44 protein-coding genes and 2 pseudogenes (1 of these 46 running past the window's edge) are annotated in these 57,671 nt (G+C 70.1%); 14 read left to right on the top strand and 32 right to left on the bottom strand.

Going from position 1 to position 57,671, the window contains the following annotated elements; translation table 11 throughout:
• Nucleotides 1–743, top strand: the final stretch of a protein-coding gene (locus ACZ7IB_RS39705; RefSeq protein ID WP_470919456.1) for a glycoside hydrolase family 97 protein. The gene continues 1,162 nt to the left of window position 1, outside the view; 743 of the gene's 1,905 nt are visible here — the last part of the coding sequence; its start codon lies beyond the left edge, outside the window; its stop codon occupies nucleotides 741–743.
• Nucleotides 744–983: 240 nt separating this feature from the next.
• On the opposite strand, the gene pruA is transcribed toward ACZ7IB_RS39705, so the two are convergent.
• Together pruA and ACZ7IB_RS39695 are read right to left on the bottom strand one after the other, a co-directional pair.
• The gene (pruA, locus tag ACZ7IB_RS39700; protein ID WP_470919455.1) at nucleotides 984–2,615 is read right to left on the bottom strand and encodes an L-glutamate gamma-semialdehyde dehydrogenase; all 1,632 of its coding nucleotides are present in this window, start codon (nucleotides 2,613–2,615) and stop codon (nucleotides 984–986) included.
• Nucleotides 2,616–2,662: 47 nt separating this feature from the next.
• The gene (locus ACZ7IB_RS39695; protein ID WP_470919453.1) at nucleotides 2,663–3,589 is read right to left on the bottom strand and encodes a proline dehydrogenase family protein; all 927 of its coding nucleotides are present in this window, start codon (nucleotides 3,587–3,589) and stop codon (nucleotides 2,663–2,665) included.
• A 179-nt stretch (nucleotides 3,590–3,768) separates the two neighbouring features.
• On the opposite strand from ACZ7IB_RS39695, the gene ACZ7IB_RS39690 reads away from it, so the two are divergent.
• Nucleotides 3,769–4,911, top strand: a complete 1,143-nt coding sequence (locus ACZ7IB_RS39690; RefSeq protein ID WP_470919452.1) for a PucR family transcriptional regulator — start codon at nucleotides 3,769–3,771, stop codon at nucleotides 4,909–4,911.
• Between the two features lie 127 nt (nucleotides 4,912–5,038).
• Here the strand turns inward: ACZ7IB_RS39690 and ACZ7IB_RS39685 are convergent, their stop codons facing one another.
• From ACZ7IB_RS39685 to ACZ7IB_RS39655, 7 genes are all read right to left on the bottom strand, one after another.
• Nucleotides 5,039–5,626 (bottom strand): TetR/AcrR family transcriptional regulator, encoded by a 588-nt coding sequence (locus ACZ7IB_RS39685; RefSeq protein WP_405684335.1) that lies wholly within the window; start codon nucleotides 5,624–5,626, stop codon nucleotides 5,039–5,041.
• A 77-nt stretch (nucleotides 5,627–5,703) separates the two neighbouring features.
• Nucleotides 5,704–7,296 carry a phosphoglycerate dehydrogenase gene (gene serA, locus ACZ7IB_RS39680; protein ID WP_470919451.1) on the bottom strand — a complete coding sequence of 531 codons (1,593 nt, stop codon included), beginning with the start codon at nucleotides 7,294–7,296 and terminating at the stop codon, nucleotides 5,704–5,706.
• A gap of 274 nt (nucleotides 7,297–7,570) precedes the next feature.
• Nucleotides 7,571–8,572 carry a ketol-acid reductoisomerase gene (gene ilvC / locus ACZ7IB_RS39675; RefSeq protein WP_037690024.1) on the bottom strand — a complete coding sequence of 334 codons (1,002 nt, stop codon included), beginning with the start codon at nucleotides 8,570–8,572 and terminating at the stop codon, nucleotides 7,571–7,573.
• Nucleotides 8,573–8,672: 100 nt separating this feature from the next.
• A complete protein-coding gene (gene ilvN, locus ACZ7IB_RS39670; RefSeq protein WP_018102507.1) occupies nucleotides 8,673–9,200 on the bottom strand; it encodes an acetolactate synthase small subunit in 528 nt (175 codons plus the stop codon).
• 22 nt (nucleotides 9,201–9,222) lie between these two features.
• Nucleotides 9,223–11,088: an acetolactate synthase large subunit gene (locus tag ACZ7IB_RS39665; RefSeq protein ID WP_470919449.1), complete on the bottom strand. Its 1,866-nt coding sequence runs from the start codon at nucleotides 11,086–11,088 to the stop codon at nucleotides 9,223–9,225.
• A 222-nt stretch (nucleotides 11,089–11,310) separates the two neighbouring features.
• Nucleotides 11,311–14,145 (bottom strand): putative bifunctional diguanylate cyclase/phosphodiesterase, encoded by a 2,835-nt coding sequence (locus tag ACZ7IB_RS39660; protein WP_470919447.1) that lies wholly within the window; start codon nucleotides 14,143–14,145, stop codon nucleotides 11,311–11,313.
• A gap of 491 nt (nucleotides 14,146–14,636) precedes the next feature.
• Nucleotides 14,637–15,587, bottom strand: a complete 951-nt coding sequence (locus ACZ7IB_RS39655) for a 2-hydroxyacid dehydrogenase (protein WP_470919445.1) — start codon at nucleotides 15,585–15,587, stop codon at nucleotides 14,637–14,639.
• 169 nt (nucleotides 15,588–15,756) lie between these two features.
• On the opposite strand from ACZ7IB_RS39655, the gene ACZ7IB_RS39650 reads away from it, so the two are divergent.
• From ACZ7IB_RS39650 to ACZ7IB_RS39640, 3 genes are all read left to right on the top strand, one after another.
• On the top strand, nucleotides 15,757–16,713 hold the full coding sequence (locus ACZ7IB_RS39650; RefSeq protein ID WP_470919463.1) for an aldo/keto reductase: 957 nt from the start codon (nucleotides 15,757–15,759) through the stop codon (nucleotides 16,711–16,713).
• 177 nt (nucleotides 16,714–16,890) lie between these two features.
• On the top strand, nucleotides 16,891–18,069 hold the full coding sequence (locus ACZ7IB_RS39645) for a PQQ-dependent sugar dehydrogenase (protein ID WP_470919443.1): 1,179 nt from the start codon (nucleotides 16,891–16,893) through the stop codon (nucleotides 18,067–18,069).
• A gap of 31 nt (nucleotides 18,070–18,100) precedes the next feature.
• Nucleotides 18,101–18,397 carry a DUF6191 domain-containing protein gene (locus tag ACZ7IB_RS39640; protein ID WP_470919462.1) on the top strand — a complete coding sequence of 99 codons (297 nt, stop codon included), beginning with the start codon at nucleotides 18,101–18,103 and terminating at the stop codon, nucleotides 18,395–18,397.
• A 21-nt stretch (nucleotides 18,398–18,418) separates the two neighbouring features.
• On the opposite strand, the gene ACZ7IB_RS39635 is transcribed toward ACZ7IB_RS39640, so the two are convergent.
• The 18 genes and pseudogenes from ACZ7IB_RS39635 to ACZ7IB_RS39550 all read right to left on the bottom strand — a co-directional run bounded on the left by ACZ7IB_RS39635 (nucleotide 18,419) and on the right by ACZ7IB_RS39550 (nucleotide 42,598).
• Nucleotides 18,419–21,577: a helix-turn-helix transcriptional regulator gene (locus ACZ7IB_RS39635; protein WP_470919460.1), complete on the bottom strand. Its 3,159-nt coding sequence runs from the start codon at nucleotides 21,575–21,577 to the stop codon at nucleotides 18,419–18,421.
• Between the two features lie 69 nt (nucleotides 21,578–21,646).
• Nucleotides 21,647–21,820, bottom strand: coding sequence for a hypothetical protein (locus ACZ7IB_RS39630; RefSeq protein ID WP_470919441.1), 174 nt, complete (start codon nucleotides 21,818–21,820; stop codon nucleotides 21,647–21,649).
• A gap of 212 nt (nucleotides 21,821–22,032) precedes the next feature.
• A complete protein-coding gene (locus tag ACZ7IB_RS39625; RefSeq protein WP_470919440.1) occupies nucleotides 22,033–22,719 on the bottom strand; it encodes a hypothetical protein in 687 nt (228 codons plus the stop codon).
• Between the two features lie 72 nt (nucleotides 22,720–22,791).
• Complete coding sequence (locus tag ACZ7IB_RS39620) at nucleotides 22,792–23,346, bottom strand: GNAT family N-acetyltransferase (RefSeq protein WP_470919438.1); 555 nt, start codon at nucleotides 23,344–23,346, stop codon at nucleotides 22,792–22,794.
• On the bottom strand, nucleotides 23,346–25,592 hold the full coding sequence (locus tag ACZ7IB_RS39615; RefSeq protein WP_470919437.1) for an MMPL family transporter: 2,247 nt from the start codon (nucleotides 25,590–25,592) through the stop codon (nucleotides 23,346–23,348). Before ACZ7IB_RS39615 ends, ACZ7IB_RS39620 begins: the two co-directional genes overlap by 1 nt.
• 185 nt (nucleotides 25,593–25,777) lie before the next feature.
• A complete protein-coding gene (locus ACZ7IB_RS39610) occupies nucleotides 25,778–27,253 on the bottom strand; it encodes a hypothetical protein (RefSeq protein WP_470919435.1) in 1,476 nt (491 codons plus the stop codon).
• Nucleotides 27,254–27,337: 84 nt separating this feature from the next.
• A complete protein-coding gene (locus ACZ7IB_RS39605; RefSeq protein ID WP_470919434.1) occupies nucleotides 27,338–29,458 on the bottom strand; it encodes a phosphocholine-specific phospholipase C in 2,121 nt (706 codons plus the stop codon).
• Between the two features lie 132 nt (nucleotides 29,459–29,590).
• A pseudogene (locus ACZ7IB_RS39600) lies at nucleotides 29,591–29,818 on the bottom strand (ArsB/NhaD family transporter); the annotation flags it as partial.
• A gap of 121 nt (nucleotides 29,819–29,939) precedes the next feature.
• Nucleotides 29,940–31,448 (bottom strand): Asp-tRNA(Asn)/Glu-tRNA(Gln) amidotransferase subunit GatB, encoded by a 1,509-nt coding sequence (gene gatB / locus ACZ7IB_RS39595; protein WP_470919433.1) that lies wholly within the window; start codon nucleotides 31,446–31,448, stop codon nucleotides 29,940–29,942.
• Between the two features lie 15 nt (nucleotides 31,449–31,463).
• A complete protein-coding gene (locus ACZ7IB_RS39590) occupies nucleotides 31,464–31,703 on the bottom strand; it encodes a hypothetical protein (protein WP_266357685.1) in 240 nt (79 codons plus the stop codon).
• Nucleotides 31,700–33,202 carry an Asp-tRNA(Asn)/Glu-tRNA(Gln) amidotransferase subunit GatA gene (gatA, locus tag ACZ7IB_RS39585; protein ID WP_470919431.1) on the bottom strand — a complete coding sequence of 501 codons (1,503 nt, stop codon included), beginning with the start codon at nucleotides 33,200–33,202 and terminating at the stop codon, nucleotides 31,700–31,702. Before gatA ends, ACZ7IB_RS39590 begins: the two co-directional genes overlap by 4 nt.
• A 5-nt stretch (nucleotides 33,203–33,207) precedes the next feature.
• Nucleotides 33,208–33,504, bottom strand: coding sequence for an Asp-tRNA(Asn)/Glu-tRNA(Gln) amidotransferase subunit GatC (gatC, locus tag ACZ7IB_RS39580; RefSeq protein ID WP_015036350.1), 297 nt, complete (start codon nucleotides 33,502–33,504; stop codon nucleotides 33,208–33,210).
• Between the two features lie 196 nt (nucleotides 33,505–33,700).
• Nucleotides 33,701–35,329, bottom strand: a complete 1,629-nt coding sequence (locus ACZ7IB_RS39575; RefSeq protein ID WP_470919430.1) for an IS200/IS605 family accessory protein TnpB-related protein — start codon at nucleotides 35,327–35,329, stop codon at nucleotides 33,701–33,703.
• A 182-nt stretch (nucleotides 35,330–35,511) separates the two neighbouring features.
• The gene (locus ACZ7IB_RS39570) at nucleotides 35,512–37,671 is read right to left on the bottom strand and encodes a putative bifunctional diguanylate cyclase/phosphodiesterase (RefSeq protein ID WP_470919428.1); all 2,160 of its coding nucleotides are present in this window, start codon (nucleotides 37,669–37,671) and stop codon (nucleotides 35,512–35,514) included.
• Nucleotides 37,672–38,029: 358 nt separating this feature from the next.
• Nucleotides 38,030–40,222, bottom strand: a complete 2,193-nt coding sequence (gene ligA, locus ACZ7IB_RS39565) for an NAD-dependent DNA ligase LigA (protein ID WP_470919426.1) — start codon at nucleotides 40,220–40,222, stop codon at nucleotides 38,030–38,032.
• 30 nt (nucleotides 40,223–40,252) lie between these two features.
• Complete coding sequence (locus tag ACZ7IB_RS39560) at nucleotides 40,253–41,278, bottom strand: methionine synthase (RefSeq protein WP_470919424.1); 1,026 nt, start codon at nucleotides 41,276–41,278, stop codon at nucleotides 40,253–40,255.
• Between the two features lie 47 nt (nucleotides 41,279–41,325).
• The gene (locus tag ACZ7IB_RS39555; protein ID WP_398630370.1) at nucleotides 41,326–42,015 is read right to left on the bottom strand and encodes an SDR family oxidoreductase; all 690 of its coding nucleotides are present in this window, start codon (nucleotides 42,013–42,015) and stop codon (nucleotides 41,326–41,328) included.
• A gap of 43 nt (nucleotides 42,016–42,058) precedes the next feature.
• Nucleotides 42,059–42,598 carry an LOG family protein gene (locus ACZ7IB_RS39550; RefSeq protein ID WP_114246802.1) on the bottom strand — a complete coding sequence of 180 codons (540 nt, stop codon included), beginning with the start codon at nucleotides 42,596–42,598 and terminating at the stop codon, nucleotides 42,059–42,061.
• Nucleotides 42,599–42,718: 120 nt separating this feature from the next.
• Here ACZ7IB_RS39550 and ACZ7IB_RS39545 point away from each other — a divergent pair, with 120 nt between their 5' ends.
• Together ACZ7IB_RS39545 and ACZ7IB_RS39540 are read left to right on the top strand one after the other, a co-directional pair.
• A complete protein-coding gene (locus ACZ7IB_RS39545) occupies nucleotides 42,719–43,054 on the top strand; it encodes a DUF427 domain-containing protein (protein ID WP_470919422.1) in 336 nt (111 codons plus the stop codon).
• 95 nt (nucleotides 43,055–43,149) lie between these two features.
• On the top strand, nucleotides 43,150–43,950 hold the full coding sequence (locus ACZ7IB_RS39540) for an alpha/beta fold hydrolase (RefSeq protein WP_470919420.1): 801 nt from the start codon (nucleotides 43,150–43,152) through the stop codon (nucleotides 43,948–43,950).
• A gap of 75 nt (nucleotides 43,951–44,025) precedes the next feature.
• Here ACZ7IB_RS39540 and ACZ7IB_RS39535 read toward each other — a convergent pair whose 3' ends face one another.
• Nucleotides 44,026–44,490, bottom strand: coding sequence for an ATP-binding protein (locus ACZ7IB_RS39535; protein ID WP_470919419.1), 465 nt, complete (start codon nucleotides 44,488–44,490; stop codon nucleotides 44,026–44,028).
• Nucleotides 44,491–44,778: 288 nt separating this feature from the next.
• On the opposite strand from ACZ7IB_RS39535, the gene ACZ7IB_RS39530 reads away from it, so the two are divergent.
• Together ACZ7IB_RS39530 and ACZ7IB_RS39525 are read left to right on the top strand one after the other, a co-directional pair.
• Complete coding sequence (locus ACZ7IB_RS39530; protein WP_470919418.1) at nucleotides 44,779–45,627, top strand: helix-turn-helix domain-containing protein; 849 nt, start codon at nucleotides 44,779–44,781, stop codon at nucleotides 45,625–45,627.
• A 12-nt stretch (nucleotides 45,628–45,639) separates the two neighbouring features.
• Complete coding sequence (locus ACZ7IB_RS39525) at nucleotides 45,640–45,840, top strand: DUF397 domain-containing protein (protein ID WP_470919416.1); 201 nt, start codon at nucleotides 45,640–45,642, stop codon at nucleotides 45,838–45,840.
• Between the two features lie 498 nt (nucleotides 45,841–46,338).
• On the opposite strand, the gene ACZ7IB_RS39520 is transcribed toward ACZ7IB_RS39525, so the two are convergent.
• Together ACZ7IB_RS39520 and ACZ7IB_RS39515 are read right to left on the bottom strand one after the other, a co-directional pair.
• Nucleotides 46,339–46,518 carry a nuclear transport factor 2 family protein gene (locus ACZ7IB_RS39520; protein WP_470919415.1) on the bottom strand — a complete coding sequence of 60 codons (180 nt, stop codon included), beginning with the start codon at nucleotides 46,516–46,518 and terminating at the stop codon, nucleotides 46,339–46,341.
• 134 nt (nucleotides 46,519–46,652) lie between these two features.
• Nucleotides 46,653–48,077: an MFS transporter gene (locus tag ACZ7IB_RS39515; RefSeq protein WP_470919413.1), complete on the bottom strand. Its 1,425-nt coding sequence runs from the start codon at nucleotides 48,075–48,077 to the stop codon at nucleotides 46,653–46,655.
• Nucleotides 48,078–48,282: 205 nt separating this feature from the next.
• Here ACZ7IB_RS39515 and ACZ7IB_RS39510 point away from each other — a divergent pair, with 205 nt between their 5' ends.
• Nucleotides 48,283–49,182 (top strand): helix-turn-helix transcriptional regulator, encoded by a 900-nt coding sequence (locus ACZ7IB_RS39510; RefSeq protein WP_470919411.1) that lies wholly within the window; start codon nucleotides 48,283–48,285, stop codon nucleotides 49,180–49,182.
• Between the two features lie 130 nt (nucleotides 49,183–49,312).
• Here the strand turns inward: ACZ7IB_RS39510 and mnmA are convergent, their stop codons facing one another.
• Complete coding sequence (gene mnmA, locus ACZ7IB_RS39505) at nucleotides 49,313–50,443, bottom strand: tRNA 2-thiouridine(34) synthase MnmA (protein WP_470919410.1); 1,131 nt, start codon at nucleotides 50,441–50,443, stop codon at nucleotides 49,313–49,315.
• 61 nt (nucleotides 50,444–50,504) lie between these two features.
• Here mnmA and ACZ7IB_RS39500 point away from each other — a divergent pair, with 61 nt between their 5' ends.
• Nucleotides 50,505–51,185, top strand: a complete 681-nt coding sequence (locus tag ACZ7IB_RS39500; protein WP_470919408.1) for an N-acetylmuramoyl-L-alanine amidase — start codon at nucleotides 50,505–50,507, stop codon at nucleotides 51,183–51,185.
• 36 nt (nucleotides 51,186–51,221) lie between these two features.
• Here the strand turns inward: ACZ7IB_RS39500 and ACZ7IB_RS39495 are convergent, their stop codons facing one another.
• Nucleotides 51,222–52,391, bottom strand: coding sequence for a cysteine desulfurase family protein (locus ACZ7IB_RS39495; protein ID WP_470919406.1), 1,170 nt, complete (start codon nucleotides 52,389–52,391; stop codon nucleotides 51,222–51,224).
• 33 nt (nucleotides 52,392–52,424) lie between these two features.
• Here ACZ7IB_RS39495 and ACZ7IB_RS39490 point away from each other — a divergent pair.
• The 3 genes and pseudogenes from ACZ7IB_RS39490 to ACZ7IB_RS39480 form a co-directional block, all read left to right on the top strand.
• Nucleotides 52,425–52,524 (top strand): annotated as a pseudogene (locus ACZ7IB_RS39490) (IS5/IS1182 family transposase); the annotation flags it as partial.
• 298 nt (nucleotides 52,525–52,822) lie between these two features.
• Nucleotides 52,823–57,139: a DNRLRE domain-containing protein gene (locus ACZ7IB_RS39485; RefSeq protein ID WP_470919404.1), complete on the top strand. Its 4,317-nt coding sequence runs from the start codon at nucleotides 52,823–52,825 to the stop codon at nucleotides 57,137–57,139.
• A 26-nt stretch (nucleotides 57,140–57,165) separates the two neighbouring features.
• On the top strand, nucleotides 57,166–57,573 hold the full coding sequence (locus tag ACZ7IB_RS39480) for a hypothetical protein (protein ID WP_470919403.1): 408 nt from the start codon (nucleotides 57,166–57,168) through the stop codon (nucleotides 57,571–57,573).
• The last annotated feature ends 98 nt before the right edge of the window (nucleotides 57,574–57,671 follow it).

Raw genomic sequence — 57,671 nt, 5'->3', positions numbered from 1 at the left:
TGGAGAAGTGGGGCGTCAAGGGAGTGAAGATCGACTTCATGGACTCGGAGGCGCAGGAGACGTTCCAGTGGTACGACAAGATCCTCCCCGAGACGGCGGCCCACCACCTCCTGGTCAACTTCCACGGCTCCACGATCCCCAAGGGCATCCAGCGCACCTGGCCGCACGTCATGTCGCTGGAGGGCGTCAACGGCGAGGAGAAGAGGACGAACACCGCCCAGCATCTGACCACGCTCCCGTTCACCCGGAACGTGATCGGCTCCATGGACTTCACCCCCGGCGCCTTCCATCGCCCGAACCGGCCCAACGCCGCGTCCGACGCGGGTGAGCTGGGCCTGTCGGTGCTGTACGAGTCCGGGGTCCAGAACCTGGCCGGCACCCCCGAGTCGTACGAAGCCCGCCCGGTGGCCCGGCACTTCCTGGAGCAGCTGCCGGACGCCTGGGACGACACCCGGCTGCTGGCGGGTGAGCCCGGAAGCAGCGCGGTCCTGGCCCGCCGCAACGGCAGCCGCTGGTTCATCGGCGGTACGTTCGCGGGCACGGCGCACACCGCCGAGGTGCCCCTGCGGATCGGGGCCGGCCGGTGGCTGGTCGAAACGGTGACGGACGGGCCGACGGGGCTGGTCCGCACGGCCCGCGCGGTACGGGGCGGCGACACGCTGCCGGTGGATGTGGTTGCCGACGGCGGCTTCGCCGCGGTGGCCTGCCGCTGGGCCCCGGGCCGCACCTCGTGCGACCGCTGAACCGGTAGCGGACCGCACCCTCCGGCCCACCGGCTCACCCGTCGGTCCGGGCCGTTGTCGGTGGGCGCCCCTACTGTTCATGAGCAGGGAGCCCGCGGACAGCGGCCCGGCTGGAGGGGCGACGATGAGCTTCGACTGAGGGACGGCCCCGGAATGGAAACCGCCTCCCGGCCGGCAGGGGAACCGGGCGGGAGGCGGAATTCGTGGCGGGGCGCCGGGGGTGCGGCGCCCCGGGCGGCGTCAGCCCTGGTGGGGGTAGGTGTAGTCGGTCGGCGGAACCAGCGTCTCCTTGATGGCCCGGGTCAGGGTCCAGCGCTGCAGGTTCTGCGGGGCGCCCGCCTTGTCGTTCGTACCCGAGGCACGGCCGCCACCGAAGGGCTGCTGGCCGACGACGGCACCGGTCGACTTGTCGTTGATGTAGAAGTTGCCCGCGGCGTACCGCAGCTTCTCCATCGTGTGCGCGGCCGCGGCGCGGTCGCCCGCGATGACGGAACCGGTCAGCGCGTAGTCGGAGACCGACTCCATCTGCTCCAGCATCTCGTCGTACTTGTCGTCCTCGTAGACGTGCACGGCGAGGATCGGGCCGAAGTACTCGGTCGTGAAGACCTCGTTCGAAGAGTCGCTGCACTCGATGACGGTCGGGCGGACGAAGTAGCCCACCGAGTCGTCGTACGTGCCGCCCGCGATGATCGTGCAGGACGGGTCGGACTTGGCGCGGTCGATCGCGGCCTTGTTCTTGGCGAACGAGCGCTCGTCGATGACGGCACCGATGAAGTTCGACAGGTCGGTGACGTCACCCATGGTGATGGAGTCGACCTCTGCCGCGAACTTCTCCTTGAAACCGGAGTTCCAGATGGAGGCCGGGACGTACGCACGGGAGGAAGCCGAGCACTTCTGGCCCTGGAACTCGAAGGAGCCGCGGGTGAGCGCGGTCTTCAGCACGGCGTGGTCGGCCGACGGGTGGGCGACGACGAAGTCCTTGCCGCCGGTCTCGCCGACGAGCCGCGGGTAGGTGCGGTAGTTGGCGATGTTGTTGCCGACCGTCTTCCACAGGTGCTGGAAGGTGGGGGTCGAACCGGTGAAGTGGATACCGGCCAGGTCGCGGTGGTTCAGGGCCACCTCGGAGACGGCGATGCCGTCACCGGTCACCAGGTTGATGACACCCTTGGGCAGACCCGCCTCTTCCAGGAGCTGCATCAGCAGCACGGCGGCGTGGGTCTGCGTCGGGGACGGCTTCCACACCACGACGTTGCCCATGAGGGCGGGGGCGGTGGGCAGGTTGCCCGCGATGGCCGTGAAGTTGAACGGCGTGATCGCGTAGACGAAGCCCTCCAGCGGGCGGTGGTCCATGCGGTTCCACACGCCCGGCGAGTTGGCCGGGGGCTGCTCGGCCAGGATCTGGCGCGCGTAGTGCACGTTGAAGCGCCAGAAGTCCACGAGCTCACAGGGAGTGTCGATCTCGGCCTGCTGGGCGGTCTTCGACTGGCCGAGCATCGTGGATGCGGCCAGCGTCTCGCGCCAGGGGCCGGACAGCAGCTCGGCGGCGCGCAGGATGATCGCCGCGCGGTCGTCGAAGGACATCGCGCGCCAGGCCGGGGCGGCGGCCAGCGCGGCGTCGATCGCGTCCTGGGCGTCCTGCTGCGTGGCGCCGGCGAACGTACCGATGACGGCCTTGTGGTTGTGCGGCTGTACGACGTCGAAACGCTCGCCGCCGCCCATCCGCTTCTCGCCACCGATGGTCATCGGAAGGTCGATCGGGTTCTGGCTGAGCTCCTTGAGCTTCGCCTCCAGGCGGGCGCGCTCCGGGGAACCCGGGGCGTAGGAGTGGACCGGCTCGTTGACCGGCGCGGGGACCTGAGTAACAGCGTCCATGAGTGCCTTGTCTCCTTGTGTCAGGGGGTGGGGGTCAGCCGGGCAGGTCAGCCCTTGGTGAGGATGGAGCGGCCGAAGAACAGCAGGTTCGCCGGCTTCTCCGCGAGGCGGCGCATGAAGTAGCCGTACCAGTCGGTGCCGTACGCGGTGTACACGCGCATCCGGTGGCCCTCGGCCGCGAGCCGGATGTGCTCGTCGCTGCGGATGCCGTACAGCATCTGGAACTCGTACTCGTCCAGCTTGCGCCCGGCCTTCCGGGCCAGCTCCTGGGCGATGGCGATCAGACGCGGGTCGTGCGACCCGATCATCGGGTAGCCCTCGCCCTCCATCAGGGTCTTCAGGATGCGGACGTACGCCTTGTCGATCTCGGCCTTGTCCTGGTACGCGACGGAGGCGGGCTCCTTGTAGGCGCCCTTCACGATGCGGACGCGGCTGCCGGCGGCGGCCAGGCGGCGGGCGTCCTCCTCGGTGCGGAACAAGTACGCCTGGATCACACAGCCGGTCTGCGGGAAGTCCTTCCGCAGCTCCTCGTGGATGGCGAACATCGAGTCGAGGGTGGTGTGGTCCTCGGCGTCCAGCGTGACCGTGGTACCGATCGCGGCAGCGGCCTCGACGACCGGGCGGACGTTGGCGAGCGCCAGCTCGTGGCCGCCGTCCAGCGCCTGGCCGAACATGGACAGCTTGACGGACATCTCGGCCTTGGTGCCCAGGCCCAGGTTTTTGAGGCGCTCGATCAGTTCGAGGTAGGCATCGCGGGCGGCGGCAGCCTGCTCAGGCGTGGTGATGTCCTCGCCGACCACGTCGAGGGTGACTTCGAGTCCCTTGTCGGCGGCGTCCTCGATGATCGGGACGACCTGGTCGACGGTCTCACCGGCGATGAACCGGTCGACGACCTGCTTGGTGCCAGGTGCGGCCGAGATGAAACGGCGCATCTTGTCGCTGCGGGACGCGGCGAGAATCACGGGACCCAGCACGGGGCACCTCCACGGAAAGTACGAACGAAGGCCGTACCGGCAGATAAGGAACAGAGCGGTACAGCACGGAGAACCACCGTGAAATCTAAGGATCCCTCCGATGGTGTGCCATCGACAGCTGTCACGCATCCATTCACGGGATCTCAGACATATGTCTGAAGGGGTGCGAGAATGGCCGGGTGAAGGGCGATTACCAGGAGCTGGTCGACGAGATCTCCGGGCTGCTCGGCGCCCCCGCGACGCTGGAGAACCGGGACTTCGGCCTGGTCGCCTTCGGTGCCCACGACAGCGACGACGACACGGCGATGGACCCGGTCCGCACCCGCTCGATCCTGACCCGGCGCTCCACGCCCGCGGTCCGCGCCTGGTTCGAGGGCTTCGGCATCGCCCGCGCCACCGGCCCGGTCCGCATTCCGGCCGCCCCGGAGGCCGGGGTGTTCAGGGGCCGCATCTGCCTGCCGGTACGCCATCGGGGTGTCGTGCTCGGTTACGTATGGCTGCTCGATGCGGACCCCGGGCCGACCGACGAGCAGCTGCAGGCGGCGATGGAGGTGGCGGCCCGGATCGGGGGGCTGCTCTCCGACGAGGCGCGGGCGGGCACGGATCTGTCCCGGGAGTTCGGTGCGGTCCTCACCGCCGGGCGGGGCTGGCAGCGCGACATGGCGGTGGCCGCGCTGCACGAGGCACTGGGCCGGGACGCGGAGGGCCTGCACACGGTGGTGTGCGTGACCCCGTGGACCGACGATCCGCCATCGGTCCGTACGGTGTCCTCGGCATCGGCACTGACCTCGGTCCCGGCTCCCGGGGCCGCCGGGGGCCCCTCGCTGGCCGCGCTGATCCGGCTGCGCTCCAGCGATGTCCTCGACCCGGCGCTCACCGCTGCGGACCGGCTGCGTTCCTCCGCGGGCGGGTACGCCACCGCCGGGGTCGCGGTGCCCCGCCGCGGCCTGGCGGACCTGGCGGAAGCCTGGCACGAGGCGTCGGCCGCGGCCCGCGCGGCGGCGGCCGAGTCCCGCTTCGGCCCGGTCACCGAATGGTCGGCGATCGGCCCGTACCGGCTGCTGACCGCGCTCCCCGCAGAAGCGGCCGCGGATCCCGCGGTCCGCGCCCTGCTCACCCCGCCGCACAAGGATCTGGCCCGCACCGCCGAGGCGTTCCTCGACTGCGCGGGCCAGGCGTCCCGCACGGCCACCGCACTCGGCATCCACCGCCAGACGCTCTACTACCGGCTCTCCCGGGTCCAGCAGCTCACCGGCCTCGATCTCAACGACGGCGAGGACCGGCTGCTGCTGCACATGGCACTCAAGGGCGCGCGGCTCTGATCCCGCGCGCCGCCACGTAGCCCGACGCATCCGAGATTCCCCATCAGCCCGTCGGCGTTCGAGGGCGCAGCCGTCGCCCCGGACCCCGGGCACTCGACCCGGCCCGGACGCCGACTCCAGGCCCTTCCTACCGCACCCGCCCTTCGAGCACCGCCTTCAGACCGTCCGTCAGATCCTGCGCGGACGGCGCCGATTCACTGTCCATCAGCCACTGCACCATCACACCCGCGAGCAGCGCCTGGCAGAACAGCCCGGCCACCCGCGCCTTCTCCGGGTCCGTCTCCGGGTCGATGCCGAGCATGTTCTCGGCGAGCCCGTCACGCCCCTCGCGCTGCGGGCCCGCCAGGGCCTTCTGCAGCTCCGGGTCCTGGTCGATCCGGGAGACGACCTCCATCTGGAGCTGCCAGACGGACCGGGTCTTCCCATAGCTGTCGATCACCCGCTCCCAGGCGTCGCGGAACTGGTCGAGCGGCGACCGGGACCCGTCGCCGCCGTCCGCGTCCACGTCCGGCCGCTCGGTGAGCGCATCGCCCCACTCCTCCGTCACCTTGAGGAAGGCGAGGTTGAGCAGGGCCTCCTTGGAGCCGTAGTGGTAGCCGATGGAGGCGAGGTTCGTACCGGAGGCGGCCACGATGTCGCGCGCCGTCGTCCGGGCGTATCCCTTCTCCAGCAGGCAGCGCTTGGCGCCTTCGAGCAGATCCTCACGGTGTCCCATGAAAGCAGCGTACCCGGCATGCAGACGTTTGTGTAAGACGCACGTCTAGATGCCGGGTACGCGAGGCCCTGAGGCCGTCAGTCGGTCAGGTTCACCGTACGGGCCGATGCGGCACCGATCTCCGTGGAGATCTCGGTGAGCACCGACGCCGGGACGTCGTCGTCGACGGTGAGCACGACCAGCGCCTCGCCGCCCGCGTCCGTCCGCGAGACCTGCATGCCCGCGATGTTCAGACCGGCCTCGCCGAGGATCCGGCCGACCGTGCCGACGACACCGGGACGGTCCTCGTAGCGCAGCACCACCATGTGGTCGGCCAGCGCCAGGTCCACGTCGTACTCGCCGACGGCTACGATCTTCTGGAGGTGCTTGGGGCCGGCCAGCGTGCCGGAGACCGCGACCTCCTCGCCGCCGGAGAGCGTGCCGCGGACGGTGACCACGTTGCGGTGGTCCGGCGACTCGGAGCTGGTGGTGAGGCGGACCTCGACACCGCGCTCCTGCGCGAAGAGCGGGGCATTCACATACGACACGGTCTCGTCGACCACGTCCTCGAAGACGCCCTTGAGCGCGGAGAGTTCGAGCACCTTGACGTCGTGCTGGGTGATCTCGCCGTACACCTCGACGTCGAGGCGGACCGCGACCTCGCCGGCGAGCGCCGTGAAGATCCGGCCGAGCTTCTCGGCGAGCGGCAGGCCCGGGCGTACGTCCTCGGCGATCACACCGCCCTGGACGTTGACGGCGTCCGGCACGAGCTCACCGGCGAGGGCGAGGCGCACGGACCTGGCGACCGCGATGCCCGCCTTCTCCTGGGCCTCGTCGGTGGAGGCGCCGAGGTGCGGGGTGCAGACGACCTGGTCGAACTCGAACAGCGGGGAGTCCGTGCAGGGCTCCTTCGTGTACACGTCGAGACCGGCGCCGGCAACCCGGCCCTCCTTGAGGGCGGTGGCGAGCGCCTCCTCGTCGACGATGCCACCGCGCGCGGCGTTGACGATACGCACCGAGGGCTTCACCTTGTGCAGTGCCTCGTCGCCGATCAGGCCCAGCGTCTCGGGGGTCTTGGGCAGATGCACGGTGATGAAGTCGGCGACCTCGAGCAGCTCGTCCAGCGTAAGGAGCTTGACGCCCATCTGGGCGGCACGCGCGGGCTGCACATAGGGGTCGTACGCGACGATCTTCATGCCGAAGGCCGACATGCGCTGAGCGACCAGGACACCGATGCGGCCGAGGCCGACGACGCCGAGAATCTTCTCGCTCAGCTCGACGCCGGTGTACTTGGAGCGCTTCCACTCGCCGTTCTTGAGGGCGGTGTTGGCCTGCGGGATGTTGCGCGCGGTGGCGACCAGCAGACCGCAGGCCAGCTCGGCGGCGGTCACGATGTTGGAGGTCGGTGCGTTGACGACCATCACGCCGGCCTTGGTGGCGGCGGAGACGTCGACGTTGTCCAGACCGACGCCCGCGCGGGCGACGACCTTCAGCTTCTTCGCGGCGGCGATGGCCTCGGCGTCGACCTTGGTGGCGGAGCGCACCAGGATGGCGTCGACATCGGTGATCGCGGGGAGGAGCTCGGCGCGGTCCGCGCCGTTGCAGTGCCGGATTTCGAAATCCGGACCCAGTGCGTCAACCGTGGCAGGCGACAGCTCTTCAGCGATGAGTACGACAGGTTTCGAGCTCACGTGAGTCCTCACAAGTCCAGTGCGGACGGCCGTCCCGACGGCCGCAGGCGGTGGAGGGGCTTGCCGCGTGGAAGACGCACGACACTGTGGGCCTGACGCGTGTATGTGTGGAGAAGTGTAGTCATGCGCCAGGACGCATACTGCGCCCCGATGGAAGGATCACCCACACGGGGGTGGACGACTTGTACACACGTACGACGCCGCCTCTTCCAGCGGTGAAGCAGGGGAAACACCGCGGGGGCGGGTCAGGAAACCCGCCCCCGGGGCGAATGGGTTACGCGTCCTCGTCGTTGACCCAGCTCATGAGCTTGCGCAGCTCACGGCCGGTGGTCTCCAGGAGGTGGTCGCTGTCCGCCTTCTTGTACTCGTTGTACTTGGGCAGACCGTTGTGGTACTCGGCCATCCAGTTCTTGGCGAAGGTGCCGTCCTGGATCTCCGCGAGGACCTTCTTCATCTCGGCCTTGGTGGCGTCCGTGATGATCCGCGGGCCGGTGACGTAGTCGCCCCACTCGGCGGTCTCCGAGATGGACCAGCGCATCTTCTCCAGGCCGCCCTCGTACATGAGGTCCACGATGAGCTTCAGCTCGTGCAGGCACTCGAAGTACGCGATCTCCGGCTGGTAACCGGCCTCGGTCAGGGTCTCGAAACCGGCCTTGACCAGGGCGGCGGTGCCACCGCAGAGGACGGCCTGCTCACCGAACAGGTCGGTCTCGGTCTCCTCGGTGAAGGTCGTCTTGATGACGCCGGCGCGGGTGCCGCCGATGCCCTTCGCGTACGACAGGGCGAGCGCCAGGCCGTTGCCCGAGGCGTCCTGCTCGACGGCCACGATGCACGGAACGCCGCGGCCCTCCTCGTACTGACGGCGGACGAGGTGGCCCGGGCCCTTCGGGGCGACCATGCAGACGTCGACATTGGCCGGCGGCTTGATGAAGTCGAAGCGGATGTTCAGGCCGTGGCCGAAGAACAGCGCGTCGCCGTCCTTGAGGTTGTCCTTGATGGACTCCTCGTAGACCTGCGCCTGGATCGGGTCCGGAACCAGGATCATGATGACGTCGGCCTCGGCGGCGGCCTCGGACGGGGTCACCACGCGCAGGCCCTGCTCCTCGGCCTTGGCCTTGGACTTGGAGCCCTCGTGCAGACCGACACGGACGTCGACACCCGAGTCGCGCAGCGACAGCGCGTGGGCGTGGCCCTGGCTGCCGTAGCCGATGACCGCGACCTTGCGGCCCTGGATGATGGACAGGTCGGCATCGTCGTCGTAGAACAGCTCGGCCACTGGGTCTCTCCTTGGTGTGCAGGTGTTGCGTCCCACCGTACGGCGGGGTGCGTCAGATACGTTTTCGGGTCTCGCCATACGAGCGGCGAAGTGGCGGTGCCTAGGCCGAACGGTCGAGGGCGCGCAGCGAACGGTCGGTGATCGAGCGCGCGCCGCGCCCTATGGCGATGGTGCCGGACTGGACCAGCTCCTTGATGCCGTACTGCTCCAGCATCTTGAGCATGGCCTCCAGCTTGTCGGCGCCGCCGGTCGCCTCGATCGTGACGGCCTCGGGGGAGACGTCCACGGTCTTGGCGCGGAACAGCTGGACGATCTCGACGATCTGGGAGCGGGTCTCGTTGTCGGCGCGGACCTTCACCAGGACGAGCTCACGCTGGATCGCAGCGGACGGCTCGAGTTCGACGATCTTCAGGACGTTCACCAGCTTGTTGAGCTGTTTGGTCACCTGCTCAAGAGGCAGGTCCTCGACATTGACGACGATGGTGATGCGCGAGATGTCGGGGTGTTCGGTGGTACCGACCGCGAGCGAGTCGATGTTGAAGCCGCGGCGGGAGAACAGTGCGGTGATCCGGGCAAGGACACCGGGCTTGTTCTCGACCAGGACGGAGAGCGTGTGCTTGGTGGACATGGAGTCGGTCTCTCTCTGTCTCTCAGTCGTCTTCGTTGTCGCCGAAGTCGGGGCGGACCCCGCGGGCGGCCATGACCTCGTCGTTGGAGGTGCCGGCGGCGACCATCGGCCACACCATGGCGTCCTCATGGACGATGAAGTCGATCACGACGGGGCGGTCGTTGATGGAATTGGCCTCTTCGATGACCTTGTCCAGGTCGGCCGGGTCCTCGCAGCGGATCGCGTGGCAGCCCATGGCCTCGGACAGCTTGACGAAGTCCGGGACGCGGGTGCCCTTCGCCGGGATGCCCTCGGTGTCGGCGCCGGAGTGCAGCACGGTGTTGGAGTACCGCTGGTTGTAGAACAGGGTCTGCCACTGGCGGACCATCCCGAGCGCCCCGTTGTTGATGATGGCGACCTTGATCGGGATGTTGTTGAGCGCGCAGGTGGTGAGTTCCTGGTTGGTCATCTGGAAGCAGCCGTCGCCGTCGATCGCCCAGACCGTACGGTCCGGCATGCCGGCCTTGGCACCCATCGCGGCCGGGACCGCGTAACCCATCGTTCCGGCGCCGCCGGAGTTCAGCCAGGTGGCGGGCTGCTCGTACTGGATGAAGTGTGAGGCCCACATCTGGTGCTGGCCGACGCCCGCCGCGAAGATCGTGCCCTCGGGGGCGAGCTGACCGATGCGCTGGATGACCTGCTGCGGCGAGAGGCTGCCGTCCTCGGGCAGGTCGTAGCCGAGCGGGTAGGTGTCGCGCCAGCGGTTGAGGTCCTTCCACCAGGCTGAATATCCCGTCCGGGCGGCCTCACCGACGTGACCTTCGGTGTGCTCCGCCTGGACGGCCTGGACCAGGTCGGCCAGGACCTCGCGGGCATCGCCCACGATCGGGACGTCCGCGGCGCGGTTCTTGCCGATCTCGGCCGGGTCGATGTCGGCGTGGACGATCTTGGCGTACGGGGCGAAGCTGTCCAGCTTGCCGGTGACGCGGTCGTCGAATCGGGCTCCGAGGGCGACGATCAGGTCGGCCTTCTGCAGCGCGGTGACGGCGGTGACCGAACCGTGCATGCCCGGCATTCCGACGTGCAGCGGGTGGCTGTCGGGGAATGCGCCGAGCGCCATCAGTGTGGTGGTGACGGGCGCTCCGGTGAGCTCTGCGAGAACCTTCAGTTCGGCGGTGGCCCCCGCCTTGATGACACCGCCGCCGACGTACAGCACCGGGCGCTTGGCCTGAGTGATCAGCTTGGCGGCTTCGCGGATCTGCTTGGCGTGCGGCTTGGTGACCGGGCGGTAGCCGGGCAGGTCCTGGGTGGGCGGCCAGCTGAACGTGGTCTGCGCCTGCAGGGCGTCCTTGGCGATGTCGACGAGGACGGGGCCCGGACGGCCGGTGGAGGCGATGTGGAAGGCCTCGGCGATGGTGTGCGGGATGTCCTCGGCCTTGGTGACCAGGAAGTTGTGCTTGGTGACCGGCATCGTGATGCCGCAGATGTCGGCTTCCTGGAAGGCATCCGTGCCGATGGCCTTGGAGGCGACCTGGCCGGTGATCGCGACCAGCGGGACGGAGTCCATGTGGGCGTCGGCGATCGGCGTGACCAGGTTGGTGGCGCCCGGGCCGGAGGTGGCCATGCAGACTCCGACCTTGCCGGTGGCCTGTGCGTAGCCGGTGGCGGCGTGTCCGGCGCCCTGCTCGTGACGGACCAGCACATGACGGACCCGGGTGGAGTCCATCATCGGGTCGTACGCCGGAAGGATGGCGCCGCCGGGAATGCCGAATACCGTGTCGGCCCCCACCTCCTCAAGAGACCGGATGAGGGACTGCGCGCCCGTGACGTGCTCAACGGTGGCGGCGGACGATCCGCCGTTACGGGCCCGCGGCTGGGGATGGTGGGCCCCGGTGGCCTGCTCGGTCATCGCATTCTCTTCTCGAAGCTGAGGGTTTTTGCGGGTGTTTTACGAGGGTTTGCCTGGTCTTAGTGCAACAAAAAACCCCTCGTGCCGTGAGGCAAGCGAGGGGAGCGCGTCGGTGTGGTCCGCAGAGTGTCAGTGAGGGACTCTGCTTCAGCCGACGCGCTTTCCAAGTACGAGAATTCGGGTGCGCATGGCATTGACCCTCTCTCCGACGCATACAGCGTGTCAAGTGGGTGGGACGGGCGTCTCAACATGTGAGCCGCTGAGGAGTGGGATCGAGCCGCCGGCCAGGACCGGCTGGGCGGCGGCACTGCCGGGCACCGGGAACTCACCACGGGCCAGGGCGCGGCGCAGCCGGTACTCGTCGAGCGGCCCGGAGAAGGCCATTCCCTGGCCGTGCGTACAGCCCATGGCGCGCAGCGCGAGGACCTGCTCCGGTACGTCGACACCATCGGCCACGGACTGCATGCCGAGGTCGCAGGCGATGCGCAGGAGGCCGCTGGTGATCTTGTGCAGCCGGGCGGATTCCACGACACCCTCGACGAGACCGCGGTCCAGTTTCAGTACGTCGATGGGGAGCCGGCGCAGGGCGTTGATCGCGGCGTATCCACTGCCGAAGCCGTCGAGCGCGATGCGGACACCGAGCCGGCGCAGCGCGACGAGACGCTGTTCGAGTTCGTCGAAGGAGATCCGGGGGTCGCTGTCGGCGACCTCGATCATCAGGGCGCCGGAGGGCAGGCTGTGCCGGGTGAGCAGCGCCTCGACGGAGCCGAACGGCATCCCCTTGTCGAGGAGCCTGCGGGCGGAGAGCCGCACTGCGACGGAGACCGGATGGCCGGCCCTGGCCCGGTCGGCGGCCTGCTCGACGGCCTCTTCGAGGAGCCAGCGGCCGAGTTCGGCAGTGCGGTCGCTGTCCTCGGCGACGCGGAGGAATTCGGCCGGGGTGAACAGGATGCCCTGGGCGGAGCGCCAGCGGGCCTGGGCGGCGACGGCGGCGACGGTGCCGCTGGCGAGATGCACCACGGGCTGGTGGAGCAGGGCGAACTCGCCGTCGCGCAGAGCGGTGCGCAGCCGGGCAGCCAGCTCGGAGCGGCGTACGACTTCGGCCTGCATCTGCGGGGCGTACAGCTCGACGCGGTTCTTGCCGCCCGCCTTGGCGCGGTACATGGCGAGGTCGGCGTTGCGCATGAGGTCGCTCGGAGAGATGCCGGGCTCGGCGAAGGCGACCCCGATGGACGCTGCGACCCGGACCTCGCCGGTGCCGATGCGGTACGGCTGGGAGAGCGTGAGCCGCAGTCGGTCGGCGATCTCGTGGACCTGGCATTCCCGGGCGGACTGGTCGCGGATGCCGTCACCGAGGATGATGGCCGCGAATTCGTCACCGCCGAGGCGGGCCGCGGTGTCGCCGGCCCGTACGGATTCATGGAGGCGGCGGGCGGCCTGGATGAGGAGTTCGTCGCCCGCCTGGTGGCCGAGGCGGTCATTGACCGCCTTGAAGCCGTCGAGGTCGATGAAGAGCACGGCGGTGCCGGGGTCGCCGGAGCGGCGGCCGCCGAGGGCCTGGCGCACCCGCTCGGTGAACAGGGCGCGGTTGGGCAGGTCCGTGAGCGGGTCGTGCTCGGCGTTGTGCTGCAACTGGGCCTGCAGCCGCACCCGTTCGGTCACATCGCGGCTGTTGAGGATCAGCCCGCCCTGGTGGCGGTTGACCGTGGATTCGACATTGAGCCAGTCGCCCGTACCGGATCTGAAACGGCACTCGATCCGGGTGGTGGGCTCCTCCCCCGGAGAGGCGGCGAGGAACCGGCGTACCTCGTGGACCACCCGCCCCAGGTCCTCGGGGTGGATGATCGAGGCCAGCTCGGCGCCGACCAGGTCGTCGGCATCGCGCCCGTACACCCCCGCGGCGGCGGGGCTGACGTAGCGCAGGACGCCGGTGGGGGCGGCGATCATGATGACATCGCTGGAGCCCTGCACCAGGGAGCGGAAGTGGTTCTCCTTCTGTGCCAGCTCCTGGGTGAGGGCGATGTTGTCGACGAGCATGATGCCCTGCCGGACGACCAGGGCGAGCACCACCGTGCAGCCGGTGAAGACCACGACGCGGTCCACCCGGCGGCCCTCGGTGACGTTGTAGAGAATGCCGAGAGTGCAGACGGCGGCGGCGAGATACGGCGTCAGCGCGGCCAGCGATCCCGCGATGGGCCGGCTGGTGGAGCGCGGCGCACCCCGTGGCGGGAAGGCGTTGTCCGTTGCGTTGTTCGCACCCCAGGGTGCGTACGCGAGGAGCAGGGAACCGGCGAACCAGCCCGCGTCCAGCAACTGGCCGGAGCGGTAGGTCTGGCGCAGCAGCGGGGAGGTGAACAGGGCGTCGGACAGGACCGTCAGGGCGAGCGCGGCAACGGCGGTGTTCACCGCGGAGCGGTTGGCGTTGGACCGCCGGAAGTGCAGGGCCAGCACCATGGAGACAAGCACGATGTCGAGCAGCGGATAGGCAAGCGCGAGCGCCGCGCGGGCCACGCTCGCGCCCTCGGCATCCACGAGATGCGCGGTATGGGCGAGGGCGAGGCTCCAGGAGAGCGTGAGGAGCGATCCGCCGATCAGCCAGGAGTCCAACGCGAGACAGAACCATCCGGCCCGGGTGACGGGGCGTTTGGCGAGGACGAGCAGCCCGACGATGGCGGGTGGCGCGAAGCAGAGGTAGAAGACATCGGCGAGGGAGGGACTGGGCACCGATCGCCCGAGCATGACCTCGTACCAGCCCCAGACCGCATTGCCCCCTGCGGCCATGAGCGAGGAGATCGCGAACAGCAGCCAGGCGGGCCGGAACCGGTCGCCGCCGGTCCGCGCGTAGAGGAAGCAGGAGACGGCCGCGACCAGCGCGGCGGCACTGAGGCCGAAATCCCCCATGACGAGCGCCAGTTCCGAAGAACCCCAGCCGAGGGCCGCCCCCACCGCGTAACCGCCGCAGACGAGGCCGACCAGGGTCTGCAGGACCAGTGCGGATGCGCCGCCGGTGGACCGCCGGGAGAGGAACGCCCCGAGGGCGCCGGCCGGCGCGCTCACCGGGGCGCACCCGACGCCGCCGGGTGCGCACGCACCCGGCGCCCGGCTGGGGCCTGTTCCGGGTTTCCCGTCTGCGCCGCGACGCCCGGCACGCACTCCCCCGAGCCCTCGGCTTCGCTCGAGCAGGCAGGACCCTCTTGTCGCGTCGTCGGGCTCGCCCAAGTGCGTCCGGTACGAGGACGACCCTCCGTCCGGCGATCGCACGCACCGGACGCCGCGTCGCCCACCCCGCGGGCGGACGACGGGAAACCCCGGACAGGCCCCAGTCGCCGTGGACTGCTCTGCGGTGCCGGATCGTTCGCCCATCGGCCGTACATCGCCCGTCGCCCCCTCGCGTGTTGCGTCCTCCCCGGCGCAGTCCCTTCCTCGGCTCAGCGCCCCTTTCGGGACGATACACCAGACCGGTCACTCAGGGACATAGCCCATCTACTCTCCGTAACGATCAGGGGACTTGTCGGAACGGTACGCAGTCGAACGGACCCGCAGCGTGGTCAACCGGTGGTGCGTACGACGTTCCGCACCGGCTCCCCTGCGGCGAAACGGTTCAGCTGTCCGGCCACCAGACGCTTGGCGCGCGGCTCGAATGCCGAGGTGCTGCCGCCCGCATGAGGAGTGATCAGGACGTTCGGAGCATGCCAGAGGGGATGGCCGGCCGGCAGCGGTTCCGGGTCGGTGACATCGAGGGCGGCACGCAGCCGGCCGGACTCGAGTTCGAGCAGCAGCGACTTGGTGTCGACGACGCCGCCCCGCGCGACGTTCACGAGCAGCGCTCCGTCCGGCATCGCGGCGAGGAACTCCGCGCCCACCAGCCCTTGTGTGGACGGGTTCAGCGGGGTGGACAGCACGACGACGTCGGCTTCGGGCAAAAGTGCGGGCAGGTCGTCGAGTGTGTGTACGGGGCCGCGTGCTGTTGTCCGTGCAGAGCGCGCGACGCGCGCCACCCGCGCGCACTCGAAGGGCTCGAGCCGGTCCTCGATGGCGGCCCCGATCGATCCGTACCCCACGATCAGCACGGACTTGTCGGCGAGCGCGGGGTAGAAGCCGGCCCGCCACTCCTCCTTGTCCTGGCCGTGGACGAACCCGGGGAAGCCGCGCAGGGAGGCGAGGATCAGGGCGAGGGCGAGTTCCGCGGTCGACGCCTCGTGGACCCCCTTGGCATTGCACAGCCGCACCCCGGCCGGCAGCAGACCGAGCCCCGGCTCGACATGGTCGATGCCCGCGGTGAGCGTCTGCACGATCTGGACCTGTGCCATGCCGGCGAGCGGACGGACCGCGATCTGTGAACCCTTCATGTACGGCACGACATAGAAGGCGCAGTCGGCCGGGTCTGCCGGATAGTCCTGCGCGCCGTCCCAGAAGTGGTAGTTGAGACCCTCGGGAAGTCCGTCGATCTCGTCGGCGGGAAACGGCATCCATACGTCGGGAGTCTTCGTCGAAGTCATGGTCAGGAGGCTAATCCCCGGGAGGCTGCGCGAGAGGCGGCGGCCGGCAGAGGTTACTTTGGGGTGCGGTGTGGTCCCGTGACGGCGGGGCCGAGGTCCTGTCGTCACGGGACCTTAGGGAGGGTTCGGGGAGTTGGAGCGCAGAAGTCTCGGTGCGGCGGCGCTCGCCGTGGGTGCGGTCGGTCTTGGCTGTATGCCGATGAGCTGGGCGTACAGCGCGTCGCAGCAGCGCGGTGACCGTGCGTTGCGTGCCGTGCACGCCGCGCTCGACGCGGGCGTCCAACTGCTCGACACGGCCGACATGTACGGCCCCTTCACCAATGAGCTGCTGGTGGGCCGGGCGCTGAAGGGTCGCAGGTCCGATGCCTTCGTCTCCACCAAGTGCGGGCTGCTGGTGGGCGATCAGCACATCGTCGCCAATGGCCGCCCCGGCTATGTGCGGCGGGCCTGTGACGCCTCCCTGCGGCGGCTGCAGACCGATGTGATCGATCTGTACCAGCTGCACCGGGCCGACCCCGAAGTGCCGGTCGAGGAGACCTGGGGCGCGATGGCGGAGCTGGTGACCGCCGGAAAGGTGCGGGCGCTCGGACTCTGTGCGGTCGGAGCGCGGGCTTCACGCCGGCCGGGTGCCCGGATGTATGACGAAACGATCCGCCAGCTGGAGCGGGTGCAGCAGGTCTTCCCGGTGAGCGCGGTGCAGGCGGAGCTCTCGGTCTGGTCGCCGGAGGCGCTGGAGTCGTTGCTTCCGTGGTGCTCGGCGCGGGGTGTGGGACTGCTGGCGGCGATGCCGCTGGGGAACGGCTATCTGACGGGCACGCTGACCCCGGGACAGGGCTTCGAGCCCGACGATCTGCGGGCCAGGCATCCGCGGTTCACGGCCGAGATGATGGCGGCGAACCAGCCGGTGGTGGTCGGACTGCGGCGGATCGCGGAGCGGCACGGGGCGACTGCGGCGCAGGTGGCGTTGGCCTGGGTGCTGCGGCAGGGGCCGCATGTGGTGCCGGTGCCGGGGACCAAGCGGGAGCGGTGGGCGGTGGAGAACGCGGGGGCGGCCGGGCTGACACTGACCGCGCAGGATCTGGTGGAGATCGCCCGGCTGCCCGCGGCGCGGGGGTCGTGGGACTGACCGCCGGCCCCGCATTCGTGATCACCGATCGAGAAAATGGGCGGGCCTCGGGAACCCGGGGCGGGGCTGCGGTGTAAGAACAGTGGTCGGGTGGCCGTCGAAGGGATCGGTGCTGTGCACGGTGTTCTGTTCGGATCTGTACAAGGCCTTGCGGGTCGTCGGGGGCGGCGTCGAGGCGTGCGGCACGGAACGGTTGCCGCGCTGGCCTCGGGCACGCTGCTGCTGACCGCGGGGTGTTCCTCGGGGGACGGTTCCGGCAGCGCGGCGGGCGTCGGGCACATGTCCTCCCCGTCCCGCCCCTCCTCCGCCGCCTCGGGCCCGTCGGCCTCCCCGTCCGCGTCGGTGGCCCTGCCACCGGCGAAGGGCTCGGTGAAGGTGGTCTCCACGCTCACCGAGGGCCTCGACTCGCCGTGGGGGCTGGCGGAGCTGCCCGGCGGCGATCTGCTGGTCTCCTCGCGCGACAGGGGCACGATCACCCGGATCGACGGGAAGAGCGGCAAGAAGACCCTGCTGGGCGCCGTGCCCGGGGTGTCGCCCGGCGGGGAGGGAGGGCTGCTGGGGATCGCGGTCTCCCCCACGTATGGTTCGGATCATCTGGTGTACGCGTACTTCACGACCGAGTCCGACAACCGCATCGCGCGCATGCAGTACGACGAGAACGGCACGACGCCCGGCCGGCTGCTGGGTGCGCCGGACACGATTCTGCGGGGCATCCCGAAGGGCTCGATCCACAACGGCGGGCGGATCGCCTTCGGCCCGGATCACATGCTGTACGCGGGCACCGGGGAGACGGGGGACCCCGGGCTCGCGCAGGACAAGAAGTCACTGGCCGGCAAGATCCTGCGGATGACCCCGGGCGGCCAGCCGCTGCACGGCAATCCGGAGGCCGACTCCGTGGTGTATTCGTACGGGCACCGCAATGTGCAGGGGCTGGCCTGGGACGGACAGAAGCAGCTGTGGGCGTCCGAATTCGGGCAGGACACCTGGGACGAGCTGAACCGGATCGAGCCGGGTGGGAACTATGGCTGGCCAAAGGTCGAGGGCAAGGCGGGAAAGCCGGGTTTCATCGATCCCGTGGCACAGTGGAAGACGTCCGAGGCGTCCCCGAGCGGGATCGCCTTCGCCAAGGGATCGATCTGGATGGCGGGCCTGCGCGGTGAGCGCCTCTGGAGGATTCCGTTGTCCGGCAAGGAATCTCTGGCGGCCCCGCAATCGTTCCTGAAGGGGAAGTACGGGCGTCTGCGCACGGTGCTCGCCGCGGGCGGCAACAAGCTCTGGCTGGTCACGAGCAACACGGACACCCGTGGCACCCCGAAGCCGGGAGACGACAGGATCCTGGTGCTGGAGGTGCGGTAGCGGCTACAGCAGGTGAAAGGGCGTGCGGCCGGTGTTCAACTTCTTCGAGGAACTCTTCGCGCCGGGCCGTAAGCATGCCGCCGAGGAGCAGAAGCGGCTGGAGCTGACCCGGGTGGATCTCGGTGTCGGCGACCCGGGGCGCGGGCCGATAGACCTGGCCTCCGGAAAGGTGATCGTCAGGGCGTCCGGTACCGACGGCGGTCCTGCGGCGGATTGTGGCGCGACAGACGCGATACCGGACCCGGACCAGGCAGCGGACGACCCCGATGAGGCGTCCGGGCCGGATACCCCGGACGCGCCGAAGGCCGGTCCGGAGGCGCGGCCGTAGGCGGGTCGGACGCCGCCGGTATCAGGAGGCGCTCCGGACCGGGTACAGCCGGAGCCGATGGGCCAGGGCGGCCGCCTCGCCACGGCTGGAGACGCCGAGCTTGGCGAGAATGTTGGAGACGTGCACGCTCGCGGTCTTGGGTGAGATGTAGAGCTCCTCGGCGATCCTGCGGTTGGTGTGACCGGCTGCGACGAGACGGTGCACATCCTGTTCGCGTCGCGTCAGCCCGAAGGACTCCACCGCCGCTGCTGCCGCCTCGCGCAGGTGGTCCTCGGTCTGCTCCCGGTCCGCCGCCTCGTCGGTGGTGCCGTCCTGGGCGGCGACGGTGACGGCGAGCGGTATCTCCTGGGCGGCGTTGTGGGCCGGGGACCGGTCGGAGGTGGTGAGGGTGATGCGGGCGCGTCCGGCCAGCAGCTCGATGGTCTCGGCCAACGGGCGCGCGCCGAGTCGCGCGGCGGTGCGGTGGGCGTCGCACAGCAGGGTGGCGGCCGCGGACCGGTCGCCGGAGGCGATGAGGAGAGCCTCGGCCCAGCGGTGACGGATCTGCGCCAGCTCGTACGGGCGATGGAGGGGGGCGAAGGCGGTGGCGGCGCGGGACCAGTGGTCGGGGGTGTCGTGACCCTCCGCCCGGGCCAGCTCGGCATCGACCAGGAGACCGTAGGCGGCCCAGATCGGAATGAGCATCGGCAGCCGCTTCAGGTGGGTCCGGATGCCGGCGAGGATCGCCGGCCGGCCTGGGTCGGCGGCGGGCAGACCCCGGGCGTCGGCCTCGGCGGCGGCGGCGACATGGAGGAGCGGCAGGGCATACCGCTGGGTGCCGGGCGGGAAGCCCTGCTCCGCCTGCGCCTCGAACGCGGCCCGCGCCTCGGGGAGACGCCCCTGCTGCACGGCGAGGATCACGGCGTGGCGTACGGGGTTGATGAGGTGCTGGGGCTGCGGGTCGCGGGAGCCGAAGCAGCGTCGGGTCAGGGCGAGTTGAATCTCCGCCTCGGCCAGGTCGCCCTGGGCGAGGGCCAGTTCGGTACGGCGTGAGGCGACGAGCCCTTGCGCCTTGCTGGACTGGGCGGCGCGGGCCGCCGCGTCGGTGGTCGCGCGGCTCTCGTCCCAGTGGCCCAGAGCGAAGAGCGAGATCGCCTGGTTGCAGCGGACCCATGCCTCCATGTCGGCGATGCCGTGGCTGCGGCTGATCTCGATGCCGTGGTCCGCGGCGGCCACGGCCTCCAGGGAGCGGCCCATGGATTCGAGGGTGGAGGGGAGGTTGATGCCGGCCCGGCTCATGATGCCGACCAGGTGCAGTTCATCGGCGCGGTCGCGGACTGCGTACATCTCGGCGATGCCCTCGTCGACACTGCCCGCGTCGGCGGTGAGCCAGCCACGGGTGAGCCTGGCGTGCAGTTCGATGTACTCGTCACCGACGAGCCGGGCGTACTCCACGGCCCGGTCGACGGCTTGCAGCGTATCGGCGCCCGGGCGGTGCAGGGCGCCCCAACCCGCCACGCTCATCAGGACATCGGCATGCACGACGGACGGGGGCAGGCCGCGTACGAGCTCCTGGGCGGTGGCCAGTTCCTGCCATCCGTCGCCACGGGTGAGGTCCTGCATCAGCCGCGAGCGCTGGACCCAGAACCAGGCGGCGCGCAGCGGGTCGTCCTCGCCGTCCAGGACGCGCATGGCCTTCTTGGCGATGGCCAGGGCCCGTTCGCGTTCGCCGCCGAACCGGGCGGCGACGGTGGCCTCGGCCATCAGGTCGAGATAGCGCAGCGGGGTGGTGTCGGGGTCGCAGCCGCAGGCCGGGTAGCTCTCTGCGTAGTCGATGGGGCGCAGGGTGCGGCGCACGTCATCGGGGGCGTCGTCCCACAGCCCCATCGCCCTTTCCAGCAGACGGAGTTGCTCGGAGAACGCGTAGCGGCGGCGGGCCTCGACCGAGGCCTTCAGCACGGCGGGCAGGGCCTTGGCGGCATCGTGTGCGCCGTACCAGTAGCTGGCGAGCCGGGTGGCCCGCTCACCGGCGCGGACGAGGGTGGGATCGATCTCCAGGGCTTCCGCGTAGCGCCGGTTGAGCCGAGAGCGCTCGCCGGGCAGCAGATCGTCGCTGACGGCCTCGCGGACCAGGGAGTGCCGGAAGCGGTAGCCGTTGCCCTCCTGGGTGGTGAGCAGCAGGTTGGCTCCGACGGCCGCCCGCAGCGCCTCGATGAGTTCGTCCTCGGTGAACCGGGCGACCGCGGCCAGCAGCCCGTACTCGACGGTGGAGCCGCCTTCGGCGACGATCCGGGCGATCTTCTGGGCGTCTTCCGGGAGCGCTTCGACGCGGACAAGCAGCAGGTCGCGCAGAGAGTCGGAGAGTCGTGAGGGGTCGCCGTTCTCCAGGCTGCAGGCGAGTTCCTCGACGAAGAAGGCGTTGCCGTCGGAGCGTTCGAAGATCTCGTCCACCAGGGCGGCCTCAGGGGTGGCGGCGAGGATGCCCGTGAGCTGGCGGCGCACCTCGGCGCGGTTGAAGCGGGCGAGTTCGATCCGGCGGACGGTACGGAGCCGGTCCAGTTCGGCGAGGAGGGGGCGCAGGGGGTGGCGGCGGTGGATGTCGTCGGAGCGGTAGGTGCCGATCACGACGAGGCGGCCGCTGCGCACGGTGCGGAAGAGATAGGCGAGGAGATGCCGGGTGGAGGCATCGGCCCAGTGCAGGTCCTCCAGGACGAGGACGACGGCGCGCTGCGCCGAGATGCGTTCCAGGAGCCTGGCGGTGAGTTCGAAGAGGCGGGCGGTGCTGTGCTCGTCGGTCGCGTCCCGATCGGCCTCGCCGAGTTCGGGGAGCAGCCGGGCCAGTTCACCCTCCTGCCCGGCGCAGGCGGCAGCCATCTCGTCGGGCAGGGTGCGGAGCAGGGCGCGCAGGGCGGTGGAGAACGGGGCGTAGGGCAGGCCGTCGGCACCGACCTCGACGCAGCCGCCGACGGCGACGACGGCCTCGCGGCGCGCCGCCGCCGCAAGGAACTCCTCGACCAGCCGGGTCTTGCCGACGCCCGCCTCGCCGCCGATGAGCAGCGCCTGCGGCTCGCCGCCGGGGCTGTCGGCCCGGCCGGTGTCCTCTGCGGTGGCGCGGGTGAGCGCATCGACGAGCGAGGCGAATTCACCTGCGCGGCCGACGAACACGGGACTGACGGACCTGGTCTCCACGTCGCCGAGCATCGCACACGGGTCCGACGGTGCGGGCCCCGGAATCGGGTCGTCCGGCATCACGCAGCCGTCACACGACTACTACGCGGCGTGGACGAACCCGTTCCGGTCCGTACTCACCGGCCCCTCCGCCTCCTTGCGTACGGAATCACGGGCGGCCCTGCGGGCCCGACGGGCCTCCCCGACGAGCCGCTCCTGCTCGGCACGGCTCCGCAGTTCGCTCTCGTGCAGCTTGTGGAGTTCGAACGTGTACATGTGCTTCTCCCGGAGGACGACGGCCCGTTGGGGCCTGGGGGGGCGGCAGTGCTTCTGCCGTGCCCCCACTGTCGTCTCCCAGGAGGTGTCGCCGCATCGGGCGAGTTCCGCATCTTCGCGGGGTGGGGGGCCTTAGCCGGGTGCGGACACTTCCGCACCCGGGCCGGGGCCGCCCGGGCGGATGCCTTAGACGGCCGTAGGGCGGTACGTACTCACATGGCGGTCGGCAGAGCGACGATGAGGTCGAAGTACATGCCGAGGGAGATCACCAAGCCGAGGACACCGAGCGCGATGCCGGCGGTCGCGACGGCACGCACCCAGCCGGGCTGCGGGTGCGGGGAGGGTGCGCCGAAGGCCGGGCGGACCAGGGCGAAGATGCCGACCAGCAGGGCGAGCAGTGCGAAGAGGCCGTTGACCAGCGCGGTGGAGTGCCAGGCGTCGCCGTAGATCTCCGAGATCTGCTGGGCCGCGGTGCCACCGCTCGAGGTCTTGATCTGCCCGATCAGGGTCTCGCGCTCGGCGGCGATCCTGCCGGTCCAGGACCCGCTGAGCGCGACGACACCGAGACCGACGGCGGCCACGGCCGCGGCGGCCGAGCCGAGGCCGGACGACTCCTTGCCGGAGTCGTCGAAGTCGGGGTCCGTGAAGTCGGAGTCCTCGGAATCGGAGTCCTTGAGGCCGACATCCGGATCGAGGGCCTGATCGGGGCCCGGGGCGGAGCCCGCCCCGGCGTCGTCGGCCACCGCGGGCTCTCCCTCGGCTTCGGCCGCCCCCTTGTCGAGGCTGTACGCCGCGTCCTTGGCGGTGTTCTCCTCGGCCGCGGTCTCCTCGGCGTCGAGAACAGCGGGAGCGGCGGAGCCGGTGGGAGTGGTGGGGTTCTTGGGAGTTCCGGGGTTCATGTCCCGCACGCTAGGCGGCCCGGATGAGAACCTTCTTAACGCCCGCCGCCGGCCGGTCCCCCTGCCCCGGCCTCAGGCCTTCTGCGCCCGCCACTCCCGGGCCAGTACGGACCAGATCTCCGAGTCGTGCCGCTCGCCGCGGTACAGGTAGTTCTCGCGCAGCACCCCGTCGCGTGTCATACCGAGCCGCTCGGCCACGGCGATGCTTCGGGTGTTCGCGGCGGACGCGTCCCACTCCACGCGGTGCATGCCGCGCTCGTACACCGCCCAGTCGATCAGCTTCCGTGCCGCCCGGGTGACCAGGCCACGCCCCTCCCCCGCCGGCTCCAGCCAGCAGCCGACCTCGCAGTTCCCGGATTCCGTGTCGAAGATCCGGAACAGGACACCGCCGACGAGCGTGCCGTCCAGCCAGATGCCGTAGAGCCGCCCCGTGTCGGTGGCCTGCTTCTCCGCGTACCGCCGGAGCAGGGCGCGCGCCGAGTCCAGGTCGGTGGCGAACGAGGCGAAGGGGATCCAGGGGTCGACGATCTCGCGGGCCCGGTCCATATGGGCGAGGAACTCCGCCGCCTGCCAGATCTCCAGCGGACGCAGTTCCGCTCCGTCGTCGCCCAGGGATATCGCGAACATCATGCTCCTTCTCGAACCGCTTCCACCGCTTGCACTGCCTGCGCAGTTTCCACCGGTTCCACCGGTTTCGCTGCCTGCGGGATTTTCCCATGCGGCGCGCGGCACTCGGGAGGCTCGATGCTGATCCGCGGCAGCCGCCGGTCCAGCCAGTGCGGCAGCCACCAGTTCGCTCCGCCCAGCAGATGCATCAGGGCGGGGACCAGCAGCGTGCGGAGAACGAAGGCATCGAGGGCGACCGCCGCGGCGAGCGCGATTCCGAACATGGCGATGACCCGGTCCCCGCTGAGGACGAAGGCGAGGAAGACCGAAATCATGATCACGGCCGCGGAGTTGATCACGCGGCCGGTCTCGGCGAGGCCGACCCGCACCGCCCGCCGGTTGTCACCGGTCTCCAGCCACTCCTCGTACATCCGCCCGACCAGGAACACCTGGTAGTCCATGGAGAGCCCGAAGAGCACGGACACCATGATGACCGGCAGGAACGGTTCGATGGGCCCCGAGCTGCCCAGCCCCAGCAGCTCGCTCCCCCACCCCCACTGGAAGATCGCGACGACGACCCCGAACGAGGAGGCGACGGCCGCCACATTCATCGCGGCGGCCTTCAGCGGAATGCCGATCGACCGGAAGGCCAGCAGCAGGAGCAGACAGCCGAGCCCTGTGACGACGCCGATGAAGAGCGGGAGCTTGCCGATGATGATCCGGGCGAAGTCGTCGTAGCCGGCCGTCACCCCGCCCACATGGGCCCGGAGCGAGGTGTTCGCCTCGGCCTGCGGGAGGACGTCCGTACGCAGCCGGCCGACGAGCGCGCTGGTCTCCTGCGACTGCGGCGACGAATTCGGCACAACAGTGATGAAGGCCGCACTGCCGTCGTTGTTGTACGTCACCGGGCCGACCGAGGCCACGCCGTCGGTGGCTCGCAGGGCGTCCGGCAGGCCGTCCATCGCCAGCCGGTCGTCCGCGCCGTCGAGCTGTGCGGCGATCGTCAGCGGGCCGTTGACGCCCGGTCCGAATCCGTCGGCCAGCAGGTCGTACGCCTGCCGGGTGGTGGACGAGGAGGGGTTGTTGCCCTGGTCGGAGGTGCCCAGATGCAGGGAGAACGTGGGCAGCGCAAGGACCAGCATCACCACGGCGGCGCACGCCCCGAGCAGCTTGGGGTGGCGTTCGACGAACGCGGACCAGCGGGCGGCGAAGCCGGTGGGCAGTTCGGGCTGCGGCCCGCGCTCGGCGAGTCTTCTGCGCTCGCGCCGGCTCAGCGCCCGCATGCCGATCAAGGACAGCAGGGCGGGCAGCAGGGTCACGGAGGCGGCCACGGTCAGGACGACGGTGAGCGAGGCGGCGATCGCCACACCGTTGAGGAACCCGAGCCGCAGGATCAGCATGCCGAGCAGCGCTGTGCAGACGGTGGCTCCGGCGAAGACGACGGCCCGCCCGGTCGTCGCGACGGCGTTCTGCGCCGCCTCGGCGACGGTCATGCCTCTGCGCAGTCCTCTGCGGTGCCGGGTGACGATGAACAGCGCGTAGTCGATGCCGACGCCCAGCCCTATCAGCATGCCCAGCATGGGGGCGAAGTCGGCGACGGTCATCGCATGGCCCAGCAGCACGATGCCCGCGTACGCCGTGCCGACGGAGACGAGAGCAGTGGCGATGGGCAGCATGCTGGCGGCGAGCGAGCCGAAGGCGAGGAACAGGACGACCGCTGCGACGACGACCCCGATGGCCTCGCTGAAGTGGACCGACGGCGCCTCGGTGAGGGCGACGGCCGAGCCGCCCAGTTCCACCTGGAGGTGGTCGCCGGCGGCAGCCTTCGCTGTGTCGACGACCGCCCGGGCCTGCTGCACCGGGATGTCGTCGGACTGCTGGTCGAAGGTGATCGTGGCGTAGGCGGTGTGTCCGTCCTCGCTGATCTGTCCGGCGCCGGACGCCCCGTACGGTCCGGTGACGGCGCCGACACCGGGCAGTTCCTCGACCGCGTGCAGGGTCCGGGTCATCGTCTGCCGGACATCGGCGGCCCGCACGGTGGAGTCGGTGGTGTGCCAGACGATGGTGTCCGTGTCACCGCCGAGGTCCGTGAAACCGCTCTTGAGGAGCTCGGCGGCCCGGCCGGACTCGGTACCGGGCACGTCGTAGTCGTTGGAGTAGGCAGAACCCGCGAAGCCCGCCGCGGTGGCTGCGCCGCCGAGGGCGAAGAGCCAGATGAGGACGGCGATGAGGCGGTGCCTGATGCACCAGCGGGCAATGGCGGCCAACGGACATGCTCCCTGAGGGTTCGCGGATCTTTACCGGGACAAAACATGAATTACCCGCAAAGAACACATGGCCTGAGGACCGCCACTCTGGCAGCCGACGGTGATCCTTTGTCGCTTTCGTGGCCTTACTCACAACGGCCGCAGGAATTACCGTGGCCCCGGAGTCACAACGGCCTCCGGCCACCTCACTCGGCCAGTCGCTCCTCCGCCTCCAGTTCTTCCTCGAACCGCTCCTCGATCTCCGCGATGCCCCTCGCCACGGCGTCCGCCAGATGGACGGGGCAGGTCAGCACCTCGCTCCCGAAGCCCTGGCCGGAGTCCGGGCCAGGGGCGGGGCATGCGTCGGGGGCGTAGAGGTGCGCGATGCGGGCCACGCGATCGGAGGTGCGCTCATGGCCGGGCGCGTGGCCGTCCGCGTGGGCGCACGCGCCACCGGGCAGGGTGGCGGCAGCGGTACGGAGGATGCCGAGGATCTCGCGGGCGATTCCGTACGACAGCTCCAGGGAATCTGCCGCCGTGCCCATCAGGAGCAGCAGGACGGTCCTCTCGAGCGCGGGTCCGTCGGGGCCGAGCTGCTCGTACCGCCGGGCCGCCCAGAGCGCCGCTTCCTCGGAGGCTGTCTCGTCCTTGAACGGGACATACCGCTCGCTCAGCGGTTCGATGTCGAGCCGGCCGTCGGGGCGCAGGTACACCGGGTCCAGATGTGCCGTCTCCCGGGTGCCGAAGAGGGTGTCGACCGCTTCGCGCAGATGGTCGCGGGCCTCGACGGCGAGAGCGCGCAGGAAGGTGGTGCAGGTCCACGCCTCCAGCGAGGCCCCGTATCCGTCCTCGTGTTCCTCGCGCAGGACGGCCCGGCCGCCGGGACTCTGCAGGTGGATGCCCTCGGCGGCCTGCTGGTCGCTGCCGGAGTTCAGTGCCGGGTGCTCGCCGTCCTCGTGCGCGCACGTCTCGTCCGGCAGCAGCGGCAGTACGGACTCCAGGCCCTCGATCATGTCGTCGAGCAGCGACCGCTGCCTGATCCGGCCCGACCCCGCGTACCAGCAGTTCGCATGGGCGACGACGACATAGCCGGCGAGAGCGGCCCGCGAGAGGATGCCGGGCGGTGCGGCGTGGACCTCCAGGTCCCAGAACGGATCGCCGTTCGGATAGTCGTTGAGCACACTGCCCAGACTGCTGATGTTGCTCCGGTGGCTCTCCGGAATGATCTCGGGGATGCCGTCCGTGCTGCCCGGCAGGATCACATCGGCGGCTGTCCGCGCCCATCCGGCGGCGTTGCGGGGGCAGGCCTCGGCCTCGTCCCACGCAGCGAGCGGAACCTCGACGTCCGGCGCGTCGAGCAGCGCGTCCGCGTCCGTGTCCCACTTCTCCAGGCTCCCGGTGTACGGATGAGCCGCGTGCCCGCACCCGCCGGCCTGGAGGGACTGCTCGTCCATGGCCTCGGCGGCGGCGCCGAGCGCGTCCACCACGGCCCGCTCGACGGGGGCGCCGCGTCGCCCGAGGACGTACCACGCCATGTTCACCAGCCCGAAGGTCAGCAGGACCGCCTGCTCACCGTCCGGTTCGGCGGCGAGCAGGCGGGCGCACTCCAGGACGACGGGGTCCGCCTGCTCGGGGTCGGCGCCCGCCGTGGCTCCGGCCCATTTCTCGATCAGTTCAGCCATGATCAAGGAAACGCCGGCCGCGCCTCGGCGGTTCCGGTGGGCGCCGAACCCCCGTACGTAATGGCGGGCCTGCCGGGCGGCCCGTCAGCCGGAAACGCTCGCCCGGCCGTTCTCGATGTGCCCCATCAGCCGGCGCCGGAAGACATCGTCCCCGTCGACGGTGACGGACAGGTCGTACCAGCCGTGTGCGTCGGCCGCCGAGTGCACGACCGTACGGCTGCGTCCCGGCTTGACCTTGACGGTCCTGGTCCAGTCCCGCAGGTCCGCCTCGTCGACGTATCCCAGCGGCCGTACGGTGAAGGTGAGCGTCGTCCGCCCCGTGTTGCGCAGGGTGAGATGCAGATCCCGCTCATGCGCGTCGACCCGCGAGGCGACCTCGGCCCCGGCCGAAACGCCGTCCTTCGCGGGCCCGGCGAATTCGCGCCGGAAGCCGTTCGGCCCCGTCACCGTGAATCGGTACGCCGCACCGGTAAGGGGCACCGTCCATTGCGCCGTGCCCCTTACATCCCGGTGCTGCGGTACGGGGAACTCTCCCGCGTACGGATACAGCGCGAAGTGTGCGGATGAGCGCCCCGTATTGCTGAGGGCCACCTGCACCGCCCCGTCCGCCACCTTCGCCTGGGCGTCCGGCTGGTACGGCAGCGCGCGGGCCGGGCGGGCCCCGGGCTCCTGTACGGGCATGTGCTGCACGAGCGGCGGCTTCGGCGACCAGCGTCCGCTGAACGGCGGGATGGCACCGGGCTGCTCCACCTCGGGCCGGCGGCGCGCCCGCTTGAAGTCGAAGGCCGAGGTCAGATCGCCGGTGACGGTGCGCCGCCAGTCGCTGATGTTCGGTTCCTTCACGCCGGTCCAGCGCTCCAGGAAGCGGACCACGGAGGTGTGGTCGAAGACCTCGGAGCAGACGTAGCCGCCCACCGTCCACGGCGACACGACGAGCAGCGGCACCCGCATCCCGAGACCGGTGGGCTTGCCCTCCCACTGCTCCTCGGTCACCTCGGGCGGCGCGACCGGCGGCGGCACGTGGTCGAAGAAGCCGTCGTTCTCGTCGTAGTTGATGAGGACGGCGGTGTGCCGCCACACATCGGGGTGCTTGCCCAACGCGTCCAGGACCTTGTAGACGATCGTCGCGCTGTGGATCGGCGAGGAGACGCTCGGGTGCTCGGAGTCGACGGCCGACGGCACCAGGTAGGAGACCTCGGGCAGCGTGCCCGCCGCCACGTCCTTGGCGAACTCGTCGGCCAGCGTTCCGGTCTCCACCCGGCGCAACGCACGCTCGAAGAGGCTGCGTTCGGCCTTGTCCAGGGTGGCGACACCCTCTTCGAGCAGACCGAACAGCCGCTCCCGCTCCGTGGCGTCCGCGTCCCGTACCGCCGAGTAGAACGACTCCATGTACGTATGGCCGCCGGTCTTCGCCAGCGCCTTGCGGGCGATCGCCTTGAAGGTGGCGAAGAACTCGATCTGGTTGTCGGTGAAGTTCTCCCACTCGGTGTACGTACGCCAGCTGCGCCCGGCCTTCTCCAGCCGCTCCGCGTACGTGCCCCAGTCGTATCCGGGGTGCGTGCCCTCGTTGTACGCGTCGTTCCCGACCGCCCGCTTGCCGTTCGCCTCGTTGCCCGTCTTCCCGCTCCACAGGTGGTTGCGGTTGGGGCTGGTCGAGGTGTGGATGGAGGAGTGGTAGGCGTCGCAGACCGTGAAGGTGTCGGCCAGTTCGTAGTGCAGCGGGATGTCACGGCGGTCGTAGTACGCCATGGTGGCGGCCGTCTTCGCGGTCACCCAGCCGTTCATCCACCCCCCGGCCCATGCCTTGGCGCCACCGCTCCAGGAGTGGTCGAGCGCGCCGATGTACTGAAGGTCCTTCTTCTGTGTCTCGGCGGCGTCCCGCACCGGGAACGGCAGCACAGAGGTGCCCAGCGGAGCGGGCTGCTCGAAGACCGGCTTACCGGAGGGCAGGTCGACGGCGTTGCGGTCGCCGAAGCCGCGCACTCCCCGGAGCGTCCCGAAGTAGTGGTCGAAGGAACGGTTCTCCTGCATCAGGATCACCACATGCTTGATGGCTCCGAGCCCGCCACCGGACCCCGCCGAATGTGCCGGCTGCGCGGCGATCGCGGCCTGCAGCGACGGCGGAAGCAGCGACCCCGCAGCCGCGACGCCGAGTGCACCGCCGCCGAGCGCGAAGAGCCGTCGCCGTGAAATGTCCGTGGTCAAGTGAGCCTCCCGAGTCCTGTCGTTCAGCCGGGAAACTAATCAAGCCAGGTGACGCCGGGAAGGATTTCGTACGGCTCGGTGGTGAACGTCCAACAGGTCGGCCGGGAAGTCCAACCGCGCCCCGCACCTGGTCGCACCCCACAGCGCGACCGTCGACACCGCCGGCGTCGCCGGTACGGTCAGCAGCCCGAGCCGGGTGAAGCGCCCGAGGTCGGGCGCGGCGCCGTGGGTGTGCAGGATGCGGCGCCGGAGCAGGGTGGCGAGCGAGCCGACGTACGTGAGGTTCGGGCCGAGGTCCACGCCGATCAGGGCGGCGAGCAGCGGGCCGGGACCCGCCGTCGCGACGACCGGGAACAGAGCGTCGGCGCCCGCCCCCGCCCGTCGGTCTTAAGACTCTCCGGACGGGTGAAGGGGCGGTGCACCCGGCTCACGGGTGCACCGCCCCTTCAGGGACGTACGGACCGCCCACGCAGGGGACGGATCAGCCCTCGACGCCGAGCTTCTCCAGGATCAGCTCGCGCACTCGGGCCGCGTCCGCCTGGCCGCGGGTGGCCTTCATGACCGCGCCGACGAGCGCACCCGCCGCCGCGACCTTGCCGCCGCGGATCTTGTCCGCGATGGCCGCGTTGGCGGCGATCGCCTCGTCCACGGCCGTGCCCAGCGCGCCCTCGTCGGAGACGACCTTCAGGCCGCGCTTCTCGACGACGGTGTCCGGGTCGCCCTCGCCCGCGAGGACGCCCTCGATGACCTGGCGAGCCAGCTTGTCGTTGAGGTCGCCCGCGGTGACGAGCTCGGCCACCCTGGCGACCTGCACCGCGGTGATCGGCAGCTCGTCGAGGCCGCGGCCGGTCTCGTTGGCGTTACGGGCCAGCTCGCCCATCCACCACTTGCGGGCCTGGTCCGAGGGGGCGCCCGCGTCGGTCGTGGCGACGATCAGGTCGACCGCACCGGCGTTGAGGATGGACTGCATGTCGTGCTCGGAGACACCCCACTCCTCCTTCAGCCGCTTGCGGCGCAGCCGCGGCAGCTCGGGGAGGCCGCCCCGGAGCTCCTCGACCCACTCGCGGGCCGGGGCGACCGGCACCAGGTCGGGCTCGGGGAAGTAGCGGTAGTCCTCGGCGTTGTCCTTGATGCGGCCGGCCGTGGTGGAGCCGTCCTCCTCGTGGAAGTGCCGGGTCTCCTGCACGATCGTGCCGCCCGAGCTCAGCACCGCGGCGTGGCGCTGGATCTCGAAGCGGGCGGCGCGCTCGACGGAACGCAGCGAGTTCACGTTCTTCGTCTCGGAGCGCGTACCGAACGTCTCGGTGCCGTTGGGGCGCAGCGACAGGTTGACGTCGCAGCGCATCTGGCCCATCTCCATCCGGGCCTCCGACACACCGAGCGCCTTGATGAGCTCGCGGAGCTCGGCGACGTACGCCTTGGCGACCTCGGGAGCGCGTGCGCCCGCGCCCTCGATCGGCTTGGTGACGATCTCGATGAGCGGGATGCCCGCACGGTTGTAGTCGAGCAGGGAGTGGGACGCGCCCTGGATTCGGCCGGTGGCACCGCCGACGTGGGTCGACTTGCCGGTGTCCTCCTCCATGTGGGCACGCTCGATCTGCACCCGGAAGATCTCCCCGTCCTCCAGCTGGACGTCCAGATAGCCGTTGTAGGCGATCGGCTCGTCGTACTGGGAGGTCTGGAAGTTCTTCGGCATGTCCGGATAGAAGTAGTTCTTCCGGGCGAAGCGGCACCACTCGGCGATCTCGCAGTTCAGCGCGAGGCCGATCTTGATGGCGGACTCGACGCCGATCTCGTTGACGACCGGCAGTGCGCCGGGCAGGCCGAGACAGACCGGGCAGGTCTGGGAGTTGGCGTCCTGCTTGAGCTCGGTCGAGCAACCGCAGAACATCTTGGTCTTGGTGCCGAGCTCGACATGGACCTCCAGGCCCATGACGGGGTCGTAGGACGCGAGCGCGTCCTCGTACGACACCAGGTCAGTGACAGTCACGGTGAAACTTCCCTCTCAGCCCAGCAGTACGTCGTCATCGCCGATGCGCTTGAGTTCGCGCAGCAGCAGGGCGACACCAGTGGCGATGGCGGCGGCGGAGACAACGGCGTCGATCAGTCGGAGCGTGTCGTGTTCGAAGCGGGCCTTCTTGGCCTGCTTGATGACGCCGAGCGCCCCGAAAGCGGTGGTGCCGATGGACAGGTACGTACCGGTCTTGGACTTTTTGAAGCCCTTGGCCTTGGTCAGTGCGCTCACAGCGACGGAGCCTCCTCCAGCAGCGGGTGGCCCCACTTTTCCACGAAGGCGGCCTCGACGGCGGCTCCGACCTTGTACAGCCGGTCGTCCTTCATGGCGGGGGCGATGATCTGCAGTCCGACCGGCAGGCCGTCCTCCGGGGCCAGGCCGCAGGGCAGCGACATGGCGGAGTTGCCGGCGAGGTTGGTCGGAATGGTGCACAGGTCCGCGAGGTACATCGCCATCGGGTCGTCGGCGCGCTCGCCGATCGGGAAGGCAGTGGTGGGCGTCGTCGGGGAGACGATGACGTCCACCTGCTCGAAGGCCTTCTCGAAGTCCTGGGTGATGAGGGTGCGGACCTTCTGCGCCGAGCCGTAGTACGCGTCGTAGTAGCCGGAGCTGAGGGCGTACGTACCGAGGATGACGCGGCGCTTGACCTCGTCACCGAAGCCGGCCTCGCGGGTGAGCGCGGTCACGTCCTCGGCGGACCTCGTGCCGTCGTCGCCGACCCGCAGGCCGTAACGCATGGCGTCGAAGCGGGCCAGGTTGGAGGAGCACTCGGACGGCGCGATCAGGTAGTACGCCGACAGCGCCAGGTCGAACGACGGGCAGTCCAGCTCGACGATCGTGGCACCGAGCGACTTCAGCAGCTCGACCGACTCGTTGAAGCGCTGGACGACACCGGCCTGGTAGCCCTCACCGGCGAACTGCTTGACGACACCGACGCGCATGCCGTCGACGCTGCCGCTGCGGGCGGCCTCGACGACCGGCGGGACCGGGGCGTCGATGGACGTCGAGTCGAGCGGGTCGTGCCCGGCGATCACCTCGTGCAGCAGGGCCGCGTCCAGGACGGTACGGGCACAGGGCCCGCCCTGGTCCAGGGAGCTGGAGAACGCCACCATGCCGTAGCGGGAGACGCCGCCGTAGGTGGGCTTGACACCGACGGTGCCGGTGACGGCCGCGGGCTGGCGGATGGAACCGCCGGTGTCCGTGCCGATGGCGAGCGGGGCCTCGTACGACGCGAGCGCGGCCGAGGAGCCACCGCCGGAGCCGCCCGGGATACGGGTGAGGTCCCACGGGTTGCCGGTCGGGCCGTAGGCGCTGTTCTCGGTGGAGGACCCCATGGCGAACTCGTCCATGTTGGTCTTGCCGAGGATGACGACGTCGGCGGCCTTCAGCTTCTTGGTGAGGGTCGCGTCGTACGGCGGGATCCAGCCTTCGAGGATCTTGGAGCCGACGGTGGTCGGCATGCCCTCGGTGGTGAAGATGTCCTTCAGCGCGAGCGGGACACCGGCCAGCGGGCCGAGCTTCTCACCGGCCGCCTTCTTCGCGTCGACGGCACGGGCCTGCGCGAGCGCGCCCTCGCGGTCGATGTGCAGGAAGGCGTGGACCTTCTCGTCGACCGCGTCGATCCGGGCCAGGTGGGCCTCGGTGACCTCGACGGCAGTGAGCTCGCCGGAGGCGATCTTCGCGGCGATCTCGGCAGCGGTGAGCTTGATGATGGTGCTGTTGTCCGTCATGGCTTTTAGTCCTCCCCCAGGATCTGCGGCACCTTGAAACGCTGCTGCTCCTGGGCCGGGGCGCCGGAGAGCGCCTGCTCGGGGGTGAGCGACGGACGGACCTCGTCCGCGCGCATGACGTTGGTCAGCGGCAGCGGGTGGGAGGTCGGCGGTACGTCTTGGTCGGCGACCTCGGAGACGCGGGCGACCGCGCCGATGATGTCGTCGAGCTGACCGGCGAAGTGATCGAGCTCTTCGCCCTTCAGCTCCAGACGCGCCAGCCGGGCGAGGTGGGCGACCTCCTCGCGCGTGATGCCAGGCATGCAGCGATCCTCAGGGGTTGGTGTGTGGTTTTGGCCCAATCCTATGGTGTCGGCCGCAGCCACTCCCGCCACCCGGGCGAACACCCTGGTCAGGCGACAGATTCGAGTCCGTCCGGCGAGCCCGGTTCAAGCCCGTCCGGCAATTGGGGACAGAGCGGCCACCGGACTGCGCCGGTGCCCACACGCCGTACCGTTCCTAACCAGTGTGCGTAAGTGAGTCTTGGACCCACTGCTGCGTTCTGGGCGCATCCCGAACGGTTCTGGATGCGCTGGGTTCCCGCTTTCTCGTCCCGTTCGGCGGCACGCCTCCAGGGGCGTGATCCGTTGCGGGCGGGCAGGTTCCCTCACGCCCCCGGTCACCTGGTCCGGCCTGGGCGGTCCGATGCCCCGCACGATCACTCCGGTCGTGTGGGGGCGGTGCCGTCCGACGCCGGACCGGGTGCCCGAGGGCGCGTCGCCCGATCGCGATACCGGCGGCATCGTGACGGGACATCGTGCGGTGCGGGGTGGCAAGCGGTTTCTGCCAGTGCCGGGCACCCCGCAGGGAGGTATAGGCGGGGTCGACCGCGATGATCGCGAGGCCCTGTTCGGCGGCCATGGAGACCAGCCGGGCCTTGAGCTTCCCGGTGGGCATACCGGAGATCAGCTGCCGGAACCGCTTCTGGCGGCCGTGCTTCTCGCGGGTCTTCTCGGCGGTGAAGTCGAGGTCTTCGATGCCGATCGCGGCGACACCGGCCTGCTTGGCCCAGTTGATCAGGCGGGTCAGGGCGTGGCGGATCTGGGCGTCGCGGTGACCGGCCGAACCGGACAGGTCGTAGGGGAAGCGGTGCGGGTCGCCGATGGGGTTGCCGTGCCGGTCGAGCCGGTAGGCGGCGAAGTGGTCGGCGTTGGTGTCGACGCCGATCATGCCCCGGGCGCGGGCGGTCTCCAGCGGGACCGTCTTCACGACGGGGCGTTGCCAGGATGCGGTGAGGTACCAGCGGCCGCGCTCGGTATCGAGGTGGATGCGATAGGCCACGGCCCGGTTCGTTTCGATGCGATCGGCCCACTCCTGACCCCGGTGCGCGAACGCCACGGCGGAGGTGAGGACATACCGGCCGTGCCTGGCGTTGGCCAGGTGCGCGAGCGGGGCAGGCAGTTTGATGCTGACCTCGCCGTCCGGGGTGACGCGGATCGTCTCGTTCCCGAACCGCTTGCCCGACTCGCCATCGGCGGCGATGAACCAGCGTTCCGCTTCCCAGCGTTCCCGCCACTGGCCTTCGGTCAGCCGGGCCTGGGTGAGGTGGTGGCGGGTGTTGAGGAGACGTTTGCCGCCCCGTGCCACCCGCACCCGTCCGGCCTGCCGGTCGCAGACGGCGGCGGCGTGCCGCGCCTCCAGGGCCGTGAGGCGGCGGGACTTGCGGAACCACTCGTTCTTCGACCGGTAGCCGCCCGCGGCCCGCTTCGTTCCCGGTTCCCCGATCGGGAGGGACAGGCGGTGCCGCAGCGTCTTGATCCCGGCTTCCAGTGTCTGGATGTGCGCGGCCTGGCAACGCCGGGCCAGCGCCCACTGATCGTGGGTGGCCTTGGTGATGGCCCCGGCGATCCGCGACGACGACAGCGGCGTCAGGTCCCGCTTGCGCGCCGCCCAGGTGTCCTTGCTGTGCTCCAGGCCATTCGCACAGCGGGCCCTGAGGTCACGGGAAGCGAGCGCGCCCTGATGCTCACCGACCGCGCGCAGAACCTTCTCGTCCTGGGGCGTGAGGTGCTTGAGACGGTCCCGGACCGCCACCCCGCAAGGCCCGGGCGCCACGAAGGGCGCGGCCAACTCCCGCAAACCACCCACCACAACACCCCCCACCAGGCCGAGCAGCTGCCACCCAGCCCAACGAGCAGCAGCCGCCAAGGTCACCCATTCGGCCCCGGAACTACCGTTCCCGCCCCGCGAAGCCGCCGACAGGACTCACTCCTGCTCACCACAACACACTTCAGCTCAGTAAACCGACAGCAGCTCACAACCCCCCGCGCTCATGTCGTCGCGGGCCGCGACTCGACGGCCCGCCCGGACGGCCGCTGCTCCAGCTCGGGCGTCGCTGCTGCGGCGGCCGCTGCGGCCGCCGCAGCAGCCGCCAGCTCCGCCGGCCGCCGCCACCCGTGCTCACCCCGCGCCCGCAGCCAGGCCGTCGCCTCCTGCGGCGGCATCGCAGCGGCGACCAGCCACCCCTGCACCGCATCACAGCGCAGATCCCGCAGCCGCTCCCAGGTTTCGTCGTCCTCGACCCCTTCCGCGACCACCAGCAGACCGAGCGAGTGGGCCAGGTCGATGGTGCAGCGGACGATCTCCGCGTCCTCGTTGTCGACGGCCAGACGGGCCACGAAGGACCGGTCGATCTTCAGCTCGCTGACCGGCAGCCGACGCAGATGGACCAGCGAGGAGTACCCCGTGCCGAAATCGTCGAGGGACATCTTCACGCCGTGCCCGGTGAGTCCGGCGAGGGTGTCGGCGGCGCGCTGCGGGTCCTCCAGCAGCACGTGTTCCGTTATTTCCAGCTGCAGCGCCCCTGCCGGGACGCCGTGCCGGGCGAGCCGCGCCGCGACGCCGCCCGCGAATCCGGGGGTGTGGACGTCGCGCGGGGAGACGTTGACCGCGACCGGGACGAAGAGCCCCTGCGCCCGCCACCGGGCGACCTGGGCCAGCGCCGTCTCCAGGACGTACTCCGTGAGGTGCGGCATCAGGCCGGACGACTCGGCGATGGCGATGAACTCGTCCGGAGGGACCCGGCCGCGCTCCGGATGCACCCAGCGCACCAGAGCTTCGAGGCCGGCCACCTGGCCGTCGAAGCGGACCTTCGGCTGGTAGTGGAGCTCCACCTCTCCGGCGTCCAGCGCACGCCGGAGATCGCCGAGCAGTCCGAGCCGGTCCGGGGTGTTGCTGTCGCGCTTCGACTCGTACACCTCGACGCCCGTACGGTCGCGCTTGGCCTGGTACATCGCCACGTCCGCACGCCTGAGCAGCCCTTCGGCGTCCAGCGCGTGGTCCGGGTAGACGGCGACTCCGGCGCTCGCCTCCAGCACCAGGGTCAGACCGTCCAGGTCCAGCGGGGAGGACAGCGCGGCGACCAGATGGCGGGCGACCCGCTGGGCGCTGGTGGTGGAGTCCGCGGTCGGCAGGAGCACGGCGAATTCGTCACCGCCCAGCCGCGCGGCCTCCGCTCCTCGCGGGAGCGCCAGTCTGAGACGTTCCGCTATCTGCAGCAGCAGCCGGTCCCCCGCCAGATGACCGAGGGTGTCGTTGACCGCACGGAAACGGTCGAGGTCGATCAGGACGAGAGCGGATCTGGCACCGGTGGACTCGGCGTCCTCCAGGGCCGCCCAGGTGCGTTCCAGCAGCCACTGCCGGTTGGGCAGCCCGGTCAGCGGGTCGCGCAGCTGCTCCTCGGCCCGGGCGCGGGCGATCCAGAGGGTGGAGTCCAGGGCGATCAGGGGGACCGCGAAGAGCGGCAGGAGTACGGGCATGGCCATCGAGACGACGCAGATCAGCGGTGCGATGCCGAGCAGGGCCACCGCGACGAGGCCCTGGCGCAGCAGGGCGGTGCGGGCGATGGTCGGCAGCCCGCCGCCCTGGGGCGCCCGCGCATACCACAGCAGGACCCGGGTCACCAGAAGGTAGGTGGAGGCGGCCAGGAGGACTTCCGGGACGGCGGCGATGCCCCAGTCGAGTGGGTGCCAGGGCAATTCGACGGTGTGCACCTCACCGAACGCGGCGAGCACCAGGGCTGCCGCGCCTATCCCCAGGATGTCCACCGCGCCGTGCAGCAGCCCTTGCCACCAGCAGTGTCTGCGGGCCACGCCGACGAGGACGACGACGACCAGGCTGACCAGACCGGCGGGCACCCAGCCGTAGAGGAGCAGCACGGCAAGGGTGAGGGCGGCTCCGGAACCGGTGCCGCCCCACCAGCGGTCGCGTCCGAGCGCGACCAGATGACCGACGATGATTCCGGTGAGGACGGCGAGGGACCAGCCGGCCCTGCCGTCGGGGAAGAGTGCGTGTCCTTCACTCACGGTCCGGTAGAAGCCGGTCGCGAGCTGAACAACGGCGATCGCCACGACGACGGCACCCACTTTGGGCGTGAGGCCGACGAAACCTTGCAGCCGCGACACCGGTGCGGCGCTCTCGGTCGGTTTCATTCCGTCCCTCTCACAGCCGGCGGTGCCGATGTCGCCCGATGGTTCAGCTCCATGCCACCACGACCCGATTTCCCACACCGTGGCCGGGCACGGCAGGTGCGCATCTCAACAGTAGGCCGCAGAAGGCTTCTACGGGCAGCGCTCTACAGCTCTTGCCCGAATGCGAACCGACCGTCCGTCAGCATCTGCTATGCGCCGATCGGGTGAACCCGGCCCCCCGACGACAACCCTTGTCCCTGTCCGTCCGTCTACATCTTTTCTGCCCACCCGTTCACCACTCACCCACCGATCGGCCCCATTTCGGGTTTGTCCGACGGGGTTCTGTCCCGTTGTGCCGGTTCCGTGACGGGGATCTGTGCTATTCCGCCGGTTCCTCGACGGGTACGGCCGCCTCGCGCGCGGCGTCCGGCCCCTGTCCGAGCAGTACGGCGAAGCCGTTCTCGTCCAGCACGGGGACCTTCAGCTGCATCGCCTTGTCGTACTTCGAACCGGGGTTGTCACCCACGACCACGAAGGAGGTCTTCTTCGAGACGGAACCCGTGACCTTCGCCCCCCGGCTCTGGAGCGCCTCTTTCGCGCCATCCCTGGTGTGTCCGGCCAGCGTGCCGGTGACGACGACCGTGAGTCCTTCGAGCGGGCGCGGCCCGGCCTCCTCCCCCGCTCCCTCGTCCTCCATCCGGACCCCGGCCTCCCGCCACTTGCGCAGGATCTCCCGGTGCCAGTCCTCGGCGAACCACTGCTTCACCGAGGCAGCGATGATGGGGCCGACCCCGTCGGCATCGGCCAGCTCCTGTTCGGTCGCCTCGTCGATCCGGTCGATGGAGCGGAACTGACGGGCCAGCTCCTGGGCCGCGACCGGGCCCACATGGCGGATGGAGAGCCCGGTGAGGATCCGGGCCGGCGGGGCGTCCTTGGCCGCGGCGATGGCGTCGAGCATGGCGAGGGCGTTCTTCTTCGGCTCGCCCTGCTGGTTGGCGAAGACCCAGGCGGTCTTCTCCTCGCCGGTCTTCGGATCGCGCTTGGGCAGTCCGCTGTCCTGGTCCAGGACATAGGCCCGGATCGGGAGGAGCTGCTCGACCGTCAGCCCGAAGAGATCGCCCTCGTCGCGCAGCGGCGGCTCCTCGGGCTCCAGCGGCTTGGTCAGGGCCGCGGCCGCGACATAGCCGAAGTGGTCGATGTCGAGGCACTTGCGGCCCGCGAGATAGGCAAGGCGCTCCCGCAACTGCGCGGGACAGGAACGGGCGTTGGGACAGCGGACGTCGATGTCGGCCTCCTTCATGGGCCGCAGCTCCGTACCGCACTCGGGGCAGTACGTCGGCATCACGAACGCCTGCTCGGTGCCGTCACGCAGATCGACGACCGGGCCGAGGATCTCCGGGATCACATCGCCCGCCTTGCGGAGCACCACCGTGTCCCCGATGAGGACGCCCTTCGCCTTCACCACGTTCTGGTTGTGGAGGGTGGCGAACTCGACTTCGGAGCCCGCCACCTCGACCGGCTCGACCTGTGCGTACGGGGTGACCCGGCCGGTGCGTCCGACACCGACCCGGATGTTCACCAGCTTGGTGTTGACCTCCTCCGGCGGGTACTTCCAGGCGATCGCCCAGCGCGGGGCACGCGAGGTGGAACCGAGCCGGCCCTGGAGCGGGATCTCGTCGAGCTTGACGACGACGCCGTCGATCTCGTGCTCCACGGAGTGCCGGTTCTCGCCGAAGTACGCGATGAACTCCCGTACCTCGTCGAGGGAGTCCACCACCTTGTTGTGTCTGGCGGTGGGCAGACCCCATTCGTGCAGCAGCTCATAGGCGTGCGAGAGGCAGTCGATGTCGAAGCCCTCGCGGGCGCCGATGCCGTGCACGACCATGTGCAGTGGGCGGGTGGCGGTGACCTTCGGGTCCTTCTGGCGCAGTGAACCCGACGCCGCGTTGCGCGGGTTGGAGAAGGGTTTGTCGTCGGCCTCGACGAGCCGGGCGTTGAGCTCCTCGAAGGCTTCCATCGGGAAGAAGACCTCGCCGCGGATCTCGACCAGCGCCGGAATCCGGTCCCCCTTCAGCCGGTGCGGGATCTCGGCGATCGTACGGACGTTGGGGGTGATGTCCTCGCCGGTGCGGCCGTCGCCGCGGGTCGCGGCCCGGGTCAGCCGCCCGTGCTCATAGGTGAGGTTGACCGCGAGTCCGTCGACCTTCAGCTCGCACAGGAAGTGGTAGCCGGTGGTGCCGACGTCCTTGGCGATCCGCTCGCCCCAGGCCGCCAACTCCAGGTCGTCGAAGGCATTGTCCAGCGAGAGCATCCGCTCGCGGTGCTCGACGGAGGTGAATTCCGTCTGGTACGGCCCCGCGACCTTCTGTGTCGGTGAATCCGGCGTGCGCAGCTGCGGATACGTCTCCTCCAGGGCCTCCAGCGCGCGCATCAGCCGGTCGAACTCGGCATCGCTCACGACCGGCTGGTCGTTCACGTAGTACCGGAAGCGGTGCTCCTCGATCTGCTCGGCAAGCAGTGCGTGCTGCTCCTGATCCTGTGCGGGCACTGACATCTGCTGTTCGCCGGCCATCGTCTCGTCCTCCCGTTACCCGTTGCCCCGTTACTCAGGGTTGTCTGCGAGCGATCTCGCGGCCCGGGCGCAGTGGGCGAGCGCGGCGCGCGCGTACGCGGGCGAGGCACCCGCGAGCCCGCACGACGGGGTGATCACCACGGACTCCGTCAGAGTCCCCGGATTCAGCCCCAGCCTGCGCCACAGCGTCCTGACACCCATGACGCTACCGCCCGGGTCTGACAATTCACCCGAGGCCGGGTCGGTGCCCGGCACCACCCCGAGGAAGAGCTGGGTGCCGCCCTCGACCGCTTCCCCGATCGCATCCTCCTCACGCTCGGTGAGCAGCGAGAAATCGAACGAGATACCGTCGACCCCGGCCCGGCGCAGCAGCGCGAACGGCACATCGGGTGCACAGGTGTGAATGACCGTCGCCCCGTCCCCGGCCGCCGCCAGGACATCGCGCAGGGTGCCCTCCACGACCTGGCGGTCGACGGCCCGGTAGGTGCGGTAGCCGCTCGCCGTCCTGATCCGCCCGCGCAGTACGCCGGTCAGCGACGGTTCGTCGAGCTGGAGGATCACTTCGGCGCCCGGCACCCTGCGCCGTACCTCCGCCAGGTGGGCGCGCAGCCCCTCCACCAGTGAGCCCGCCAGGTCGCGGCAGGCCCCCGGGTCGCCGAGCGCGGCCTCGCCGCCCCGCCGTTCCAGTGCGGCGGCCAGCGTCCAGGGACCGACCGCCTGGACCTTGAGCGGCCCCTCGTACCCCTGGGTGAACTCCTCCAGCGCGTCGAGGTCCTCGCCGAGCCAGGACCTGGCCCGGCGGGTGTCCCGTCCGGGCCGGTCGCTGATCCGCCAGCCACTGGGCTCGACATGGCCGTACAGGTCGACGAGCAGCCCGATGGTCCGCCCGATCATGTCCGCACCGGGCCCGCGGGCCGGCAGTTCGGCCAGATACGGCAGGCCCTCGCCTCCCCCGAAGGACCCGGTGACGGTCTTCGCCGCCTCCCGTGCGTCTCCCCCGGGCATGGAACCGATTCCGGTGGCCGGGCAACCCCTGAACTTGCTCTTCTCGCTCACACGGGAAGCCTAAGGCCGTGCCCGGCCCGTCCGGTCGGTGGTGGCGGTCAGCGCCCGGGACGCACCGTGAGGTCGTTGACCTCGGCGTCGCGCGGCAGGTCGACGGCCATCAGGATCGTGGTGGCCACCGACTCCGGGTCGATCCAGCGGGAGGGGTCGTACTCCTTGCCCTCCTGCTGGTGGACCTTGGCCTGCATGGGGCTGGCGGTGCGCCCCGGATAGACGGACGTCACCCGGACGCCGTTCGCGTGCTCCTCCTGGCGCAGCGAGTCGGCGAGCGCCTTCAGACCGTGCTTGCTCGCGGCGTACGCACTCCACTCGGCGTGCGCCGCGAGACCGGCGCCCGAGTTCACGAAGAGCACATGGCCCTGGGCGACCCGCAGTTGCGGCAGGAAGAGCCGGGTCAGCTCCGCGGGTGCGACCAGGTTGGCGTTGAGCTGGAAGTGCCATGCCTTGGGCGTGAGGTCACCGACCTTGCCGAGCTCGACGACGCCCGCGACGTGCAGCAGCGAGTCGACCCGCTCCGGCATCGCCTGCTGGGCGAACGCCCAGGAGAGCCGGTCCGGGTTGGAGAGGTCACCGACGAGCGTACGGGCGCCGGGGTGGAGAGCGGCCAGCTCCTTCGCGCGGCCCGCGTCGCGGGCCAGCAGCACGGTCTCGTCGCCGCGCTCCAGAAGCCGACGGGTGACGGCTGCGCCGATGCCGGAGCCTGCGCCGGTGATGACATGAGTGGACATGCTCCCCATGATCGCACCCCGCTGATCGCACCCCGCCGCCGCGTCACCGCAGGCCGGACCACTCCTCCAGGTAGGCCAGGGCGCCCACGCCGTCCTTCGCGAAGAACACCAGGTCGGTCAGCGGAAGGGGCAGGAAGCCCTCGTCCTCCATGCGCTGGAACTGCTGGCGCAGCCCGTCGTAGAAGCCCGCCGTGTTGAGCAGGACCACCGGCTTGTCGTGCTTGCCGTGCTTCTTCAGCTCCAGGATCTCGGTCGCCTCGTCGAGCGTCCCGGTGCCCCCCACCATGATCACGACCGCGTCGGCCTTCTCCAGGAGCAGCGCCTTGCGCTCGGCGAGATCGCGCGCGATCACCATCTCGTCCGCATTGGTACGCGCCTTCGCGGCCAGGAAGTCGACCGACACCCCGACCAGCCGTCCGCCCGATTCCTGCACCCCGTCGGCCACGACCTTCATCAGCCCGCTCTCCGACCCTCCCCAGACCAGTGTGTGTCCGCCCCGGCCGAGCCTTTCGGCGAATTCGCGGGCGGGCCGGGTGTAGCGGTCGTCGAGGTCGGCGGCGGAGAGGAAAACGCAGATGTTCATGCGGACACCGTAAAGGCCGCCACTGACACGCCCGGGCGGCCGGGCGGAGAACCGGCCGGCACCGGGGAAGAAAGGGGAAGAAGGGGGAAGAAATCGGCCCGCGAGGCGGCTGAACCAGACATGACTTCCACACAAGGCCATGTCATCACCGTCGAACCCGGCACCGAGCACGTACGCGTGGTGCGCGACGGGCAGGTGCTCGCCGAGAGCCGGCGCCCGCTCGTGCTGCGCGAGACGGGCTGTCCGGTCCGCTACTACCTGCCGCCCGAGGACGTCCGTACGGAACTCCTGACCGCTTCGGACACTCACACCCACTGCCCGTTCAAGGGCGATGCCTCCTACTGGTCGCTGCCGGAGGAGGCCGATCTCGTCTGGGCGTATCCGGAACCCAAGCCCGAAGTCGCCGCGATCAAGGACCACTTCTGCTTCTACGACACCGAGACGGTCTCCGACTGATCGCCAAGCACCGCTCCGACCTGGGGAATTGAAGAATCTCAAAAAACTCTCGGCCGAAGCGATGACTTTCCCGCGGCATCCCAGTCAACCTTCACATGGACAAGACTCCCTCCCGTGACGGCACTTCGATCGCGTATCGGCGCCGGGGTGAAGGACCGCCGGTGATCCTGGTGGGCGGGGCACTGAGCACGGCGGCGACCGAGGCTCCCCTCGCGCGCCTCCTCGCGCCGCACTTCGAGGTGGTCACGTACGACAGACGCGGTCGCGGCTCCAGCGGCGACAGCGGGCCGTACGCGGTGGAACGCGAGATCGGGGACCTGGCCGCGCTCGTCGCCGTGGTGGGCGGCCGGGCCTCGGTGTTCGGCGTCGGGGCCGGCGGGGCACTGGCCCTGGAGGCCCGGGCCGCGGGGCTTCCCGTCGACCTGCTGGCGGTCTACCAACCGCCCTACACCCCCGGGGCCTCGGGGGTGCAGTTCAAAACCTGCTGCACGGCCCGGCTGCACCGGCTGCTGTCCGCCGGGGACCGCGGCGGGGCCGTGGAGCTGTTCCTGTCCGTGACGGGCGTCCCGGCCGACATGATCGCCCGGATGCGACGTGCACCGCTGTGGCCCGGCCTGATGTCGTTGGCGCACACACTCGCGTACGACGACGCGCTGCTCGGGGACGGCTCGATCCCGGCGGAGCGGTTCGCGTCCGTCACGTCACGCACCCTGGTGGTCTGCGGCGGCTTCAGCCCCACCCCGGCCCGGCTCGCGACCCGCGCCCTCGCGGACGCACTCCCACGCGCCCGCCACCGCACCCTGACCGGCCAGACCCGCGATCTGGCGCCCCAAGCGGTGGCCCCGGTGCTGGCGGAGTTCTTCGGCAGGGACATGTACGCGCGTCAGGCTTCCTGAGCCCCCAGTCCACCCCGCACGGCCACGCCCGTACAGGGGTCGGACGTGGCTGTGCGGGGCCTCGCCTCGCCGAGCTCAGGCTCCGAGCCCGAGCTCGAACCAGACGGTCTTGCCGCCCGGCCCGTACGCCCCCTCCCCTATGGCACACCCGCCCCAGCGGTCAGCGACGAGTTCGAGGATGGCCATGCCCCGCCCGGCTTCGGCGTGGGGGTCGGCGGGCGGGGCGTACGGCTTGGGCAGGTCCGGGCTCATGTCCCAGACGCTGATCCGGAGCACGGGGTGCCGCCACTGGAGCCGCATGGCGGCGGGTCCTTTGGTGTGCCGTACGGAGTTGGTGGTCAGCTCGGACGTCAACAGCTCGGCGCGGTAGCTGAGTTCGGTCAGTTCGTGGGCGCCGAGAATGGCGCGGAGGGCGGTACGGGCGATGCGGGGGCTGCGCGGGTCGCAGGGGAAGGCGAGCTCGTACTGCCAGGGCTCGGCGAACGGGATGGGGGCGGGGTGGTGGGTGTACGGGGTGCAGGGGGTGGATTCAGCCCTCACGGGCCCCTCCTGGGGTGCGTGCGAGTGGTCTCAAGTGGTCGTGCGCCAGCGATGGTTGCGGTCGGGTGACGGTGGCAATGCCGGTCCGGGGCCCGCCTTCCGGGGTGGGCGGGGTGGATCGGTGCGCTTCCGCCGTAACGGCAACTGAGTAAGTGGCACAGGTCACAACCTAGAGTCACGAGTACTACTCGTGCTACCCACTTCACTAAAACGGGTCATATATGCGACTCCGGTGGACGCCCGCACTGCAAGGTCGGCAAGATGTGCGCGCGAGCAAGGAGTTGATCCATGGCGCCACGCCAAGCCCCCACCATCCGTCAGCGTCGTTTCGGTGCAGAACTCCGTCGGCTGCGCGATGCAGTCGGCATGTCAGCACCGGTTGCCGCCGAACGGCTCGGGGCAGACCGCACGATGATCTCCAACATCGAGTCAGGGCGATTCGGTATCAGCGAGGAACGGCTGCGCCGACTGGCCAGCATCTACGAGTGCGACGATCCAGAGCTGATCGATGCCCTCGCCACGATGACCGGAGGGCGTCCGCGAGGCTGGTGGGACGAATACCGGGGCAAGATCCCGCCAGACTTCCTGGACGTGGCGGAACTGGAGCACCACGCGGCAAGCTTGCGCACACTCCAGACAGCTCACATTCCCGGCCTCTTCCAGACCGAGGAGCACGCCCGCGCGCTCTTCGACCTCTTCGTGCCGGCCTTGCCCAGGCTGGAAGTCGAACTGCGGGTGGCCCATCGGCTGGCCCGGCACAGCGTGGTGGCGGCCGACCGGGTGCCCTACGTGGGCTTGGTCCACGAAGCGGCTCTTCGACTTCGTACCGGGGGGCGCCAAGTGGCCAAGGCCCAGTTGGGCCACCTCTTGAAGGAGAGCGAACGCCCCAATGTCCGGTTGCTCGTGATCCCCTTCACGGCCGAGGGCTTCCCCATGGCCGGGGACACTCTGATGTACGTGTCCGCCGCCAGCCACCACTTGGACACCGTTGAGGTGGACTCTCCGATCGGTGCCGTCTTCATGGACTCACCGACCCAGTTGGCCAACTTCCGACGTCGGCTGGACTTGGTCGAACGGGTCGCGTTGAATCCGAGTGAGTCGAGGGATCTCATCCTTGAGATCGCCGGAGAACTGTAGGAGGAGTTCGCCTTGCCCGAGTTGCCCGAGCTGAACTGGATCAAGTCCTCGTTCTCGGAGGCCTCCGGCAACGCCTGCGTTGAGGTCGCCGCAGCGAACGCGGACCTCATCGCAATCCGCGAGAGCGAGAGCCCCGATGCCGTTCTGGTGACAAGCCGGCTTGCGCTGCGTGCACTTGTCCTGGGAGTGAAGACCGGCTCCGCTCGCGCTTGAGAAGGCTCGGCTTGACCTTGCCCCTGCGTCAAGGTTCGACCATCGGCTCATGACCACCACCACGCACCAGACGCGTCAGGCCCCCGCTGGGCCGCTTCTACTACATCGAGGGACGGAGCCCGTTCCTGCACCGGCACACGCATCACCCGCGCCGGCCATGTCCGCTACGAGCACGACGCACAGAGCCGCATCGTCCTGTGCCAGAAGACCCGCCTCTCCCGGACAGGCTCACATCCGTCACCCCACCCGACGGCACCCGCAGGCGCTACCTGTACGACCCGCTGGGCCGCCGCATCACAAAGCAGCGTCTGTCCGCCACCGAAAGCGAATCGGCGGCGGAACGGGTCTCTTTCACCTGGGACGGCACCACCCTGTGCGAGCAGCTCGCCCGCACGGACGCCCTACCCAATCGCCTGGGACCACCAGGGCTTCCACCCGCTGGCCCAGACGGAGCGCATCCTCTCGGCGGTGACCCAGGAACAAGCCGGTCTTGCCGAGTTACTCGAAGAACGAGCGCACCTCCGCGATGCCGTGCTTGGTGCCGACGAGCGGGTGATGCCCCGGAATCGTCCACTCGATGTCCACGGGCAGCACCTGTGCGATGCCGTCCACGTCGTTGGCCGCGTAGGCGGTGAAGAAGCGCTCGATGGCTCCGATCTCCGGAACTTTGGTACTCACGGTTCCTCCACGGTCTCATCAGCAAAGGGAAGGTGTGGGTGAAGCGGTGTGGCGCTGAAGCGCCTGGGCAGCCGGTGAGTGTGCATGCTCGCGAGAGGCCCACTGCCACCTCGCTCTCCCGGGCCGTACGGCTGTCAGCTGCTCTCGGCCGTCGGACCGCGCAGGGACAGCAGGGCGAGGAGGGCGCCGACGAGGGAGAGGATCCCCGCCGTGAGCATCGCCGCGTGCAGCCCGCTCAGCGTGGCGAGCGTGGGACTCGTTGTCGCCAAGAGCGCCTTGGTGCGTGCGGTGACGATGGCCGCCAGGCCTGCAGTTCCGATGGCGCCGAGGAACTGCGGCAGCTGTGACAGACCGCCCGCGACGCCTTGTTCGTCGTCCCGCAGTCCGGACGTCATCGTGGTGATGAACGAGACCACGGTCAGCACGTGTCCGAAGCCCATGGCGCCGGATGTCAGCAACAGGAGCGCCAGACCGCCGTCCTTGGGCAGCAGGAACATCGCGCCGGTGCCGAGTCCCTGCACGGTCAGGCCGGTGGCCATGGCGCCCACCTTGCCGAGCGCGCCGATCAGCCGGGCGGCGAGAATACCGCCGATGAGCGCGGTGGTGCCCTCCGCGAGGAAGCCCGCACCGGTGGCCAGCGCCGAGTAACGCAGCACGTCCTGCATGTACAGGCTCAGCAGGACCGTCGTGCCACCGCACATGCCGAACGTGATGAACCCGATCAGCCCGCTCCACTTCACCGTCGGCTTGGCCAGCAGACCCAGCGGGACCAGCGGAGCCACGTGCCGCCGCTCCACCAGGAGGAAAGCACCGAGAGCCACCACGGCCAGCGAAAGGAAGCCCGAAGTGGACGCACTGGCCCAGCCGGTCTCGGGGCCCGTCGATATCCCGTAGACCAGGGCGAAGAGCCCGACGCTCGCCAGGACCGCACCCGGGATATCGAGCCGGGCTGCCGTGCGTGTGTCGGTTGTCCTGGGCAGCAGGATGGTCGCGCCGAGCAGCACCAGCGCACCAATGATGACCAGAATCAGCATCGTCCAGCGCCAGTTCAGACCGCTGGTGATCACACCACCGCCGAAGGTGCCTAGGACGAACCCCAGGGACAGCACCGCGCCGTTGACGCCGAGGGCCTTCGTCCGCTGGGGCCCTTCGGGGAACACCGTCGTCATCAGAGCGATGGCGGTCGGCGCGATCATGGCAGCCGACGCGCCCTGGCCGGCGCGGGCTGCAATCAGCATCGCCGGGCCCGTCGCCAGCCCCGCGAGCAGAGAGAACACGCTGAACAGAGCGACACCTGTGGTGAACAGCCGACGGCGGCCGACGAGGTCGGAGACCCGGCTGAACAGCGGCAGCAGACTCGCCGTCGGCAGTAGGCAGGCCGTTGCCACCCACTGCAGTGAACCGGTGCTCGCGAAGTCAAGGTCGCGTCCGATCTCCGGCAGGGCCACGGTCACGACCGAGAAGTCCAGACCTGTCATGAAGGTGGCGCCGCACAGCGTGACCAGGATCAGCCAGCCCTTGGCACCAAGTCTGTCCGCTACCTCCTCTCCAGAGTGCACGTGTGATGTATGGGTTGCCGCCATGGGCCGCCTCCCGCATGGAGTCGATGGGCAGATGCAGAATTTGCGGCGCCGATCACGTCGACGCGCTCTCAGCCTGTGCCGCGCGGCGCTCGCTACCCACCTCTCTGCCAGAGGTATCCCTGCCGTGGCTACACCTGACGGGTGCAGGCGGGACGCGGCAGAAAACGGCATCCTGAAGGTCATGGAGCGGCGATCGGAACTCGGCGAATTCCTGCGCACCCGGCGGGCCCGGCTGCGGCCCGAAGACGTCGGCCTGCCCGACTACGGCGGCCGGCGTCGTGTCCCCGGCCTGCGTCGCGAGGAACTGGCGCAGCTCGCGGGCGTCAGTGCCGGCTACTACACACGCCTGGAACAAGGCCAGAGTCCCAACGCCTCCGACGCCGTACTCGACGCGATAGCCCGCGTTCTCCAGCTCGACGAAGCCGAACGGTCCCACCTGCACAGCCTGGCTCGCCACAAGCCGAAGACCCGCCGACGCCCCCGCCCCGAGCAACTGCGCCCGAACATCCGGCTGATGATCGACGCTTTCGGCGACGTTCCCGCGCTGGTCATCGGTCGCTGCAGCGACGTGCTGGCCTGGAACCACACGGCGCACGCCCTGCTCGCCGGACACCTGCCCTACCAGGCGCCCGAGCAGCCCCGGCAGCGACCCAACATCGCACGCCTGGTCTTCCTGGACCCGCACACCCGCGAGCTGTACGCCGACTGGCGTGGCAAGGCCCGCGACACGGTCGCCGACCTACGCATGACCGCTGCCCGCTACCCGGACGACCCGGAGCTGACCGAACTCATCGGTGAACTAACCCTGAACAGCATCGAGTTCGCATCGCTTTGGGCAGCTCACCCCGTCCACAAGTGCATCACGCCCACCCGCGTCTTCCACCACCCGTTGGTGGGCTCCATGACACTGAACAACGAGCTCATGGAGCTGTCCCAGGACGCGGGCCAGCGCATGGCGGTATTCACCGCCGACACGGACTCCCCCTCTGCGGCGGCGCTGCGGCTCCTTGCGGAGCTCAGCATTGCATCCCGGGAACAGGCCCATGTCGCGGCCGCGGACGCCGACGGTTCTTCTCGCTGATCGCCGGGGCACCACGCCGCGCCGAGGCGCCGCAGACCGTCACGCACCGCAGCCATCGCGTTGCCGAGAAGACTTCAGTGCCGGCCCCGACGGACAGCCGAGGCTGGTCAGTCGGGGGCCGCCCTCGCGGTCAGCCGGACGCCGCCGCCGTCTCCCGCCGTACCGTCGTCGCGATCGTCGCCGAGCCGACCACCCGGGTGCCGTCGTACAGCACGACCGCCTGGCCGGGGGCCACGCCCCGTACCGGCTCGGTGAACGAGACGTTCAGCGTGCCGTCGACCAGTTCCGCCGTGACCTCGGTCTCGCCGCCGTGGGCGCGGAGCTGGGCGGTGTACGCACCGGGGCCGGCCGGGGCCGTGCCGCACCAGCGGGGCTTGATGGCGGTGAGGGCGGTGACGTCGAGGGCCTCGACCGGGCCGACCGTCACCGTGTTGTTCACCGGGGAGATGTCCAGGACGTAGCGCGGCTTGCCGTCGGGGGCGGGGTGGCCGATGCGCAGGCCCTTGCGCTGGCCGATGGTGAAGCCGAAGGCGCCCTCGTGGGTGCCGACCTTCGTGCCCGACTCGTCGACGATGTCGCCCTCGGCGGTGCCGAGCCGGCTCGCCAGGAAGCCCTGGGTGTCGCCGTCGGCGATGAAGCAGATGTCGTGGCTGTCGGGCTTCTTGGCGACGGCGAGGCCCCGGCGCTCGGCCTCGGCACGGATCTCATCCTTGGTGGTGAGGGTGTCACCGAGCGGGAACATCGCGTGGGCGAGCTGCTTCTCGTCCAGGACGCCGAGGACGTACGACTGGTCCTTGGCCATGTCGGAGGCGCGGTGCAGCTCGCGGCTGCCGTCCTCGTTCAGTACGACGGTGGCGTAGTGGCCGGTGCACACGGCGTCGAAGCCGAGGGCCAGGGCCTTGTCGAGCAGCGCGGCGAACTTGATCTTCTCGTTGCAGCGCAGGCACGGGTTGGGGGTGCGTCCGGCCTCGTACTCGGCGATGAAGTCGTCCACGACGTCCTCGCGGAAGCGTTCCGCGAGGTCCCAGACGTAGAACGGGATGCCGATGACGTCCGCGGCGCGGCGCGCGTCGCGGGAGTCCTCGATCGTGCAACAGCCGCGCGCTCCGGTACGGAAGGACTGCGGGTTCGCGGAGAGGGCGAGGTGCACACCGGTCACGTCGTGGCCCGCCTCGGCGGCGCGGGCCGCGGCGACGGCGGAGTCGACACCGCCCGACATGGCGGCGAGCACACGGAGGGGGCGCTGGGAAGTCTCAGTCATAGCTCCACCAGAGTACGGGGCGCCGGGAACCGAACGCTCACGGATATGCGTTCTGGATCACATGGGGACCAAGGGGACGGCGGGCGCCAAGGGCTCCGCGACGGCGAAGGCCGGGCACCGCATCAGTCGGCGCGGGCTGCTGATCGGCGCTGCCGTCACGGCCGTGGGTACGGCCGCGCTGGCGCGGGAGAAGCTGGAGCATGCCTGGTGGCGGCTGCCGGGGGTGGACAAACCCCGGACGCCGGGCGAGGTGGACTACGCGCGGGCCGAGTGGATATCGGCGTCCCCGGCGAACTGGCGGCGGGCCGACCGCCCCGCCGACTATCCGATCGACCGGGTCGTCATCCATGTCACCCAGGGCAGCTACCGGAGCGCTGTGAAGGTCTTCCAGGACCCGGGACACGGGGCGGCGGCGCACTATGTGGTGCGCAAGGACGGCCATGTGACGCAGATGATCCGTGAGCTGGATGTGGCGTTCCACGCGGGGAACAGGTCGTTCAACGAGCGCAGCGTCGGCATAGAGCACGAGGGCTTCGTGGACCGTCCGCAGGACTTCACGGCGGCGATGTACGGGGCGTCGGCGCGGCTGACGGCGGCGATATGCGGGCGGTACGCAATACCCGTCGACCGCGAGCACATCATCGGGCATGTGGAAGTGCCGGGCACCGACCACACCGATCCGGGGACGCACTGGGACTGGGACCGGTATCTGAAGCTGGTCCGGGCGGCGGGCGCGCGGTGACCACGAGGCCCGCCCGATCGCCGGACGGGCTCGATTTCAGCTGAGTCCCGCCGTCCGTGCCCGCTCCACCGCCGGGCCGATGGCTCGGGCCACCTCGTCGATGTCCTGCCTGGTGGACGTGTGGCCGAGCGAGAAGCGCAGGGTGCCGCGGGCCAGGTCCGGTTCGGTGCCGGTGGCCAGCAGTACGTGGCTGGGCTGGGCGATCCCCGCGGTGCACGCGGAGCCGGTGGAACATTCGATGCCCTGGGCGTCCAGCAGCAGGAGCAGGGAGTCGCCCTCGCAGCCGGGGAAGGTGAAGTGGGCGTTGGCGGGGAGCCGCCCGCCCGGCGTCGGGTCGCCGCCGAGGACGGCGTCGGGGACGGCTGCCAGCACGGACGCGACGAGGTCGTCGCGGAGTCCGCCGATCTCGTGGGCGAACTCCTCGCGCCCGTCGGCGGCCAGCCGCCCCGCGACGGCGAAGGCGGCGATGGCGGGCACATCGAGGGTGCCCGAGCGGACGTGCCGCTCCTGGCCGCCGCCGTGGAGCACGGGTACGGGGGTGTACTCGCGGCCGAGCAGCAGCGCGCCGATGCCGAACGGTCCGCCGATCTTGTGCGCGCTGACCGTCATCGCGGCAAGCCCGGACCGGGCGAAGTCGACTTCCAGCTGCCCGAACGCCTGCACCGCGTCGGCGTGCATCGGTACGTCGAACTCACGGGCCACGTCCGCCAGTTCACGTACCGGCATGATCGTGCCGATCTCGTTGTTGGCCCACATCACGGTGACCAGCGCGACATCGTCGGGGTTACGGAGGATCGCCTCGCGCAGTGCGTCCGGGTGGACGCGTCCGTACGGGTCGACGGGGAGGTATTCGACGTTCGCGCCCTCGTGCTCGGCGAGCCAGTCGACGGCGTCCAGCACCGCGTGGTGCTCGACGGGGCTGGCCAGCACCCGGGTGCGGTGGGGGTCGGCGTCGCGGCGGGCCCAGTACAGGCCCTTCACCGCGAGGTTGTCGGCCTCGGTACCGCCGGAGGTGAAGACCACCTCGCTGGGGCGTGCGCCGAGGGCGTCGGCGAGGGTCTCTCTCGACTCCTCGACGGTACGGCGGGCACGGCGCCCGGCGGCGTGCAGTGAGGACGCGTTACCGGTGACGGCGAGCTGGGCGGTCATCGCCGCGATCGCCTCCGGAAGCATCGGCGTGGTCGCGGCGTGGTCGAGGTAAGCCATGGTGGGCTCGATTGTACGAGCGTGCCGTGGGGCTTCAAGGCCCAGCGCGGGGTCAGCCTCGACCCCAGTCGCATCACGAGAATCGCCGCCGCGGCCCTCGTTCTGCTCCAGCTCGTACGGCCGCACCATCTGATCAATCACGCAGCGTCATGATCTGTTACTGGCAAAGACTCATTGATCGGCATCCCCCTGGGCGGGCAGGTGGCCGAATCCGGCCCGGGAGCGGGAGGGACTCCGGGGCGGAGTCCCGCCGCCTTGAACTGTTCATGCACGCTCCCGCCCCCTCCACCTGCATCGCTGTCAGGGCACAGGACTTTAGACCCGTCCGGTTCGGGACCCTTGGCTCGATCATGGAGCGGGAAGCCCCCACTACCTTTACAAGTTCTTGACTTCTTTTTTACGGGAGGGGATTCTTCTTGTTGAGCACAGCCATGTCCGGATCCAGGTGGTTCGCGACCACCGGTCTGGTGCTCGCCGGCCTTCTGGCCGTCGATGTGGCGGCTCCAGCCGCCGCGCTCGCAGCGGCCACCGCCCCGCGTCCGACAGGCACACCCCGGCCCCAGGACGACGTCACCTCGGCACTGCTTCGCGCACGCCTGGAGGGCAAGCGCGTCGAGGTCGTAGGGGAACGCACCGAGACCCGAACCCTGTGGGCCGACCCGAGCGGCACCCTGACCGAGGACCAGGCCGCCGGCCCAGTCCGCTTCCGGAACGCCGACGGCTCGTGGACCGCGGTCGACATCAATCTTGCCAAGGCAGCCGACGGCACGGTCGAGGCGAAGGGGCACCCTCTGGGCCTCACTCTCGGCGGGGCCACGCCCGCACGGGCCGACGAACCGGCCACCCGTCGACTGCGGGCCGCGGAGCCGGTCGCCGCCTCGACGCCGCTGGTGACGCTGACCTCGCCAGAGGGCAGTCGCGTCGAGCTGGGCTGGCGAGGTGCGCTGACCGCGCCCCGCATCGCCGGCACCCGGGCCACCTACTCCGATGCGCTGCCGTACGCCGACCTCGTGGTCTCGGCCACCCGTACCGGCTTCGAACAGTTCCTCGTCCTCAAGTCCCGCCAGGCCGTTGACGGCGCGGACGCTCTGCGGATGACGCTCACTGCCAAGGGCCTGACCGCCAAGGCCGACGGCGACGGCGGGGTGGCTTTCACCGACAGCAAGACCGGCAAGCCCGCGGGTATCCTGCCCGCTCCCGTGATGTGGGACGCGCGCACCGACGTACGCTCCGGGGAACATCCGCACCGCGCACCCGTCGCCATGGAGGTGACGCAGGAGGGCGACCGGGTCGACCTCACGCTCACCCCCGACGCCGCGTTCCTCGCTGATCCGGCCACGCAGTTCCCCGTCACCGTCGACCCGGCGGTCAACCTGCTCACCACGTTCACCACCTTCGTCCAGGAGGGCTACGGCACCGACCAGTCCACCGCCACCGAACTCAAGCTCGGCAACAACGGCTCGGGACAGGTCGCGCGGTCCTTTCTCCGCTTCGACACCAAGCCGGTGAAGGGCAAGGACGTCACGTCGGCGACGCTGAAGTTGTGGAACCACCACTCGTGGTCCTGTCAGGCCCGCGACTGGGAGGTCTGGGAAACCAGTACGCCCACCACCGCCACCCGCTGGACCAACCAGCCCAACTGGAACCGCAAGTGGGCCACGTCCAGCCAGACCAAGGGCTTCGGCGCGGGCTGTGACGACGGCTGGGTCACCGCCGATGTGACCGGCCTGGCCCGGGCCTGGGCGTCCAACGCGAACGCCGAGAACACGCTCGGCATCCGGGCGACGGACGAGAAGGACTCCTTCGCCTGGAAGCGCTTCAACTCCCGCAACGCGGCCAAGAACGTGCCCGTCCTGTCGGTGACGTACAACAACCCGCCGGGAGCGCCGACCGCCGTCGCGCTCTCCCCGTCCTCGTACAACACCTTCAACAAGCGCACGTACGCCACCTCGTTGACGCCGACCTTCGCCGCGAAGGTCGCCGACCCCGACGGCGGCACGGTGCGTGCCCAGTTCGAGGTCACCGCGGACCCGGCGTTCAACGACGCCGGCGCCTACAGCTGGACCGGCACCAGCGGCGCCGTCGCCTCCGGCGGCACCGCCAAGCTGGCCCTGCCCGCCGACAAGAAGCTCGGCGCGTTCGGCTACCGCGTGCGCACCCGCGCGCACGACGGCTCCGCGTACGGCCCCTGGAGCGCCTACCTCCCGTTCCGGGTGAACACCGCCAATCCCGCCGCGCCACAGATCAGCTGCGAGGGCTTCCCGCGCGACCAGTGGACCGACAGGACCGGCGAGATCAGCTGCACCCTCACCACCACGTCGACCGACGGCCGCGGCTACCTGTGGGGCCTCGACGACCCCAACACCCCGCAGCAGGTCAACGACCCCGCCGGTACCGGCGGCAAGCCGCAGACCGTCAAGATCAAGCCCGCCAAAGGCTGGCACACCCTGAACGCCCGCACCGTGGACTCCGCCGGCCTGCTGTCCGGCGTGACCGCCCACCAGTTCGGCGTCGGCCCCAAGCCGGCCGTCCTGCCCGTCCCGGACGTGCCGACCGCGCTCCAGGAGGGCGCTGAGAACACAACCACACCCCTGCTGTCCGGTGTGCTGACAGCCGGCAACCGCGCGTACGTGCGCGGCGAATTCACGCTGTTCGACGCCGCCGGCTCGGCCCTGGGCAACGTACAACTGCCGCCGTCTTTCGAGAACAGCGGCAACCGCGTCGCCACGATGATCCCCGAGGGCACGCTGGTGCCCGGACGCGCCTACCAGTGGGCGATGCGGGCCTGCGGTGACGCGGCCTGCTCTCCGTGGACGGCCAAGCGCACCTTCACTGCCAAGACACCCGCCGCCATACCGGCCCCACAGGTCCGCACCGTCGACATATCCGGCGCCGCCCTGCGCGACGCCACCGCACCCGTCGGCGACGCCGACTGCGGCGGCACCCCGTGCGCAGCCGTCGAAGACGGCACCCTGCGCGTCGGGACCCCCGGTGGCACAGCCAGGCGCAGCTGGCTCCACGCCGATCTGTCGGCCCTTCCCGCCGGCGCCCGGATCACCGACGCCCGACTGAAACTGCACCGAACCGACTGCACGGGCGACAGCAGCACCTGTGCCGAACCCGCAGCCACCGTCCTCGACCTCGCCGAGGCATGGGACGCCTCCCTCAGCGGTCAGGAGCTCGCCGCCGCCGCCAACGAAGAGCCGCTCCTCAACGACGATGAACTCCCCGCAACACTCAGTGACCTCAACCTCGGCTCGCTCGTCGCGGACTGGCTGGCCGGCACAGACAACTACGGCCTGAGCCTCCAGCTCGGCGACGAGAAATCCGCCGCCCCCGGAATCGTCTACCACTCCTCGCGCGCCGCCGATCTGGCCCTGCGCCCGGTCCTGACGGTGTCCTACATCCCCTCCGGCGCCCCTGGCAGCCCCGAGAACGTCAAGGCCGTCCCGGCCGACCACGGTCTGCTGGCCACCTGGAACCCGCCGAACGACCCTGGCGCCGCGACAGACACTCTGACCTACACCGTGGCCGTCCACCAAGGCGCCGCCGAGGTCGCCCGCACCACCACGCAGGACACCCGCGCTGTCTTCGACACCCTCACCAACGGCGTCGACCACACCGTGACAGTCACCGCAACCTCGGCCTTCGGCACCTCCGGGCCAACCCGGTCCTCGACCGCGAAGCCCGTCGCCGTGACCGATCAGGAGCACTACGTCAAGGCCGTCCGCGACTACCTCGCCGCGCGCGCCGGTGTCCTCAAGGGCACCTACACGACCATCGAGCAGGCCACCGCGAACAGCCCGAACGGCGCCATGTTCCGGGACCTGCTCGCCGAGCAGTTGCCTGATCTGACCGACCGCCGCGAGGCATACGCCCGCCACAACCGTCGCTTCACCGAGGTCACCAGCACGTTCGACAACGTCCTGACCGGCCTCGGCCCCGACAACTCCGTGGTGGTACGCGGCACCCTCGCCGAGCACAGCGTGCTCACCCACACCGACGGCACCCAGGAACCGGAAGAGGGCGAACTGCCCGGCCGCTTCGTCTTCAACGGCGGCGTCCTGCGCCAAGAGGCCGACGACGCAGCCGTCGAAGTCACCCTGCCGTCGACGGGCGACGCCGTGCGGGACGCCACCGTCGCCCCTCCCGCCGAGGACAGCATCGACGACATCCCGACGGGCGAGGAAGAGACCCTCCCGATCGAGCTGGACGCCGACGGCATGCCCGTCGACGAGCCCATGCCCGCCGCCGGAGCGCCCGGCGCGCTGCGCGCCGCTCCCAACCACTCGGGCACCGTGACCTGGGCCAAGCGCAACGTCAAAATCAAGTGGGACTACGGCACCGACTGCGCGAACTTCGTCTCCAAGGCGCTGCACTGGGGCGGAAAGATGCAGCAGCGCAAGGGCGGTCGCAAGAACGCCTCACGCTGGTTCCGCAACAACATCGGCCCAATCCGCCTCGACAGTTACACCTGGGCCGCCGCAGCCAATCTGCGCCAGCACCTGAAGAACCACCGGGGCGGCCGGGAGATCTCGCGATACGACGCCCGTCCGGGCGACATCATCTTTGGCTACTACCGATCGTCCAAGAAGTGGAACCACACCGGAGTGGTCACGTCCGCCAAGGGGGGCAACATCAACATCACCCAGCACGGCACAGCCGCCCACACGACACTGAACCAATGGTTCAAGCGCAACAAGAACCTCAGTGCCATCAGCATCATCCGCCCGGGGAAGCGCAGTTGAGGCGGGCATACGGGGCGGTCGGCCTGATGGGGGCAGCAGTGCTGGTCCTCGGCGGGTGTGACGCCCTGAACACGGACAAGACGCCCGACCGCGTCAGGAACGGCACCTCCGAGCTCGACCTGACGGTCACCGGCCGCCCCACCCCCGGCAGCCTCTCCATCACGGAACAGGTCCTGGCGCGGCTCAAGGCCCGGGACGTCGGCGGCCTGGCCGATCTCGCGGCGGAGGACGGAGACTCGAAGGGCGACGCGAAACGCTGGGTGACCCGCTGGGGCAAGGCCGCCCAGCACCCGGTCACGGCCCACTTCCTCCTGGGCGAGAAAGAGAGCACCGTCGACGTCCGCTTCACCGGTGAGCGCGCCGCATTGTCACTCCTGCTGAAGGACAACGGCTACGACGACAAGTACGGAGTCGTCCTGAGCGAAAACGACTGAGAACACGCGATGAGGGCTGCGGGGGGGGGGGGGGGGGGGGGGGGGGGGGGGGGGGGGGGGGGGGAGGGGAGGGGGGGGGGGGGGGGTGTTTTTCTTTT

This window comes from Streptomyces sp. NPDC037301 (genome assembly GCF_055602785.1).
Note: the sequence above shows the minus strand (reverse complement) of the source record. Positions and strands in the feature narration are given on the sequence as shown.

What these genes read in the sequence shown, in the direction of transcription:
- mnmA (WP_470919410.1), bottom strand. Translation starts at nt 50,443, where the DNA reads ATGACTGAGACTTCCCAGCGCCCCCTCCGTGTGCTCGCCGCCATGTCG.
- ACZ7IB_RS39625 (WP_470919440.1), bottom strand. Translation starts at nt 22,719, where the DNA reads ATGAACCCCGGAACTCCCAAGAACCCCACCACTCCCACCGGCTCCGCC.
- pruA (WP_470919455.1), bottom strand. Translation starts at nt 2,615, where the DNA reads ATGGACGCTGTTACTCAGGTCCCCGCGCCGGTCAACGAGCCGGTCCAC.
- ACZ7IB_RS39635 (WP_470919460.1), bottom strand. Translation starts at nt 21,577, where the DNA reads ATGCTCGGCGACGTGGAGACCAGGTCCGTCAGTCCCGTGTTCGTCGGC.
- ACZ7IB_RS39655 (WP_470919445.1), bottom strand. Translation starts at nt 15,587, where the DNA reads ATGACTTCGACGAAGACTCCCGACGTATGGATGCCGTTTCCCGCCGAC.
- ACZ7IB_RS39570 (WP_470919428.1), bottom strand. Translation starts at nt 37,671, where the DNA reads ATGAAACCGACCGAGAGCGCCGCACCGGTGTCGCGGCTGCAAGGTTTC.
- ACZ7IB_RS39685 (WP_405684335.1), bottom strand. Translation starts at nt 5,626, where the DNA reads ATGGGACACCGTGAGGATCTGCTCGAAGGCGCCAAGCGCTGCCTGCTG.
- ACZ7IB_RS39555 (WP_398630370.1), bottom strand. Translation starts at nt 42,015, where the DNA reads ATGTCCACTCATGTCATCACCGGCGCAGGCTCCGGCATCGGCGCAGCC.
- ACZ7IB_RS39530 (WP_470919418.1), top strand. Translation starts at nt 44,779, where the DNA reads ATGGCGCCACGCCAAGCCCCCACCATCCGTCAGCGTCGTTTCGGTGCA.
- ACZ7IB_RS39495 (WP_470919406.1), bottom strand. Translation starts at nt 52,391, where the DNA reads ATGGCTTACCTCGACCACGCCGCGACCACGCCGATGCTTCCGGAGGCG.
- ACZ7IB_RS39480 (WP_470919403.1), top strand. Translation starts at nt 57,166, where the DNA reads ATGGGGGCAGCAGTGCTGGTCCTCGGCGGGTGTGACGCCCTGAACACG.
- gatA (WP_470919431.1), bottom strand. Translation starts at nt 33,202, where the DNA reads ATGACGGACAACAGCACCATCATCAAGCTCACCGCTGCCGAGATCGCC.
- ACZ7IB_RS39485 (WP_470919404.1), top strand. Translation starts at nt 52,823, where the DNA reads ATGTCCGGATCCAGGTGGTTCGCGACCACCGGTCTGGTGCTCGCCGGC.
- ligA (WP_470919426.1), bottom strand. Translation starts at nt 40,222, where the DNA reads ATGGCCGGCGAACAGCAGATGTCAGTGCCCGCACAGGATCAGGAGCAG.
- ACZ7IB_RS39665 (WP_470919449.1), bottom strand. Translation starts at nt 11,088, where the DNA reads ATGACCGAGCAGGCCACCGGGGCCCACCATCCCCAGCCGCGGGCCCGT.
- ACZ7IB_RS39630 (WP_470919441.1), bottom strand. Translation starts at nt 21,820, where the DNA reads ATGTACACGTTCGAACTCCACAAGCTGCACGAGAGCGAACTGCGGAGC.
- ACZ7IB_RS39550 (WP_114246802.1), bottom strand. Translation starts at nt 42,598, where the DNA reads ATGAACATCTGCGTTTTCCTCTCCGCCGCCGACCTCGACGACCGCTAC.
- ilvN (WP_018102507.1), bottom strand. Translation starts at nt 9,200, where the DNA reads ATGTCCACCAAGCACACGCTCTCCGTCCTGGTCGAGAACAAGCCCGGT.
- gatC (WP_015036350.1), bottom strand. Translation starts at nt 33,504, where the DNA reads ATGCCTGGCATCACGCGCGAGGAGGTCGCCCACCTCGCCCGGCTGGCG.
- ACZ7IB_RS39510 (WP_470919411.1), top strand. Translation starts at nt 48,283, where the DNA reads ATGGAGCGGCGATCGGAACTCGGCGAATTCCTGCGCACCCGGCGGGCC.
- ACZ7IB_RS39620 (WP_470919438.1), bottom strand. Translation starts at nt 23,346, where the DNA reads ATGTTCGCGATATCCCTGGGCGACGACGGAGCGGAACTGCGTCCGCTG.
- ACZ7IB_RS39545 (WP_470919422.1), top strand. Translation starts at nt 42,719, where the DNA reads ATGACTTCCACACAAGGCCATGTCATCACCGTCGAACCCGGCACCGAG.
- ACZ7IB_RS39540 (WP_470919420.1), top strand. Translation starts at nt 43,150, where the DNA reads ATGGACAAGACTCCCTCCCGTGACGGCACTTCGATCGCGTATCGGCGC.
- ACZ7IB_RS39610 (WP_470919435.1), bottom strand. Translation starts at nt 27,253, where the DNA reads ATGGCTGAACTGATCGAGAAATGGGCCGGAGCCACGGCGGGCGCCGAC.
- ACZ7IB_RS39500 (WP_470919408.1), top strand. Translation starts at nt 50,505, where the DNA reads ATGGGGACCAAGGGGACGGCGGGCGCCAAGGGCTCCGCGACGGCGAAG.